The sequence below is a fragment of the Streptococcus sp. oral taxon 061 genome (genome assembly GCF_964211575.1).
Lineage (GTDB): Bacteria > Bacillota > Bacilli > Lactobacillales > Streptococcaceae > Streptococcus.
In genome coordinates, this window is record NZ_CAXOQQ010000010.1 from 1 (window position 1) to 56,157 (window position 56,157).

A 56,157-nucleotide genomic window follows, 5' to 3' on the forward strand; every position below is an offset into this window, starting at 1 on the left:
ACTGATGGAGCTTTACCAACAAATGATTTTTCAGGAACAAATGTTACTGTTCCGTCTGGTGCTACTGTGTAAGTACCAACACCTTCAACTGTCTTAGTTGTTGAACCATCGTCAAATGTTGCTGGAACGTCATCATTCATTGGAACAGTTTTTTCTACTCCATCAACTGTAACAGTTCCACCCTTGAATTCAGGTTTACCTTTTTGAGTTGCACCTTGGATGTCTGTTGTTTCAGCTGGTGTTGCAGTTGGTGTTACCGGAACAATCTCAGGTGTGTAAGTTGTATCAACTTTAATACCATTTGAGCTTTCAGCTTGAACCTTAACAGGAGTTACTTTACCTGTGTAAGATTTATCAGTTGGTGTGAATGTTACAGTACCAGTTGCTGGGTCGATTGTGAATGTACCGATTGGTGTTGTTCCATCTTCAGCATAAGCCGTTGTAGTTGTAACTTCATTACCATCTTTATCCAAAAGTGTGTAGCTGTTATCTTTAATAGTGATTTCTTTATCTTCACCGTTAACAGAAACAGTTGTACCTGCAAATTTTGGTGTACCTGTTTGAGTCGCACCTTGGATATCTTTAGATGTAGCTGGTTTAGCTGTTGGAGCAGCTGATTTTACAGTTGGCGTGTAGCTTGCTTCAGCAGTGATTGTTGAAGTTTCACCTTTTCCGTTTGTAATAGTTGCAGTTGCTTGAACCTTAACGCCTTTAGCTGGTCCGACAAAGTCTTTTTCAGGAGTAAATGTAACAGCTCCTGTAGAAGGATCGATTGTGTAAGTTCCTTCGCCAGGCACGGTGACAGTTTTTTCATCAGTAGGTTGACCTGTTGCTGGGTCTACCAATTTCTTACTTGTGATTTTCGCAGTCTTGTCATTGCTCAAATCAAATGTAGGTGTTTGAGTTTGTGGAACATTTTGGATGTCCTCAGAAACCTTGTTTGTTGGAGTAATGGTAATTGGAGTTACAGTTGGAGTGTACTTAGCCGTAGCAGTCTTAATGTACTCTTCTTGAATCTTACCATCTTTATTGCGTCCAACTGGCGCTGACAATGTAACTTCCACACCTTTGGCTGTACCAGTAAAGCTTGGTTCTGGAGTGAAGGTTACTTCACCAGTTGTAGGATTGATAGTGTAAGTTCCTTCTCCTGCTACTGTTACAGATGTCGCATCAATAGTACGACCAGTTGCTGGGTCTACCAACTTAGCAGGATATTCTGCACTTGGGGTGATGGAAATCTTGTCACCTTTTGCGTTAGACGCAGTTGTGTTAAAGGTTGGTGTTTCTTTTTGAGTCGCACCTTGAATATCTTTAGAAGTCTTGTCAACCCCTTCAATGTCAATCGGTGTTACAGTTGGAATGTAAAGACCATCCATTGTGTTCAATATTGTGTCTACGTTAGCTTCTTGGTCTGGGAATTTTGTTGACCAGCCTGTATCATAGCCATTATTATCTGAACGACGGATAGAGATACCATCAGCAGTTCCTAGGAAGTTGTCCTCAGGAATAAACTCAACATCTACATCTTTACCTTTAGCAGTAATCTTGTACTTACCTTGTCCTTGAACGACGTAGTAACCGTCTGCATCAAGTGTTGCACGGTTGCCATCTTTGTCAACGATGTATGGTTCTACTGTCTCGTCGATAACTGCCTTAGAATCACGTTCATACTTGTGTTCACCACGAGCTGTAAAGGCAACAGTTGCTGATTGTTTCGTACCTTGAGGGCCAGAAGTTTCCTTAAATTCCCCTTTTGGCGGGTGGGTGATTTGAGTCTTGAAGTCTTCTACTTCCCCTGAGAAGGCCATGCCAGTTGGGCTTTCGATCTCGTTCGCTTTCTTAGCGATACGAACACGAGCACCTAACTCTTTAACGCTTGGGTCGACGTAAGTCTTGCTGTTTGCAAAGGTCAACTCAACAGTGCCATCTTGTGTGATTGTAGCGAGATTTGAGCGTTCATCTTCATCGAATTTACCATTTTGGTTAAAGTCTACCCAACCATAGATATGTGCTTCTGAAGCTCCATCCGTATGAGCTTGAACTGACATCTTGTAGTTGCCTGGTTTGGTACGGTCCATTTTGATCATCTCATTAGTTGTACCTTTGAGTTCATCTGGAAGCAATTGGTTAATTCCTTCATCGGCCGTAGTTGTCTTATCATCACCGAACCAGTCTTGAGTAGTGTTTTCATCCATATCTGGGCTAACGCTACCAAGATACGGTTGATTTACTTTAGCTCCAGTAACACCGTCAACAGTTGCAATGGTATGGACTGCCTTACCATATGACTCAGGAGCATCCCCTTCATCAAGTGGGAAGAATCCTAGCATTGCTGACTGTTTACCACCTGAAGCGATATAAAGCCCCACTTCAGATGCTCCACGTGTCATCACGAGTGGAACTGTGTTATTACCTGCAGAAATATTTGGTCCAAAGATACCAGTTCCTAGACCACCTGTAACTTGGTCAGGATTTCCAAAGTACTTCCATGCTACTGGTTTCTTTTCTGGTCCAACTTCAGTAGAATCACGAAGTTGTCTTAGGTTAATGTTATTATATTTAGGTGTAGGTCCCAAAAGGTTTTCTGCATCTTGTGGTTGATAAGGTACAGAGGTGGCTGGTCTGTTAAACTTCTTCCATTCCCCAATGTGCTGCCAACCTTGTCCGTTGGTAGTGAACATAACAAATTCACCAGGGTTAGCAGACTCTCCATCAGCCATAACAACAGCTGGCTTAACTTTCTTACCACGGAAGGTTGCAGAGATTTCAAATTGAACCCCAATATTCCCACCATTATATGCAGAACCCATGGTCGTCTTCTTGTTTTTGGTATCAACCTTTTCTAGTTTGATTTCACTCCAACTAGTTTGGGCATCAGCGATAACGTCGGCTTCTTTTCCTTCATTATAATATTGCTTAGCAATTGGTGAAGTAACTTTACTTACATAGCCATTTTTAGCATTTGGGTCATAAGTTGCTTTTTCGGCTTCTGTAGCCCCTTGCTCTTCCATCCGTTTTTTATAGATTTCAGTTGCTTGGAATGGTTTCAAAGATTTAACTTTTACAGTGACTACATAGCCAGGCATGATTTCCTTGGTATAAGTAGCCCCAACTTGAAGTGCTAAGCTCTCTGTTAGGTCATTTGGTTTAAATTCATTTTTAGCGACCTGGATTGTTTTTGCTCCTGTCCAGTTGGCTACATCTCCAAAGTCCAACCAAGTAATCTGACTAGTCATAGATTTGGGATCAATATCTGTTGTAAAGCCTGGTTTTTCAACTTTTGGAGTTGAAGTTGCGTCCTCAACGTCATCCGCGATCAAGCTTGGATCATTTGCGTCACCAACAGCACGACGAGAACGGCGTTTAGGAGCGTTTTCAGACGCTGGAGCTTCTTGACCTGCTGCAATTTTTTCTTCTGCGGTTGCAGGTTTTGTAGGTACTTCTTTTTCCTTAAGTTTATCATTTACAATCGTTACAAGTGATTGGTAAGATGCGTCAAGTTCAGCTTGGCTTGTAGCAGAAGTAAGTGCATTTTTAGCATTGGCAAGACCTACCTTAAGAATTTCAACGCTCTCGTCTGTCTTGTTGCTGTATTTACCATTTGCCACGTTTGCTTCAATTTCAGCAACGTAAGCTGCCAATTTTTCGCTATTTAGCTCAGGTTTTACTTCAGTAGAAACTGCAGGTGCTGCTTCTGCTTTATAAGTTACTTCTTTAGCAGGTGCTGCTTCTGTAGTTACAGGAGCTTCAGCTTTGTCTACTTCTGTTGTAGCTGCAACTCCGTCAACTTTTTTGTCCTCTACAGCTTCATCCGCACTAACGTTTGCAGCTGTTCCGAGCATTACCAACGTTCCGAGTAAGACCGAGCAAACTCCTACATGAAGCTTACGGATCGAGAATCGACTAATTCGGTCGTTAAACAGATCATTTTTCATGATTTACCTCCATTACCCTTTCGGGAGTGTATATATTGTTATATTTTTATGCGTTGTTTTTAACAATTCTCTAAACAAGCAACGTCTTATTTTAGCACTATTATACTTATTTTTAAAGCTTTTTGCTCACTATTTTGAAAATTAAAAGTAATGTTTTTTTATTTCAATTTACTATCATTTTTTCTAGAAAACATGCATAGAATTTTCAGTATCTATACGTACAAAAAGAGGGATGACCCTCTTTTTGTGCAGACTTATGTGCTTACTCTCCAACTTCAACCGTTTCCGTAGAAGTATCTACTGGAGCTTCTTCTTGTGAATCTGCAAGGAGTGACTCTTCGTTGACTGCTTGTGGTTCAAGGTTACGGTAGCGAGCCATACCAGTACCAGCTGGGATGATCTTACCGATGATAACATTTTCCTTGAGACCAAGGAGATGGTCTTTCTTACCACGAATAGCTGCGTCTGTAAGGACACGAGTTGTTTCCTGGAAGGAAGCAGCTGACAAGAAACTATTTGTTTCAAGTGAGGCTTTGGTAATTCCCATAAGGACTGGGCGACCAGTTGCTGGAACACCACCTGCGATAAGAACATCTTTGTTGGCATCTGTAAAGTCGTTGATATCCATGAGAGTACCCATGAGAAGGTCTGTATCCCCTGGATCCATGACACGAACTTTGCGGATCATTTGACGAACCATTACCTCGATGTGTTTGTCACCGATTTCTACCCCTTGGCTACGGTAAACTTTTTGTACTTCACCGAGGAGGTAAGTTTCAACTGACAAGACATCACGTACAGCAAGGAGACGTTTTGGTTGGATAGAACCTTCTGTAAGGGCTGCACCGCGAGATACTTGATCGCCGACTTCAACACGCATACGGGCTGTGAATGGTACCACGTATTCGCCTTCGCCAGTTTCACCTTTAACGAAGACTTTCTTAGTACGAGTTGAAGCATCTTCTTCGATTGCTGTAACTTCCCCTTTGACTTCTGTGATGACCGCTTCCCCTTTAGGATTGCGGGCTTCAAAGATTTCTTGGACACGAGGAAGACCCTGAGTGATATCGGTATTTGAGGCAACTCCACCCGTGTGGAAGGTACGCATTGTAAGCTGTGTACCAGGTTCCCCGATAGATTGGGCAGCGATTGTACCAACTGCTTCACCGACTTCAACCGCATCTCCAGTCGCCAAGTTGATACCATAACAGTGACGGCAGACACCATGACGAGTGTTACATGTAAATACTGAACGGATGGTTACTTCTTCGACACCAGCATTAACAATTTCACGAGCCTTGTCTTCTGTGATCAATTCATTTGGACCGATGATAATTGCACCAGTTTCTGGGTGTTTAACAGTTTTCTTAGTGTAACGACCATTGAGACGTTCTTCGAGAGACTCAATCATCTCTTTACCTTCTGTGATAGAGCGGATCAAGAGACCACGGTCAGTTCCACAGTCATCCTCACGAATGATAACGTCTTGGGCAACGTCAACCAAACGACGAGTCAAGTAACCTGAGTCGGCTGTCTTAAGGGCCGTATCAGTCATCCCTTTACGGGCACCGTGAGTTGAGAAGAACATTTCGAGTACTGACAAACCTTCGCGGAAGTTTGAAAGGATTGGCAATTCCATGATACGTCCGTTCGGAGCAGCCATCAGACCACGCATACCGGCAAGCTGTGAGAAGTTTGAGATGTTACCACGGGCTCCAGAGTCCATCATCATAACGATAGGGTTCTTAGGGTCTTGGTTAGCAACCAAACGTTTCTCGAGTTTTTCACGGGCAGCACGCCATTCAGCTGTAACAGCATTGTAGCGTTCATCATCTGTGATCATACCACGACGGAATTGTTTTGTGATTTGTTCTACACGTTTGTGTGATTCTTCGATGATTTCAGCCTTGTCTTCAACGACTGGAATATCAGCAATACCCACTGTCAAACCTGCAAGGGTTGAATGGTGGTAGCCGAGGTTCTTCATACGGTCAAGTAGGGCAGATGTTTCTGTCGTACGGAAACGTTTGAAGATTTCAGCGATGATATTTCCAAGGTTTTTCTTCTTGAATGGCGGGTTGAGTTCAAGTCCATCGATAGCTTCCTTGATATTTCCACCTAATGGCAAGAAGTACTTAGCCGGAACACCTTCTGTCAAGTTCGCGTTAGTTGGCTCTTGCAAGTAAGGTAGTCCTTCTGGCATGATATCGTTGAAGAGGATTTTACCAACAGTTGTAAGCAAGATTTTGTGTTTTTGCTCTTCTGTCCATGGTTTGTTAAGGCTATCTGTTGCGATACCAACACGTGAGTGAAGGTGAACATAACCATTACGGTAAGCCATGACAGCTTCGTCACGGTCCTTGAAGACCATGCCTTCGCCTTCACGACCAGCTTCTTCCATGGTCAAGTAGTAGTTACCCAAAACCATGTCCTGAGATGGAGTAACAACTGGTTTACCATCTTTAGGGTTCAAGATATGCTCAGCAGCAAGCATCAAGATACGAGCTTCTGCTTGGGCTTCTTCTGAGAGCGGTACGTGGATGGCCATTTGGTCACCGTCAAAGTCGGCATTGTAGGCTTCACAGACAAGTGGGTGCAAGCGAAGGGCTTTACCGTCAATCAAGACAGGTTCAAAGGCTTGGATACCCAAACGGTGAAGGGTAGGCGCGCGGTTCAAAAGCACTGGGTGTTCTTTAATCACTTCTTCGAGGATATCCCAGATACGTTCATCTCCACGTTCTACCAAGCGTTTAGCCGCTTTCACGTTTTGAACGATATCGCGGGCAACGATTTCACGCATCACGAATGGTTTAAAGAGCTCGATTGCCATTTCACGTGGCACACCACATTGGTACATCTTCAAAGTTGGACCAACGGCGATAACCGAACGTCCTGAGAAGTCAACACGTTTACCGAGCAAGTTTTGACGGAAGCGTCCTTGTTTACCTTTGAGCATGTGGCTCAATGATTTAAGTGGACGGCTACCTGGTCCTGTAATCGGACGACCACGACGACCATTGTCAATCAAAGCGTCAACCGCCTCTTGAAGCATACGCTTCTCATTTTGAACGATGATACCTGGTGCGTTCAACTCAAGCAAACGAGCCAAACGATTGTTACGGTTAATAACACGACGGTAAAGGTCGTTCAAGTCAGATGAGGCAAAACGGCCACCATCCAACTGCAACATTGGACGAAGATCTGGTGGAATAACTGGAAGGATGTTGAGAATCATCCATTCAGGCTTGTTCCCAGACTTGTGAAAAGCGTCTAAAACATCCAAACGACGGATAGCTTTGACACGTTTTTGTCCAGTAGCTGTTTTTAACTCTTCTTTGAGTTCAGCAATTTCTTTTTCAAGATCTACTTGTTTCAAGAGGTCCTGGATAGCTTCGGCACCCATCTTGGCAACGAATGATCCGTATCCATACTCACGCAAGCGCTCACGGTATTCGCGCTCTGTCATGATAGACTTGTGCTCAAGTGGAGTATCCTTCGGATCAATCACCACATAAGCAGCAAAGTAGATAACTTCCTCGAGGGCACGAGGACTCATGTCAAGGGTCAAGCCCATACGGCTTGGAATCCCCTTGAAATACCAGATATGAGATACAGGAGCTTTTAACTCGATGTGTCCCATACGTTCACGACGAACTTTTGTACGCGTTACTTCAACACCACAACGGTCACAAACAATCCCTCTGTAACGAATGCGTTTGTATTTACCACAAGCACATTCCCAGTCTTTTGTAGGACCAAAGATCACTTCGTCAAAGAGTCCTTCACGTTCTGGTTTCAACGTACGGTAATTGATTGTTTCAGGTTTTTTGACTTCTCCATAAGACCATGAACGGACTTTGCTTGGAGAAGCTAGTGTGATTTGCATACTTTTAAAACGATTTACATCAACCACTATTTCTTCCCTTTCTATTATAAGTGAACTACTTATTCTTGTTCAGCAGCTTCTTCTGTTGCTTCCGCCTTTGCATTTTCTTCTGCTTCAAAGGCTGCTTTAGCCTCTTGAGCTGCTCTTTCGCGGGCTTTTTCAAGGTCATCTACGTGGATGACATCTTCGTCCATTCCTTCATCAAGGTCACGAAGTTCCACTTCTTGATCATCTTCGTCAAGGACACGCATGTCAAGACCAAGAGATTGCAATTCTTTTACAAGAACTCGGAATGATTCTGGAACACCTGGTTTTGGAATTGGTTTTCCTTTTGTAATAGCTTCATAAGCTTTCAAACGTCCGTTGATATCGTCAGACTTGTAAGTCAAGATTTCTTGAAGAACATTTGATGCACCATAGGCTTCAAGCGCCCAAACCTCCATCTCACCGAAACGTTGTCCACCAAACTGAGCTTTACCTCCGAGTGGTTGTTGTGTAACGGTTGAGTATGGTCCGACTGAACGAGCGTGCAATTTATCATCAACCATATGGTGAAGTTTGATCATGTACATGACACCAACTGACACACGGTTATCAAATGGTTCACCAGTACGACCATCGTATAGGATAGTCTTAGCGTCGCTATCCATACCTGCTTCTTTGACAGTGTCCCAAAGATCTTCAGAACTTGCTCCGTCAAAGACTGGTGTTGCGATGTGAATACCAAGAGTACGAGCCGCCATACCAAGGTGAAGCTCCATAACCTGACCGATATTCATACGTGATGGCACCCCAAGTGGGTTCAACATGATGTCGACTGGAGTTCCATCCGGAAGGTAAGGCATGTCTTCTACAGGAACGATACGAGAGACAACCCCTTTGTTCCCGTGACGTCCGGCCATCTTATCTCCGACCTTAATCTTACGTTTTTGTGCGATGTATACGCGAACCAGCATGTTGACACCAGATTGCAATTCATCACCGTTTGCACGTGTAAAGATTTTAACATCACGAACGACACCATCGGCACCGTGTGGTACACGAAGGGAAGTATCACGAACTTCACGAGATTTGTCACCGAAGATAGCGTGCAAGAGACGTTCTTCAGCAGAAAGGTCTTTTTCCCCCTTAGGTGTTACTTTACCTACAAGGATATCCCCTTCTTTAACCTCAGCACCGATACGGATAATACCCATCTCGTCAAGGTCTTTAAGGGCATCTTCACCAACGTTTGGAATTTCACGAGTAATTTCTTCAGGTCCAAGCTTTGTATCGCGTGTTTCTGATTCGTATTCTTCGAGGTGAACAGATGTGTAAACATCGTCTTTCACCAAGCGTTCGCTCATGATAACGGCATCCTCGAAGTTGTAACCTTCCCATGTCATGTAGGCAACGATTGGGTTTTGTCCAAGCGCCATTTCACCTTTTTCCATAGAAGGTCCATCTGCGATAAAGTCACCTTTTTCGATGACATCGCCAACTCGAACAAGGGTACGTTGGTTATAAGCAGTACCTGAGTTTGAACGACGGAATTTTTGGATGTGGTAAACATCAAGGGAACCATCTTCACGACGAACTTCTACTTTGTCCGCATCCGCATAGGTAACCTTACCACCATGTTGTGCAATAACTGCAGCTCCTGAGTCATGGGCTGCTTGGTATTCCATACCAGTACCAACGAAAGGCGCTTTAGGATCGATCAAAGGAACAGCCTGACGTTGCATGTTGGCACCCATGAGGGCACGGTTGGAGTCATCGTTTTCCAAGAAAGGAATACATGCTGTCGCAACGGCAACTACCTGTTTAGGAGAAACGTCCATGTAATCTACACTAGATGCTGGATATTCTTGGTTAACCCCTTGGTGACGTCCCATGACAACTTTTTCAGCAAAAGTTCCATCTGCGTTCAATTTAGAGTTAGCCTGAGCTACTGTGTATTCATCTTCTTCATCGGCAGTCAACCAAACAATTTCGTTGGTAACTTTACCAGTTGCACGGTCAACTTTACGGTATGGTGTTTGAATGAAACCATACTTGTTGAGGTGCCCGTATGAAGACAAGTTGTTGATCAAACCGATGTTTGGTCCTTCAGGTGTTTCGATTGGACACATACGACCATAGTGAGTGTAGTGCACGTCACGCACTTCATATCCAGCGCGGTCACGTGTCAAACCACCAGGCCCTAAGGCAGACAAACGACGTTTGTGAGACAACTCAGAAAGTGGGTTGTGTTGGTCCATGAACTGTGACAATTGTGAAGAACCAAAGAATTCTTTGATCGCTGCAGTCACTGGACGGATGTTAATGATTTGTTGAGGTGTCAATACTTCGTTATCTTGAACAGACATACGTTCACGAACATTACGTTCCATACGTGAAAGTCCAAGACGTACTTGGTTGGCAAGCAATTCACCAACAGCACGAATACGACGGTTTCCGAGGTGGTCGATATCATCGATACGACCGATACCTTCAGCCAAGTTAAGGAAGTAGCTCATTTCAGCAAGGATATCTGCCGGAGTGATAGTGCGAACTTTATCATCTGGATTTGCATTTCCGATGATTGTTACAACACGATCTGGATCAGTTGGTGCCACAACCTTGAATTTTTGAAGAACAACTGGTTCTGTCAAAACAGCTGAGTCATTTGGAGTGTAGACAATCTTGTTCAAATCGCCATCCAAGTGACTTTCGATACTTTCGATGACATCGCGAGTCATTACAGTACCTTTTTCAACCAAGATTTCACCAGTTTCAGGGTCCACCAATGGTTCAGCGATTGTTTGGTTGAGCAAACGAGTTTTAATATTTAATTTCTTGTTAATCTTGTAGCGTCCAACAGCTGCCAAGTCATAACGACGTGGGTCGAAGAAACGAGCCACAAGCAAGGTACGTGAACTCTCAGCAGTTTTTGGTTCACCTGGACGAAGACGCTCATAAATTTCTTTCAAAGCTTCGTCTGTACGAGAGTCCATTGGGTTTTTATGGATATCTTTTTCTACTGTATTGCGAACTAACTCGCTATCACCAAAGATATCGAAAATTTCATCATCACCTGAGAAACCGAGCGCACGAACCAAGGTCGTAAACGGAATTTTACGTGTACGGTCGATACGAGTGTAGGCGATGTCTTTTGAGTCACTTTCCAGTTCCAACCAAGCTCCACGGTTAGGGATTACAGTTGAACCGTAGCCCACTTTACCGTTTTTGTCTACTTTATCATTAAAGTAAACACCTGGAGAACGCACCAACTGTGATACGATAATACGTTCACCACCATTGATGATGAAAGTACCCATCTCAGTCATGATTGGGAAATCTCCAAAGAAGACTTCTTGAGTTTTGATTTCGCCAGTTTCTTTGTTAATCAAGCGGAAAGTTACAAAAATTGGTGCTGAATAACTAGCATCATGGATGCGAGCTTCTTCAAGCGTATATTTAGGTTCTTTGATTTCGTAGCCAACAAATTCCAACTCCATTGTTTCTGTGAAGTTCGAAATCGGCAATACATCTTCAAACACTTCCTTCAGACCATGGTCTAGGAAATCTTTAAATGAATCAGTTTGAATTTCAATCAAATTTGGTAAGTCAAGAACTTCTTTGATTCTTGAAAAACTACGACGGGTACGATGTTTCCCGTATTGAACGTCATGTCCTGCCAAGATGATTCTCCTTTGTAAATAAAGTTCCAAGCTTAGTCACCTAAGCTAATAATTATCGTTTAATGGTTCTAAAACCCCTATCAACTTATCCCCCTTGACTAATTTTTCAGAATCTTTAAATCTCTGTTACAGATGCAAAAAATACCGAAAAAAAGCACAAAAAGAGCAGTTAAATCTGACTTTTTTCAGGAGATTTAACTGCTGTGAGCCTTGTCCGGACAATATTTCAGACAAAACCTACGACAAATGATTACTCATATTATACCCGATTTTCTCTAATTTTTCAAGTCCTTTGAAGGATTTTTCTTGCTTTAGTATAGATGGTCTTCGTTTTCTGAAAAGAATGTTTTCAGAGGTTCGTTCTTGAATAATTAGAATCACTTGTATGATATATCTTGCCAACCAACTGAAAAAACGCTTCTCCCTTGTTTGTAGGGTATCATCTAACATACTGGAAAAGCACAAAAAATTTTCTAAGTAAGAAAGAATGCTGATCAATTCAACTTACTTGACAAAAGCACTTCTTAGTGGTTTAATATACCCTATAGAGGTATATTTGGAGGCGCCTATGTTTTACTTATTTACAAAAATTGATAGTATTTCTACCAGCGAATTAGAAGCTAAACTTAAGGAACCGATTCAGCTATTGGACGTTCGGACGCCTACGGAATTCCGTAGAGGTCATATCAAAAACGCAAAGAATATTCCTCTAACCGAAATCGGATCTTACACACCTGCGACAAAAGAAACTCTCTATGTCATCTGTCATTCTGGTGTCCGAAGTAAGATGGCTGCTAAAAAGCTCAAGAAAAAAGGCTATGATGTTATCAACGTCCGAGGCGGTATGATCGCTTGGACAGGCGAAACTATATAGAACTAAAAGGAAGAAACTCAATGAAGATTATCATTGTTGGATGAGTTGCAGGTGGTATGTCAGTGGCGACTCGTCTCAGACATCTCATGGAAGATACTATCATCTCACTAGCTTCTCCTCTAAACCGTCAAGGACGTCAAGTGGCAGACATAATTGCTGGAATGGAGCGCAAAAACAAGGGTAGTATCGGTACTGCTATCGTTCGTGCTTTTGGTATTCCGCTGCTTCGACAGGTCTTAGCGAGCGCACTCTTAATGACAATCAACTCCCATACAAGGCAATTCATGTCAGCAGGAAAGACCACGCTGGTTATTATCCAGGTGCTACTGATATCACCTTAAAGCTCCTCTTTGACCCAACCAGTGGCAAAATCTATGGTGCCCAAGGAGTTGGGAAGAAAGGTGTTGACAAGCGAATCGATATCCTCGCAACAGCTATAAAGGCAAATCTCGCTGTCTTTGATTTACCAGAATTAGAGTTTACTTATGCATCGCCATTTGGATCTGCCAAGGATCCCCTCAATATGCTGGGTTACGCAGCCTTGAACCTTATCGAAGGTCTCAGCGACAATATACAGTGGTACCAGCTAGAAGATGAAATAGCTACTGGCAAGAAATTCCTGGATGTACGGACCAGTAGCGAATTCCAGAGTGGTCGACTCAAAGTCGATACCATTCATATTCCCCTAAACGAACTACGGGAACGCTTGGATGAACTAGACAAAAATCAAAACTACATCGTCAGCTGCCACAGTGGTTTACGTAGCTATATCGCAGAGCGTATCCTCAAGCAAGCAGGATTTACCATCCAAAACCTTGACGGCGCTTATTCACTATACAAAATGGCTAATCCAGAAGGAGTAGAATATGCTAACTAATATCAGCATGGCTGACTTTTATGAAAAATATCAAAATGAAAATCTAGATCTTATCGATGTCCGTGAAGTACATGAATTCCAAGCAGGACATGCACCAGGTGCCAAAAATCTTCCGTTAAGTACCTTGGAGCAAGGCTACAAAGAACTCAAACCTGACCATGAATACCATGTCATCTGTCAAGGTGGAGTGCGTTCTGCCTCTGCCTGTCAATTTCTCAGCGCCCAAGGTCTCACCGTTACCAATGTAGAAGGTGGCATGAATGCCTGGCCCGGTGATGTAGAATAAATCAAATACAAAAAGAGCAGTTGGTTTACTCTAAAGAAAACCAACTGCTCTTTTACTATTCTATCAACTTTTCAAGTAAGCCTTTATTCTGTTACTTCCGTTTAATCAAGTATTTAACTGCCTTTTCCAATCTTTCCTTCTGCGCTTGAGGGTCGCCTAAAGGGTCGTTAATACAAGCTGTTAAATTCTCCGTTATCATCAATTCAATAATACGATCAACACTGGATCGCACTGCTGTTAATTGAGTAATGATATCGACACAATCACGCTCTTCCTCCATCATTTTTTGAATACCTCGCAATTGACCCTCTGAGCGTTTGAGACGTGTAATGTACTTTGATTTTGTCATATCTTTATCCTTAAACGATTTTTCTACATTATATCTCTAATACAGACCTTTGTCAAAAAGAGCACTTATCTTAAAGATAAAACCTCCTAGTTCTCCACTCTGACTCTCGTAACAATACCGTCTTTATCTGACAATGTCAATCCAGATGCTCAACGTTGATAAAACAAGAAAAATCCTCCCCATGTAGGAAGGATTGTTTGGATTTAATGAGCCAACATTTCTTGAGCAATCTCTTGACCTGATAAGCCATCTGGATAGTAGGTTGGCCAGTTGTCCATCTCTTCAAAGAGGGCTTCTTGGCTAGCGCCTCCAAAGAAGATATGGAAATGTTCTGCCTTGACCGGAGCGATATTGTGGTCGCTAAACTGAACATACTTAAATTGTCCAGCATCCACATCAGTCGCTTCAAAGAGGAAGCGTACTCCACGATTGCCTTTCTTATAAGTCAAGATTTTCTTGCCGACATACTTGTAAGTATATTTTTTACTTTGGCCACCTTGGATGAATTCCATAGTGTTATCCGTGATGTTAATCTTAGATACATCAGTTTGATAACCTTTTTGATAGTAAGCTTTGTATTCATCCTTGGTCATTTTGCCAGTCAATTTAGCCTTGTAGTCAAAGACTTGGTCTAGAGTACCATTTTCAAGGAAAGGATAGACAGACTGCCAGTTACCAGCATAATCACTCAGGGTACGGTCCTTAACATCGGCATCCTCAAAGTAGCCATTATGAACGGTTTTAGTTTCCTCTGCCTTTTCTGGTTCAATTTCTGCCCCTGCCTGGTCAGTTGTTTGCTTGAGAGCTTTGAGATTTTTCTCCATGACAGAGATATAATTCTCTCCCGCCTTCATGTCCTCTTCGGTCAAGCTTTCAAGAGGATTTAGAACATCTAACTTCACTCCTGTTTCTTTTGAGAGGGTATTGGCTAGAGCTTGAGAAGCATTTTCTTCAAAGTAGATATAAGAAATCTTGTTTTTCTTGATGTACTCGGTCAATTCTGCCAAACGGCTTGCTGAAGGCTCCGCATCTGGTGAGAGACCTGAGATAGAGACTTGATTGAGTCCGTAGTCCAAGGCTAGGTAACGAAAGGCAGCGTGTTGAGTCACAAAACTCTTTTGTTTAGCATTAGAAAGTCCTTCAGTATAAGCCTTATCCAAGGCTTGCAGTTTTTCGATATAGGCTGCTGCATTTTGTTCAAAAGTCGCCTTCTTATCTGGATAGTCAGCTGAAAGACTATCACGGATAAGTTCTACAAGTTTGATTGCACGCGCAGGAGACAACCATACATGAGGGTCATACTCGTGATGATGATCTTCTTCACCGTGGTCATGGTCTTCCTCTTCTTCACTTCCAGGAAGAAGCAACATATCTCCAGTAGCTTTAATGGTTTTTACTTTTTTCGCATCTAGAGATTCTAACAGCTTGGGAACCCAAGTTTCCATGTTCTCATTTTCATAAACAAAGGCATCAGCGTCTTGAATTTTAGCGACTGCCTTAGGCGATGGTTCATAGTCATGTGGTTCTGTTCCAGCCCCAATCAAGAGTTCGACATCGGCTGTGTCCCCTGCTACTTGCTTAGTGAATTCGTACACTGGGTAGAAAGTTGTGACGATGTGTAATTTCCCGTCTGCCTGTTTTTGATTGGAACAAGCTACCAAGAAAACTGTCACAAGACTTGCCAAAAGTAGGCTTATTTTTTTCATTTACTTCTCCTATTTGATAAAACGTTTGAGTAAGCTGACTAACAAGAAGACAACTACAAAGATAATGGTGATACTTGCACTTGGTGGTGTCTCTGCATAATAGGAAATATAAAGCCCCGCAACCATGCCAAGAAAACCAATGGCGCTAGCAAGTATCATCACTGAACTAAAGTTCTTCCCTAGACGCAAAGCAATACTTGCTGGTAGGACCATGATAGTCGATACCAAAAGTGCCCCTGCAGCTGGAATCATAAGAGCAATAGCCACACCCGTCACCATGTTAAAGAGAATAGACATGGTACGCACTGGAAGTCCATCGACAAAAGCTGTGTCCTCGTCAAAGGTCAGGATATACATGGGTCTTAAAAAGAGGAAGGTCAGGATTAAAACAACCGTTGCAATAACAAAGAGACCAATGACCTGCTCTTGACTAATAGTCACGATAGAACCAAAAAGATACTGATCCAGACTCATAGAACTAGAGCTCTTACCCTTGCTCATCACAATAAGTGAAACTGCAAGTCCTGTAGACATGAGAATGGCTGTCCCAATCTCCATAAAGCTTTTATAAACCGTACGTAGGTATTCAAGGAAGACCGCCGCAATCAAGACAATGGCAATGGTTGAAATGGTCGGAGAAATTCCTAAAACCAAGCCAAAGGCAACCCCCGAAAGCGAGACGTGACTCAGAGTATCACTCATAAGACTCTGACGACGCAAGATAAGGAAGGTCCCCAGAACTGGTGAAAAGAGACTCATGGCAATAACAGCCAAAAAGGCTCGCTGCATAAAATCATAAGACAATAGATTAAGCATGCTCCACCTCCTGGTCACTTTCATGGACATTGAAGCAACGCCATGGGGAATCTTGGTCTCGGACCAGGTGAATATTACGATCTGCGTAGTCCTTAACTTCTTCAGGATCGTGAGTAATCATCAAAACAGCCTTGCCATGATGGTGGGCACTGTGGTGCATGAGTTCATAAAACTCATTCTTGGTACCTGCATCCATCCCTGTCGTCGGCTCATCCAAGATAAAGATATCTGGATCTGAAGCAAACATACGTGCAATGACCGCTCTTTGCTTTTGCCCACCAGAGAGGGAGCCAATGCGTTTATCCCGATGTTCCCACATACCAACAGAGTTTAAACTAGCCTTGATATGTTCCTCATCGTGATCATTTAGACGACGGAACCAACCTTTTCTTGGATAACGACCTGATTTGACAAATTCATAAACGGTACTTGGAAAGCCTGCATTAAAACTTGCAATCTGTTGAGGAAGGTAGGCAATTCTTAATTTTGTCCCACGAGTGTTGGTCTTTGAAATGGTAACTTTGCCAAATCTTGGTTGTAGAATACCAAGACTGGCCTTGATAAGAGTCGTCTTGGCAGCTCCATTTTCTCCAGTAAGGGTGACAAATTCCCCACTATCAACACTGTAATTGATATGCTCAAGCACAGGTTCCTTGTCATAATAGAAGGACAAATCCTCTACTGTGATGTATCTCATTACTTGATTTCTCCTACTAAAGCAGTTAAAAACCGCTGAATAATTTGTTGCTCTTCATCTGAGAATTGACTGGCAACTTGTTCATAAGTCGAGAGGGTGTGCTCATGATGATGGTGATGCTCCTCAGCAATCGGTCGAGCTAGATCTGTCAATTGATAGAAAATCACTCGAGCATCCTTTGGATCCTTAGAAGTTTCCAGCATCCCCTCTTTAATCAAGGACTTAATGGCCTTGGTGACGGCTGCTTGACTGACATTGAGACGGCGAGCCAACTCCGAATTCGTTAAGGACTCCTCTGATAAGAGCATAAGAATATGCTCCTGAGTGTTTGTCAAAGCCACTTCACTCGTGCAATGACCAATCAAAATTTCATGCTGATTTTCAGCTTTCAGGATTACTTCATTTAAAAAATGATCAATGTCTTTTGCTAATTGTCTCATGAACTTCTCCTTTCCTAGTCATCTTTTTCCTAAAACAATATAGATTACCACAGATTGTTTACTGGTTAATTATATCATAAACCAAAAAAGAATCAAGAAAAAAGATGAAAACACCTGAGATGTTTTCATTCTTTAGAATTATTTTTCTTGTTTACGGCTAGTCCAGAGGGCTGTCGCTCCAAGAATCATACCAAGTAGCATCATGAAAATAGATTGCTCACTACCTGTATTTGGAAGTACTTTCTCTGAGACTACTGGTTTCTTAGCAAACTCATCTGCAACCTTATAATCAACTTTTACAGTAGAAGGTTGAGTCGGTTTTGTTGCTTGGTCTTCTACTGGTTTAGCTGGATCTTGCTCTTTACCTTCTTCAGGAAGTTTAAATGTTTTTGAGTCCACAGAAATCGTGCGTGAATTTGGATTTACTTTTTCATACTGAGTCAAATCAGCTGTTTTAAGATAGTCTTCAAAGGCAGCATCCATTGAAGGACCTTCTTCTCTAGCACCACCAAGCATGGTATAACCGTCACCACCTGCTGCAAGGAAGTCATTGGTTGCTAGGTAGTAGATTTTCGCCAAATCTAGTTTTTCATAAAGACCAGTTGCACGATTCTTCACTTGAATAGCCAAGACGCGTTTACCTGCGACTAGGTTTGTATCGTAGTAGACCTTGGCTCCTGAAATCTGTAAGAATCCACCGCTTGGTTCGAGCAATGGTTGACCATTTTCGTCTAAGACAGTTTTTCCTGCTTTATCCACCTGCAAAATAGATCCGAGTGATTTTTCAAACATATCCAGAACTTGCTGACCAGTTACTTGGATTTGTGAGATTGTGTTTCCAAATGGCAAGACTGCAATGACATTTCCTTTTGTAATTGGTTTGTCTTTAGCAATTGTCTCACGCAAGCCACCACCATTTGTCACAGCGATATCTGTTGGATGACTAAATCCTGTTTGACCATACTGGTAGAGAGAATCTGCGACGACATTTCCGAGATTCGTTTCACGAACACGAACATTTTCACGGTCTCCATTTAGTTCAACAGGACTGTTTGAAACGACTTCAACAGCATTTTCAGCATCGTATTTTTGTTTAATGTCTTTGACTAGTTTTTCAACTGTTGGATTGGCTGGTAATTTTTTAGCATCTGCAGCCGCAATCTGAGTTGGATTGCCCAATAGCTGACGAGATTTGTAGGTAATTTTCCCTACATTATGAAGGTAGCTTCCTGTTTGGTTATAGGTAACATTATCCCCATAGGTCGTTGATTCTACTGTATGAGAGTGACCATCGATTACTGTTACGCGTTTCCCTTTCAAAAGAGGGTTCTTAGACAGGGTTTCTGCTAGTGTTGAGCCACGCCAAGCTACTGGCGTTGTTGTATCAACACCCAAGTGGGCTAAGACTACATAATGCTTATAATCCTTACCTTCCGACTTAGCCTTGGCTTGAACTTCTTCAACGACCTTATTAACCTCTTCGATTGGCTCAGTAAAGGTTACCCCTTTAACATTTTTAGGGTGAGTTTTCGTTGCTGTTTCCGGCGTTGTCACACCTATCACTACAAACTCATCGCCTTCAACATCCTTATTCTTGTCAACAATAGTAGAAGCTTGGAAGAGACGAGCTCCGTCTACATATGTATTTGAGCTTAACAAGGGGAATTTCAAAATTTCTTTGTATTTTTTAGCTTCATCAAGTCCGAAATCAAACTCGTGATTTCCTACAGCCATGGCATCATACTGCATCTCGTTAAGAATCTTAGCACGTGCCTCACCTTTTGATGAGTTTGAGATAGGAAGACCCTGGAAAGCATCACCAGCATCCACTACCAAGGTGGTCTGGTTGGTTTTTGCACGCTCTTGTTCAATGACTGTAGCCAACTTAGCGTCTCCAATGACTCCCTTTTCCTCTACAATACGACCATGGACATCATTGGTGTGTAAGATAACAGTGTCCTTTTCTTCGCTTTTAGGAGATTCAGCAGGAGCTGACGGGGCTTCTGCAGGTGCAATCGCTTCTGAAGTTACCGAAGTTTCCGGTACCGCAGGGCTCTCAACAGGAGCCGGAGTCGCCGACGGAGCTGGAGTCGTCGACGGAGCTGGAGTCGTCGACGGAGCTGGAGTCGTCGACGGAGCTGGAGTTGCTGCGACAGCTGAACTTTCTGCAGGAGTTGTTGCTTCTTCAGCGAATACTTGTCCAGCTAAGAAGGCTGGAGCTAATAAAGCTGTAGATAGGATGGGTAATAAGAACTGTTTCTTCATTTTGAAATCCTTTTCTTTTCTTTTTCTCTTTTATATTATACGCTATTTCTAAAAATTTTGAAACTTTTGACCTATTTGCATCTTAAATATTCACCATTTAAACAAAAAAGCTTGGATTAAAATCCCAAACTTTTAGCTCATTTTATTGAAAATCTTTGATGTTACCATCGTAATCCGCCCAATCTTGGCTAAAGAAGCGGTCATTCATTTGGTAACTAGGTGCTGTTGTTGGATTGCTCAAAAAAGGATTTACAACCTTATCAAACGCCAGCCAGCCTAACCAACCGATATGAATCGTATCCTTGACAAAATAAGGTTCATCACCGTTTTTTGAAAAATCAGCAATATTGGTAAAACCTTGACTTTCCAACTGGTAACGAATTTTTTCGACAGAGTGTTGATACATTTCTTCACTCAAGCCTGTGTAGTCCATCCATTTTTTATTGACAGGTTGAAAGACAAAGAGTACATTCACCTTAGATTTGGCAAATTGATCGAGCACTAACTGCAAATCATTGTATTCCCTTGACTGGAGGAAGTTGTAATTTTTTTGATACCCTTCCCACTTTTTTATATCTTTCTTTAGTTGAGTATTGTAAAAGTGGTTCTCCATTCCCAAATCATTATTGGTCGTGTTTTCTTCTGCATCCTTACGTGCAATATTTTCCAATTCTTCATACGAAAACTGACCTGGGAGACTGCTCAAATATTTTTCAATATGATCTTTGTACTTTAATCGACCTCGAATCGAAAATTGACCAAAAAGGGCAGCTTGTCTTTCATTGAACTCGGCAGAGAGATTAACCACCGTTTGATCAAAATCTGACAATTGTTCATTCTTAGCCAGCTTCTCAACAATCCTCTTCATCGGAACTCTTCGATTTTGTTTTAAGAGTCTATTAGCCGCATATTGAGAGGCTACATCCCCAGATTGATTCTCTAAAAAAGCAGTCAACTGATCATTGTTAAAATAGGTTTGAAAAGTAACCGGATCTTGATCTTCCTTTGTAAACCACTGTGGAGAGATTACAAATACCGCTTGTTTATTTTCAAGTTCAGATGTGATTTGTTGCATCCCAAAATACTGACTAAGAGAAGCGGCTCCTGCCTGCCCCATAAAATAAGGACGGTAGGAGCGGTTATACTTTTCAGCCAACACTCCTGGATGCATACTATCAAAACGAATCCATTCACTCGACCCAAAGAAAGGGACAAAACGCATATTAGAATCCGTGAGAGCTCTCACTTTTTGGCTTCTCTCCTTAAAGCTCTCCGTACTAACAGAAGCCGCAGAGTATTTTTCCTCCATGAGATTATGGCTTGTTGTACCTGGATAAAAAAAGATGAGTAGAAGAACCAAAAATCCAGCAATGAAGATAGGCCCAAAGATCAGCCACAAGCGTTTAAGCATTCTTTAACTCCGTAATCCCTGCTACGATTTTATTAGCCGTATTCCAATCGTCACGACCAAATTCTGTAACCGGGACACGAATATCAAAGCGGTTTTCGATTTCCACAATCAATTCAACCGTTCCCATACTGTCTAAGACACCTGCATCGAAAAGATCTTCATCCATCATGTCAGAAACATCTTCCATAAATAATTCATCGATAATTTCAATAACTTCTGATTTGATATCCATTTTTAAATTTCCTTCTATTTTTTAATTCCATTTATTTTTTAAACCATAAATCATTCAAAAATCCCGAAAAGATTAAGAATGAAACCATTACGACATGGAAAGTTATAACCATGCCAAGCAACTGAATCCAACGGTTCTCAGGAAAAGGTGGTTGCCCTGCTTTTTTCCGTTCTTTATTGAGCATTTTTTTCTTTCTGACCCAGGCATCATTCATCACTAAGCCTATCCCATGAAAGAGTCCGTAAGCGATATAAAACCATGTTATCCCATGCCAGAACCCCATAAGTAGCATGTTCAGGACATAGGCAACACTTGAAGTCACATTTCGATTCTTAAAAAGCTTCTTTCTCGTTATCACCATGACCATGCGCATAAAGACAAAATCACGGAACCAGAAGGATAAACTCATGTGCCAACGATTCCAAAACTCTTTCAAATCTCTTGACAGGAAAGGTTTGTTGAAGTTAATCGGACTACGAATTCCCATCAGATTTGAAATAGCTATAGCAAACATAGAGTAACCTGCAAAATCAAAGAAGAGTTCCAAACCAAATGTGTACATGATGGCCACTACATAATAGTTAAAGACGCCACCTGTTTGTAAAGCTAAATTCTTTAGCGGTGGTAATAAAATCTCGCCTAAAATATGAGCTAGGATAAATTTATACAGAAATCCCCACATGATATATCGAACGGACTCGGCTAGCATATCTAGCAACTCATCGCGCTCTGGTATCGTCTGATAATTTTCATTAAAACGTTTGAAACGATCAATAGGACCACTTGAAAATGTCGGCATAAAGAGAAGAAAACGCAAATACTCCCATATTTTCAAATCCTTAATGACTCCATCTCTGAGTTCGATGATAATCCCCACCGAACGAAAGGTCAAATAAGAAATTCCCAAGAACCCAAGCAAAGACTGCGTTCCATTGATAGCTGGCTGCACCTTGACAAAGATAATCGGAAGGAGGGACAGAAAACTAACGAGGTAGAATACCCACTTGCCATCCTTACTTTTTCGATAGTGCCTGTAGAAAAGCAGGAGCAATATTTCCCAGCACAGATAAATACCCAAGGCAGCTAATTGATTGGTCTTGCCTCCCGTCAGCATAGTGACTATAAAGAACAGACTAACCAATATTTCATACCAGCCAAAACGTTTTTTGAAAAAAAGACCGATAAAGATTGGCAAAATAGCAGTAATCACATACAAAAAGTACTGCGGATTCCCATAAGGCTCAATATGAGGAAGCTGTTTAAGAAGCTCCATCATCTATTGTTTACCTCACTAATCAACCCTTTGATGTCGATTTTCCCATTTGGAGTTAGCGGCAAGCTGTCACGGTAGAGAAATTTCGAAGGCATCATATAAGACATCATAATATCTTCCAAGTCTTCCTTGATCGCTTTGGTAATATCAATCTCGCGCTCAAATTGTTCTTTGACCCCATCTTTTAAGATAACATAGGCCAAGAGATTTTGAACCTTGTGATCTTTATTATAGCGCGGTACCGCAACAGCCGAGTCAATGTACTGAGATTTGTTCAAATTTTGAGAAACATCTTCTAGCTCAATACGGTAGCCGTTAAACTTGATTTGGAAATCCATCCGTCCACCGTAGAGAAGAAGGCCTTCATTCGTCATAGTTCCGACATCTCCCGTATGGTAGGCTGGCAGACCTTCAAATTCGAAGAAAGCTTCTGCTGTTTTCTCAGGATTATTCATATAACCTTTTGAAACAGCCGGTCCAGATACGATGATCTCACCTTGCTCACCATTTGGCAATTTGTTTCCTTCCTCATCAATGATGAAGGTTGGAGAATCTTCTTTGGTATAACCAATTGGCAAGCGTTTAAGTGTCGCTAGCATCTCATCTGTGATAGCAACCGCCGACAAAGCAACCGTTGCTTCCGTTGGGCCGTAGGCATTGATGATGCGTGCATTTGGGAAACGCTCACGCAGTTTTTGAGCCGTTTTAACCGTTAACTCTTCCCCATCAAAGTAGAAATGGGTAATGCCTGGCATCTTTTCAGCATTGAAATCTTCAGATAACATAGCCATATCTGCAAAAGATGGTGTCGAAGTCCAGATAGCAATCGGGAGAGAAAAGATGGTTGCAAAAAGTTGTTTGAAGTCTTGAGTAATGGCTGATGGGAGGGCAAAAAGCGTGCCTCCAAGAGCCAAGGTTGGTGCCCAATACATGACAGACAAGTCAAAGGAATAGGGCGGTTGCGCCAACATTTGCGGACGCTCTGGCGTCGCAAATTCCTTGTCTGTAATCATCCAGTTGGTGAAGCTGAGCAGGTTATCATGTGAAATCTGCACCCCTTTTGGTTTCCCTGTCGTCCCCGAAGTAAAGATGATGTAGTAGTTATCATCCCCTTTGACCGGATGTTGCAAATCATAGGCATGCTGAGCCGCATAAGCTTGACGCACTTGCTCCAAGGACATGATTGGAGCAGCTGGGTTTTCAATTGGAAACTCATTGATGGCGATGATTAAGCTTGGCTCTGCTACTTCAACAATCGCAGACACGCGCTCCAAGGCAGAGTGGCTATCAATTGGGATATAGGCATGGCCAGATTTGGTCAAGGCCACAAAGGTTGCTAACATTTCATATTCTTGGCCACCAAAGACCACAACAGGTGACTTTTCAGGAAGTCCCATTTGGTCAAGATGAGCTGCTAAGCTATCTGAATCAGCCTTCAATTGGCCATAGGTATGCTCTTCTCCAAGGACATTGTAGACTGGAAAATTAGGCTGCTTTTGAGCATAATGCTCAATGGTTTCAATCATATCTACTATTGGTTTATTTGACACAATAGGGGTTCTCCTTTAAGTTAAAATTCATTATAGATAAAGCTACCTTGAACCTGACCGAGATAACTAAAAAAGTAAAGCAGGCCCAAGAAAATGATAAAATACAAGGCTGTCCGACCAAGAAAGAGGTAGAGTTCTTTTCTCTGTTTCATCAAGAAAAACCTTTCATTCCTGTAATTTTCAACTAAAATAAAATCAATTTCTTACTAACTTATTTTCTGCTATTATACCACTTTATAAACTATTTTTTCAATTGTTTTCCGTCCATTTCCACTACATTTCAACATCATTAAATTGTTCCATATGATACCTTCTAATGATAGCTTTAATGCTTTCCAGTATAGATTATATTGGGAGCTACAACAAAGTAGGCTCTATACTACCTATAGAGGACTCCCCACTATAAATATTATAGAGCCTTATCTTATGTCTCACTTTATCGATAGAATCCCCTTTATCTAGAGATTTTTATAATATGTAATCTTAAAATTCACTATAGATGAAATCTTGAATGTTCGAAAAATCAGTTACAAAACAGTAGATTACGATGCTTAAAATAACTGTGTAGAAAAACAAGGTCCACAATAGTAAACGATGTGTGTCAGTTAGTTTCATTTGCAAATTTGTAAAGTTCTTTTTCAACTTCCATCCATCCTTTCACCCCAACGTGCATCACGTCAAATAAAAAGTAATCTTCATACTCTTTATTTCCATAGTTTAACACCGTAGCACCGTGGCTTTTGGCAATACTTTCTATTTTTTTGTAAGTTTCTTCACGCATTTCTCGTGAAACACCTGTGTAATCATTCCATTTACCATTTACAGGAAAGATAATGACTTCAACTTCAATTCCCAATTCCTTAGCAACTGTCAAGAAGAGTTCCATATCTGAATACTCTGGTGACTCTATGTAGCTCAAGTCTTTGTTAGAATCTTTCAAAGAAGCATAGCGGTCTCTCAAGTAGGTATTGTAGTAGTTATTATCCACAGCATAATCATTGTTATCTGTTTTCTTTTTAACTTCTTCTACAAACTTCTTCGTCATCTCCTCCCAATTATAATCCGGAGTTTCATCTCCTAGTGCAGGATAGTCTGATTTGGCATGATTTTCATAGAATTTTCGTTTAAGTTTAAAGGAATAAACGTCATTGTCAAGCTCCAACAGTTTTTTATCAATGATTGTTCCTTTTCCTTCTATGAAATAGCTTTTATACTTTTTATAGATATCATTTTGTTGTTTGTTTCCTTTGGTAATCTCAATAATGCGATTAATCAGTTTTTCTTTCGTTTCCTTACTGATTTTCTCGTTACCTAACATGTGAAAAATATGTTCCTGAGAGGCCTTGTTTAAGAAGGCGTCTTGATGAGTCCCATCCTTTTCGAACCATTGAACAGACTCGACTATGGCTACTTTTCGCTTGCTCATAGCCCCCTCAATCGAGCTCAAGGTTGTAGCTTGAATGATATTTTGAGAGTAACTGGTTCCTATCTGCATAATGTTAAAATCATTGTAGTTAAAAATTTTATTGGGATGGTAATCTTCATTTATCGTCGCAACTAACTCTGAGGAACCCATTAGAACTAGTGTATTGGGAGTGATATTATTTGTTAGAATATCTCTACTTTTATACTTTTCATAAGAAGTGCTGTAGCGAATACTATTGTCCTTGACTTTATAATAGTCGTCAATCTTCTTGACATATGTCACATTTAAAAGAGCAAGAGTCGCAATTACGAGCACAAGCGATAGTAAAAATGCTTTTAACTTAATCATCTTGTTTTGTCCAATCTCCTTGTCTTAGCAGATCTCTTTATCTACTTAGAATTGCTATAATTATCTTATAAGGTTCACCTGAAAAGATAAAGAAGCCAACCATAACTAAATTCATGGTCACAAACCAACTTATTAGCTTGTACCAAGTTTTATTTTTATGTTTCTTATAAAAAGTGCTTTTCTTTTGATAAATTTCAAATCCAGACATCAAGATTCCATGGTAAAAACCATAAGCGATGTAGTTGACACTAATTCCATGCCAAAATCCCATAACCAACATATTGACCATATAGGCATAGGCTGCATTGTGTAATCTATTCTTAAAACATTTCTTTCTGATAACCTGCATTAAAACTCTTGAAAATACGAAATCTCTCAACCATGTTGACAAGGTGATGTGCCATCTAGTCCAGAAATCCTTGATATCAATACTCAAGAAAGGTTTATTGAAATTCATCGGTGTCTGAATACCCAAAACGTTACTGCTTCCAACAGCCATCAAACTATACCCCGCAAAGTCAAAGAACAGATAGAGAGTATACAGGTACATATATTTGATTGAGTAGACAACTGTACCAGTATTGCTTAGAGCAAGTAGTATCTGGTAAACATAGGTTGATAAAACAACCTTGTAGAGAAGGCCTAAAACGATGCGATAAATACCATCACCTGCTAACTCTAGGTAGTCTTTTCTAGGCATGACTTCATTGATCTCTTTTAGAAATCTTCTGCTACGATCGATTGGACCAGAACTAACTGTAGGGAAAAAGAGTAGAAACTGCAGATAATCTTTTACACTGATTTTTTCTTTGATTAAACCATCCGATATTTCTAGCATGATCTGAATGGTCTTAAAGGACATGTAGGAAATCCCAATAAAAGCCAATAAATGTAGCTGGGTTATTGCAAAGACTTTATTGACCACTAAAGGTAAAATGGATAACATAACTAGAGGTTTTAACCGTTTTGAATCCATTCTTTGTGCTATGAAAACTAGGACATATTGGTAGATGATGAAAGCCAATAGATAAACAACCATGGATTTACTCTTACCATAGATGGCTCCTGCAAATAAAATTGACAGACTTAAAATATAATAATCCTTACGCTTGCCAAAATAGTTTAAAACAAAGCCAATCAGTAAAACCACAAATAATAGAAGGAAAAACTCATTCCCCTCAAAATAATTCATACCAGATGGACTCCTTTTCTCTTTTTCTCATCTCCTGATTTGTCATTTTAGGATTAGTCCCTATCATATTATCAAGGATAATTAACTTTATTAATTATATCATAATTTAAAAACTATATATCTCTATTATCCAATTTCCTAAAATAAAAAAACAAATGACTCTTACCACTAAACCCCAATAACGAGACAAAATTATTTAAACAACAAATATAATTCAAGACCTAAAAGATTGATGAATGAACTAGTGAAGTACTCTGTTTTTTAGCTGAAATAATAATTAACACCAGTATATAAACTTAAAAAAATCAAAACGACCAAAATGAAGTGAGGCAGCGCTCCTTATTTTGGTCATTTTTGGTAAGTTATGTTTATTGAGATATAAATATTTGGGTTTTATTATCTTAGAAAAGTGAAAATACGAGAACTGCTAGGGCTGCACCGATAACAGGTCCCACAACTGGAATCCAAGCATAAGACCAGTCTCCATCGCCTTTGTTTGGAATTGGCAAGATACTGTGCATGATACGAGGTCCAAGGTCACGCGCAGGGTTCAAGGCACAACCTGTTGTCCCACCTAGTGATAGACCAATACCGACAATCAAAGTCCCCACTGCAAAGGTGCCGATACCTGCCTGAAAATCATAAAGCCCCAAAGCAAAGATTGTCAATACCAAAACAAAGGTGCCAAGGATTTCACTGATTAAGTTAGAAACTGTATCCTTGATGGCCGGTCCAGTACTGAAGGTTGCCAGGATATTGCCTGCATTTTCTTCTGCCTCATAATGCGGTTTGAATTGCAACCAAACCAAAATCTGACCCAGCATAGCCCCTGCGAACTGAGCTAGGATGTATGGGAAAACGGAAGCCCAAGAGAGCGTTCCTTTTAAGGCCATCGCAAACGTTACAGCTGGATTTAGGTGGGCTGGGCTGAGCGTGCCAGATACAAAAGCCGCAACGGCTACAGCAATTCCCCAACCCATAGTAATCACAATCCAACCTGCATTGTTGCTCTTGGTTTTAGGAAGAACCACACCTGCAACAACACCATTTCCTAGAAGAATCAGGATTAAAGTCCCCAAAAATTCTCCAAATAATTCTTTCATCATATCGTTGTCTCCATTTTAAAGAAGGAGAGGGAAGGCAAGGAAGGCTTGTCTCCCTCTCTTCTAGTTTTTCTTAATTTTTCAATTCCGCTAGATCGTTGTTAGCAAGGGCTGCTTCAACATCCGCACGGTAAGCTGCTTTTTCTTCATCAGACCAGTCATAGAATCGTCCCATTTCATCCAGAACTGGCTCCACAATGCTATCCAAACTATCACGCATAAAGAGCATGTGGTTGGTACGGCGAAGGAGAAAGTCAACTGGGCTCAGAGCCAACTCATTGCGCATTGCATAGTGAAGGGACAAGGTATCTGCCAAGCTGAGTCCGGGCGCTTGTTCCAAGCTGTGAGCAAGAGCAAAGACTTTCGGTGCATTTGAACCGTAGAGATTTGCTAGGTAATGAGCTTCCTTGCTATCCAAGCCACGTGACACTCCAAGTTGAGCAAAGGCTTCAATTTCTGAGTCCACATTTGCTGGGTTCAATTCTCCACCTGAAACAGGGTAAGTCTTAGAGTTGATGAGTTTAAAGCTACGGTCAAATTCTGCTTTGAGAATGTCAACCACGCGCTCCATAGCCCCTTCAGCCATCTTACGGTAGTCTGTGATTTTACCACCAGCAAGGGTCAACAGGCCATTGTCATCACGGTCCAAGCTCGAACCACGTGAAACTGCAGATGGGTCCAAATGTTTCTCAGATGTGCTACTTTCAAGCTTGCTGACAGCAGACTCAACATCTTCACGCGATTTTTCTTTCGATAGATAAGCCTCGACAGTCGCAATCAAGTTATTGAAGCTTTCATCGCTAATGGTTCCGTTATTTCCACCATTGTAGTCAGAAGCGCTATTGCCTGCGATCAATGGACGAAGACCAGCCCAGCTGCTTTCAATATCAGCAACGGTAATGTTTGCTTCTGGGAAGCGGTTGTTGACAATGCCAAGTAGATAATCTACATCTTCCTGCGTCACTTTTGGATGTTCCAAATCACCTGTGTAGTCTGTATCGGTTGTACCAAAGTAAGTCTTGTTTTCACGTGGGAGAACAAAGACCATACGACCATCTCCCAAACCTGTGTCAAAGTAAACTGGCTGTGAAACCTTGATCTTGCTTGAGTCCACCACCAAGTGAACTCCCTTAGTTGGACGCATTTGTGAGAATTGCGTTCCCTTATTAGACAGATTGCGTACCTTGTCGCTCCAAGGACCTGTCGTGTTGATAACCAGACGAGCCTTGATATCAAAGACTTGGTCTGTCAACAAATCACGAGCCACGACACCTGTAATCTTACCACTTTCGTCAAAGAGGAAGCCTTCTGCCTTCACGTGGTTGGCAATGAGGGCACCATCTTGGTTGGCACGTTTGATGTTTTCGATCACGAGACGCGCATCGTTGTTACGGAAGTCAAGATAAACTCCACCTCCTACCAAACCTTCTTTCTTCAAGTTTGGCTGGCGTTCCAAGACTTCTTCTTTGCTCAAAACCTTGTTTGCAGCAGGCGTATTGTTAACCCCTGCCAATAGGTCGTACAAGTCCATGGCTACTTTGAGACGGAAAAGGCTAAATGTTGCTCCATCCTCGTCGTAAACTGGCAAGAGCATTGGATCTGGTTTTGGAATATGTGGAGCGACTTGTTGAACCACCGCACGCTCAGAAACTGTATCTGATACCACTTCCACGTCGAATTGTTTGAGATAACGTAGACCTCCGTGGACCAATTTTGTTGAACGGCTAGATGTTCCTTCTGCGAAGTCCTGCATTTCAATCAAACCAGTGTCAAGACCACTGGCTGCTGCCTGCAAAGCTACACCAGCTCCTGTAATCCCGCCACCAATAACCAAGAGATCCAAGGTGCGTTCCTGCATTTTTTTAATTGATAATTCACGTGTTTTCTTTGAAAATTCCATATTTACACACTTTCTATCTGAGTCACTTTATTCTTCCAATATTAGTCATCTACTTCCGCAAAGACTTGAGTTGCTTTCACAGCCTTCTTCCAGCCCTTATAGAGTTGTTCCTTACGAGATTCGTTCATCGATGGTTCGAAAAGTTCTCCTGTCTCGTTCAAGAGTTTCAACTCATCCAAGTCCTTCCAGTAGCCTACTGACAATCCTGCCAGGAAGGCTGCCCCTAGGGCAGTTGTTTCCAAGTTTTTAGCGCGTGCGATATCAATTCCCAAGATGTCAGCTTGGAACTGCATGAGGAAGTTGTTCATGGCTGCACCACCATCTACCTTCAAGACTTGGATAGCTGTCTGAGCATCCACTTGCATGGTGTCAATGATGTCACGTACTTGATAAGCGATAGATTGCAAAGTCGCCTTGATAAAGTCTTCTTTAGTTGTTCCACGAGTCAAGCCAAAGACAGATCCTCGAGCGTTTTGGTTCCAGTATGGTGCCCCTAGACCTGTAAAGGCAGGTACGACATAGACTTCGTCATTATTGTAAGAATTAAGAGCATATTTTTCAGACTCTGGTGAGTTTTCCACCATGCGAAGACCGTCACGAAGCCATTGAATGGCACTTCCTGCGATGAAGATAGAACCTTCCAAAGCATAGTAAACCTTGCCGTTAATACCATAACCAATCGTTGTCAAAAGGTTGTTTTCAGACAACTGCATTTCTTCACCAGTGTTCATGATGATGAAGGAACCAGTTCCGTAGGTATTTTTAACCATACCAGGATCAAAAGCCAACTGACCAAAGAGGGCTGCTTGTTGGTCACCTGCCATACCAGAGATTGGCACTTCTCCACCGTAGAAATGGAATGGAGCTGTCTTGCCATAGATTTCAGAGTTAGAACGAACTTCTGGAAGCATAACCTTAGGAATATTGAGGATTTCCAAAATCTCATCATCCCATTTAAGATCCTTGATGTTATAGAGCATGGTACGAGCTGCGTTTGAGTAGTCAGTTACGTGAGCTGCGCCGTCAGTCAATTTCCAAACCAGCCAAGTATCAATGGTACCAAAGAGCAATTCACCCTTTTCTGCTCGCTCTTGAGCACCTTCTACATGGTCCAAAATCCAACGAACCTTAGTCGCTGAGAAGTAAGCATCGATGATCAAACCAGTCTTCTCATGGAATTTTTCCACATAACCTTGGCTTTTTAGTTGTTCAGCCAGAGGAGCAGTTTGGCGTGATTGCCAAACGATAGCATTGTAGATAGGGAGCCCTGTTTTCTTATCCCAGACGACAGTTGTTTCACGCTGGTTGGTAATCCCGATGGCTTCGATTTGACTTGGTTTCACACCACTTTCGATGAAAGCACCCGCAATAACTGACTGAACAGAGTTCCAAATTTCATTGGCATTGTGCTCTACCCAACCTGCTTGAGGGAAAATCTGAGTGAATTCTTTTTGGCTAGAGCTGACCTTCTCGCCTTTTTTGTTAAAAATGATGGCACGAGAACTGGTAGTTCCTTGGTCAATAGCCATAATGTATTTTTCTTGTGACATGTGCTGTCCTCCTGATAAAATCTTGAGGGGGTTCCTCTTTACAGTAACTAGTATACAAAATAAAGCGCTTTCCTGTTTATCAATTTTTTTAAAATTTTAAAAAAAAGTGAGGAGATTGTGCGAATTTCACAAAAAAGACCTGAAAATTCAGGTCTTTTAGGCAAATAGCATCTGACGGATCGTAGCTAAATCTTCGATGTCCAAATCATTTTTCAAATAGTAGACGGGTGTTTGTTCTTTCTTATGAATGGGGTTATTGGTAACCAGCAAATCATAATGACGAGTACGGTCATAGGCTTCAATGCTAATGAAACGATTGTACTCCAAATATCGTTTTAAAAGGGCTGACATTCTCGAAAAAACAAGGAAGCCTGCTGTTAGATCTAGCCCTATTCTCAGATGCTTGCCTATATTTTCTGCCATATACTCCATCAACTGAAGCCATTCCCAAATGATTTTTTTATCCAGATCCGTCCCCTGATGAAAGGCTGGCAAGGAGGCGAAAATTTTCTGAGCAATATCTCGAAAGTCATGCTCCATCAGCAAATAAGGGTGGCGATGCTCTATCTGATACTTGTATCGATCTTGCAAGATATAGCCCTTGTATAGATAAACTTGACCACAAAGTTGACTCAGTTCATAAGTGATATGGTCCTCTGTATAGTCCCCTAATAGCTTCTCCTTCTTCATTTCCTGGATCATTTGTGTCAGTAAAGCCGCAAGTTCTCCCCCAAATCCGAGTATGTACTCCATGGTATGAAGGGGCAAAATGCGATGAGACAAGAGGAAAGAGAAGAAAATCATCATCTCCCCATCCTCAGTTCCTAGAGGAATGTGCTGCCCACCAAAAAAAGAAGAAGCCTTGCCAAGTAGACGAAAGTAGAAAATATTGTCAAAATAGCCCCGCATTTTTTCTTCTATAACATGAAATTGACAGGCGTTAACCCGAAGGCGCTGTTGACTGATATGAGTCCAGAGAACCAAGTCTAATTTCTGACCCGAAGACAAGCTGGCACCGCAGATTTCTTCTAGAGTAGCAATATCCTGCTTTCTCTCCGCTTTCTGCATATGACTTTCCCACTCCTGACTGGACCAGACCTTGCGGAAAAGGCAGAAATAAAAGTAACGAATCTGATGCTCTGGACCTCGCCAACGACCATTTTGGATGGATAAGTCAAACTCTGACAAAATATGATTCAAGCTAGACAAATGGCGACCAAGCGTGGCCTCGCTAATCATTAATTCTTGAGCCAATTGATGGGCTAGGAACTGTTGGTGATAGAGAAGGTAAACCAAAATTTGGTACTTAATGGCATTGTCTAGAAATAAGCTCCGAATCTCTCTCCCCTTTGTGGCAGTACCGACAGACAGACGCAGGCTTTCATCATCCAAGTGGATGGTCAGCTCTAACCCTCTTTCTAAAGCATTTTCGTTAATTAGAGAGATATACTTGGTTAAGGTCGCCTTTGAAAAACCTGTTTCTTCCATGGCTTCCTTGACTGTTGTCTGCGAATCTTGTAATAAAAAGGAAAGGACTAAAAATTGACCAGATTCGGCTTTTTCCATCAAATCACCTAAATACATTTGTTACCCCTTTCATTTTCTCCTACAAGCATAGCATAAATCTTTCAAATGCTGAAATAATCTGTTTCTCATTTTATTTTAAAGCTGATTTCCTCGTCATTATTCCATAGAAACAGCAAACACACCACTCCCTCTTTGGGCATTTTTATGCTAAAATAGTAGCTATGGATAAAATTATTAAAACTATATCAGAAAGTGGATCTTTTCGTGCTTATGTACTAGACAGCACTGAAACGGTCCGCACTGCTCAAGAAAAACATCAAACTCAAGCTAGTTCAACCGTAGCACTTGGCCGTACCCTTATCGCTAGCCAAATTCTCGCAGCCAATGAAAAAGGAAATACCAAGCTAACTGTCAAGGTTCTTGGGACTAGCTCCCTCGGTGCCATTATCACAGTTGCAGATACCAAGGGTAACGTCAAAGGCTACGTTCAAAACCCTGGTGTTGACATCAAAAAGACTGCAACTGGTGAAGTCCTAGTTGGGCCTTTTGTCGGAAACGGTCAATTTCTCGTTATCACAGACTACGGTACTGGAAATCCCTATAATTCCATGACGCCTCTTATCTCTGGAGAAATCGGTGAAGACCTGGCTTATTACTTGACTGAAAGCCAACAAACTCCATCTGCAGTGGGACTCAATGTCCTACTTGATGAAGAAGACAAGGTCGAAGTTGCAGGTGGTTTCTTGCTCCAAGTATTGCCAAATGCCAAAGAGGAAGAAATCGCACGTTTTGAAAAACGAATCCAAGAAATGCCTGCTATCTCTACACTTCTGGAAAGCGATGACCATATTGAAGCCCTTCTCAAAGCAATCTATGGTGACGAGCCCTACAAACGTCTGTCCGAAGAAGAAATTCGTTTCCAATGTGACTGTAGCAAAGAACGCTTTATGGATGCTCTTGCCAGCCTTCCAAGTTCAGACCTTGAGGAAATGAAAGAGGAAGACCATGGGGCAGAAATCACTTGTCAATTCTGCCAAACAACTTATAACTTTGATGAAAACGACCTGGAGGAACTCATTCGTGACAAATCTTAATACACCTTTTATGATTGGGAACGTCGAGATCCCAAACCGGACGGTCCTCGCACCCATGGCTGGCGTGACAAACTCAGCCTTTCGTACCATCGCAAAAGAGCTCGGAGCGGGGCTCGTTGTGATGGAAATGGTCTCTGACAAAGGTATCCAATACAATAATGAAAAGACTCTTCACATGCTTCATATCGATGAAGGGGAAAACCCGGTTTCTATCCAACTTTTTGGTAGTGATGAAGACAGCCTCGCACGCGCAGCAGAATTCATCCAAGAAAACACTAAGACCGATATCGTCGATATCAACATGGGCTGCCCAGTTAACAAAATCGTGAAAAATGAAGCTGGGGCTATGTGGCTCAAGGACCCAGATAAGATTTACTCTATCATCAACAAGGTCCAAGCTGTCCTTGATATCCCCCTCACTGTTAAAATGCGGACAGGTTGGTCGGACCCATCCCTAGCCGTGGAGAATGCCCTCGCTGCTGAAGCTGCTGGTGTTTCTGCCCTTGCTATGCACGGTCGTACACGTGAACAGATGTACACTGGCCATGCGGACCTTGAGACTCTTCACAAGGTTGCCCAAGCTCTGACAAAGATTCCATTCATCGCTAACGGTGACATCCGTACTGTCCAAGAAGCCAAACAACGTATCGAAGAAGTTGGTGCTGACGCTGTTATGATTGGACGCGCAGCTATGGGGAATCCTTACCTCTTCAATCAAATCAATCATTACTTTGAAACAGGAGAAATCCTGCCTGATTTGACCTTTGAAGACAAGATGAAAATCGCCTACGAGCACTTAAAACGCTTGATTGACCTTAAAGGTGAGAATATCGCTGTCCGTGAATTCCGTGGCCTAGCTCCTCACTATCTCCGTGGTACATCCGGAGCTGCTAAACTCCGTGGAGCTATTTCACAAGCTAGCACTCTGGCTGAGATTGAAGCCCTCTTGCAATTAGATAAAGCTTAAAAGTTAATAAAAACCCGTAACCTCCACTGAGTTACGGGTTTTTATTAATTTGAGCAAAGTCTTAACACTAGCTTTTATGGTTGAACCAAGACAACACTAGAAACTGTACCATCCGCACCTGTTGTAATTTGGATGACTTTTCCGCCACCAATCTTAGCATTATACTTACCATCGTCAAGAGTGTAAGCATAACCTCGGATAGAATAGTTTTCTTTCTTTCCATCAGCTGTTTCTACTGTGAACTGGCCACTTGGTGAAACTGTAATGGTTTCGCCATTTGCTCCCTTCCAACTTCCTGCTGCTGCTGAAAAATCACCATCAACCATCGTTAAAACGCCTTTGTAACGTTTATTGTGTTCTGCCTGCTGATCCTGTAATTTGCGGTCAGTTGTTGGATCATAAGTTGACTGGCTTGCTTGATTAGATTGATTTTGTGAAGCTTGCTGATTAGAAGATGATTGGGCTGGGGTTTCCTGTTGCTGAGGCGCTTGGGGAGTTGGTGCAGCTTGGTTAGATTCTTGACCCTGAGTTGTAGGACTTGAAGTTTGTTCAGAGGAAGCTTTAGCTTTTTCTGAAGTAGTGGTGCTTGTTGAAGCTTGAGATTTACTATCTTTGTTAGAAGAACTTGCCTTTGAACTTGACGTGGTTTGTGTTGTTTTATTAGCATTGTCATTTTTAGCTTCTTCTTTTTTATTACCACATGCTCCTAAAAGCAAAGTTGAAGCCAATACGGCAACTGCTAGTAAACGAATGGAATGTTTTGTTTTCATGATGTGCCTCCTGTGTAATCTTTTCGAAATATTATGAAATACTTCTGTAATGTTATTGTAATATTTGTTTTAGGGTTTGTCAACTATTTATATATGCTTTTGGTTTTTATTTATATTTATTCTTTTTAATCCTCCTATCTCTATTATTCGTTAAAAATTTAAAAAACAGGAAATTTTTCCTACTAAAAATACTATATTTTACAAGTGTAATCGCTTGCATTTTTTTCTTGAAGGACTATAATAAAATTGAAATAGGATATTGGAGGTGTAGGTTTATGTCAAAGAAATATTACAAATATCTTCCCTGGTTGATTATTGGTGCTTTCTCTTCTTATGGGGTTGCTACTCATTACGCTCAAACAACATTTGATTTGTTCTACTTAACCACTATTTTCATGATTGTTTATGTGGCTCTAATGTACTTACACGAACATTATTTAAAATATAAATACAAAGATTTATTCATTCGAATCATGAGCAATTCTAATAAAGATAAACATCCTTAAACAAAAAGAGGTCGGGAAAATCCCGACCTCACTTTTTTATGACTAATAAGTCTTTGACACGATGGCTGAATTGACTTTTGATACAAACTTTATTTTCTCCATTCTCAAGCTCAACCAGTCATCGGACTTGTTGAAACTTCTCAGGACTGAAACTAGGAAACCAAGACTTGGGCTATCGATTTCTGCTCTCAAGCTTTTTATTTCAATCGATAGGTTTTTCTTGGTTTCTTTTTAGGCACTCGTTTGAGCCCAACTTCTTCTACATATTCACCGTATTTAATTAGAAAGTTATTGCTGACGATTGGTCGTCCTGGGTTGATGAGATTGACTAATTCGGTTCCTTCATAGACAGTGAATTCCTCCTCTAGCAGATAGAGAAAGGTCGGATTCCAGTCTAGACGCCCTTGGATTCGTTTAATAGACTCTTGGATAATGGCATAATGGTCAAAGGCGAAGGCTTGCTCCCCCAGCTCTAGTCCCTCTAGGAAGCACTTACCCGTCTGAAAATCAACATCGACAAAAACCACATCCTTGGCATCATCACCAGCTTGAACGAGATCAAGTACGCGGCTAGGTAGATACACCAAGTGGGCGATAGTAACCGTCCAGCCCCGCGGATCACGACCTGGAGTAGATACTGTCATCAACTGTTCGATTTTTTCCAAAGGAAGGTCAAGGTTAACCTCCTCTCTCACTTCACGCTGACAAGCATGGGCAGCATCTTCCCCTTTATCCATAAAACCACCGACCAAGGCCAAACAGTTCTGATAAGGATGGGCCTTACGGCGGATTAGTAAGAGTTTGATTTTCCCTTCCACAAAGCAATAAGCTACCATATCCACCGTCACGCTCGGTTTTTCATACTGAGGAAGTTCCTGTTTGTAGTACCAGTCTAAAAATTCCTTCTCAGTCGCATGAATCTCAAAATATTCTCTCTCTGTCATTCCATCCGGGATTATCGTTTCAGTCATCTTATCCCTCCTTGACAGCCTTAGTCCATTGGTACCAACCGACTAGACTATTGATGGTGTAGACCCAGTACATTCCTTGGATATGAATGTTTTCACCCCACCAGAGGTAGATACTAAAGAGATTGGTTGCAATCCAGAAAATCCATTGCTCACGGTAAAGACGTGTCATCAAGAGCTGACCAACACCATTGGTCGCATCGGTAACACTGTCACGGAAAGGACGAGCACTGCTGATACTTTGGTAGGCTAATCCCATGCCAATCCAGATGATAGCAGTCAAGGCCAAGTACTTGAGCCAATCAATCAGACCGAGTTTCTTAGCTTCAAAGTGAGACTCCTCTGGTCTTCCTTGCTCATTGATCCGATTAGACAACCAAGTATAGAGACCAATAGGTTGCATGACAAAGAAATAAACTGTTGTCAAAACTTCACCGTAGAAAGTCGCATTCATAGCTAGGACCAAATAGATTGCAGAGTTAATAGCTCCAAAAAGGTAGTTACTAGCTCGACCTTCAGCTACTAAGATAACGCAGACAATCCCTGTCCAAGAGGCCAAGAGACCAATCCAGTCATGACTTTCTGTATTTTGTGTAAACTCCAGAATAAGAGGAACACTTGATAAAGCAATCAAATAGAGCCACTGGAAAAGACTACGGCCCACAAAGAGGTCTTTCCAAATCAAACGCATAACTCCTGCAAAACCAATTTTACGAGCTTCTGCGTGAACATTTTTAAAGTTTTCAATAAATCGTGTGATTTTTTCAGTTATTTTTTTCATTTTCTTCTCCTAATCTGCTTGGTAAATGGCATCAATAGCTACTTTTGCTGCTTCATAATTTCCTAGATAGTCATCAGCTAGATAAACATGAGGGATATTGCCTAGATATTGCTCCCTCATCATATCCAAATGCTGAGAAAAACTGTGACGGATATGCTCTTCTGCCATGGTCATGTCGCGAAAACCATCATTGACATAAGAGCCAATAGGTTGCACAAAGAGGATTAAATCCCACTTTTCCTTGGCTACGATGGAAACAAAGAGATTATCAAAGGTCTCTACGGACAAGTCCTCCTGCTCTTCGCTTTCCATGTAGTAATCGTAGTAGCCCTTGGTTACTAGTGAGTTGGTATCTGCAATGACTAGGCCTCGATTGGCATTGCTATCGATTAACTTGGAAGTTTGATCATATTGGCCCAAAAGAAGGTAATAATAATCTTTGGGGGTAAGCTCATCATCTCGGACATTATTTTTTATCTGATACTCACGAGCATACTCCAGACTGACTGGCGCGTCATAAAAGCGAGCTAAATCCTTGGCTAGAGTTGTTTTACCATTACTAGCACTTCCCATAATCAACACTTTTTTCGTAAATTGACGGCGGAAAGGTTGAGCGATATATTTCCAATATTTGCTTGGATTTTCACGAATCATGCTAGCTGAAATTCCAAATTTTCTTTCCTGTAGAACAGTCTCGAAACCACGTTTGTCAAGTTCTGCCTGATATTCAGGCTCTCCTACAAAAAAGATAAGCTCCTGACCAGTCTGGTCATAGGAAATGGCCTGCAACATCTGATCCAACCACTCCTGCCAGCCCATTGGATAGCGTGGAATATTGGTTTCGTCAAGTTTACAAACAGAGGTCAACTCATCATCTCGAAAAGCTTCACGAATATAGCGAAATCTCTTTTGTAGTGTAAGCCCTACCTGTTCACCACGATCTCCCTTATAACCTGAAACTACCACCCATACAGCATCACATTGACGTTTTGCTCTTTGGATTAAATCAATATGCCCCTGATGTAAGGGAGCAAAGGTGCCAAAAACCACCGCTATACTCTTTTTCATATCTGTTCAACCTTTTTATAACTTTTTATATTTTATATTATAATTCATCTCCCTGTGTTTGTCAACACTTTTTTATTATTTTTTATAAAAACGTTGCCACCTGATATTAATTTTATACTTGATATACAAAACTTGAGCAGGAGAATTCTGTTTTGAAATCCTTAAACTAAATGCAAAATCCAAGTCCTTATTTAAGTAACAACTTTTCAAAAAAGAGGCTGAAACAACTTGTTCCAACCTCACTTTTTTATACAATATCAAATTTCAATTGACCAGCTTTGACACCAATCTTAAGTGTCTTACCTTCTTTCAGTTCACCTGTAAGAAGGAGTTCTGCTAGTTTGTCTTCTACTTCTGTTTGCAGAGTTCTGCGCAGTGGGCGAGCTCCCATCTCTGGATCATAGCCCTTCTGAGCTAGAAGTTTAAGGGCAGATGCTTGAAGTTTCAAGTCTATCCCTTTTTCTGCCAGGCTTGCAATCAATGGTTTGACCATAATCTTAACCACTTCCTGCATATCTTGACTTGACAAGCTATGGAAGACTACCTTCTCATCAATACGGTTGATAAACTCTGGACGATAAGCTTTTTTCAACTCTTCAAACATACGTTTTTCCATACTCTCTTGATCAAAACGAATATCTCGAGCTCCAAAACCGACTGTCTTATCATCACGAAGGGCTGTCGCACCAAGGTTTGACGTCATGATAATAATGGTGTTTGAAAAGTCAACCTTGCGACCCTTACTGTCCGTCAAGACACCATCATCCAAGACCTGCAAGAGCACATTAAAGATGTCTGGGTGAGCCTTTTCTACCTCGTCAAAAAGCAAGACTGAATATGGTTTGTTGCGAACCTTCTCGGTCAGCTCTCCACCTTCTTCATAGCCTACATAACCTGGAGGAGCTCCGTTGAGACGGCTGGCTGCAAATTTCTCCATGTATTCACTCATGTCAAAGCGGATAAGGGCAGATTCGTCATCAAAGAGGACTTCTGCCAAAGCCTTAGCCAATTCAGTTTTACCAACACCTGTTGGTCCTAGGAACATAAAGGATCCAATTGGACGTTTGTTATTGCGAATACCTGATTGATTTCGGCGGATGGCACGACTGATACTAGAGACAGCTTGTTCCTGTCCAATCACACGTTTATGCAGTTCAGCTTCAAGGTTTAGATACTTCTTGGCATCCGTTTGTGTCAATTTTTGAACTGGAATACCTGACAAGCGACTCAAAGTTGTCAAAATATCAGATTCTTTTACGACATCTTTGTAAACAGGTGCTTCCTGCTCTTTTGAAATGAGTTGCGCTGCTTGCTTCCATTTGCCATCCATCAAGGCCTTATCAGCTGCCGTTAAACCCGACTCATCTGATTTCACATGTTTCGATTTGTTTTGGACTGTCGCTGCGGCCTCATCCAAAAGGTCAATCGCTGAGTCTGGCAAGTGACGGCTTGTCAAATAGCGATGCGCCATTTTAACAGCTGTTTCGACAGCATCGTCTGTAATTTGGACATGGTGGTGCTTCTCATAAGTTGCCTTTAATCCTTGTAAGATAGCCATACTATCAACCACGCTCGGCTCCTCAATCATCACTTTAGCAAAGCGACGAGAAAGGGCTGCGTCTTTTTCGATATGTTTTTGGTATTCTTCCTGAGTGGTTGCTCCGACAGTTCTCAGAGTTCCACGTGCCAAGGCAGGTTTTAGGATATTGGCCGCATCCAAGGTCGAGTCAATCCCACTTCCTGAACCCATAATAGTATGAAGCTCATCGATAAAGAGGATAACCTTACCATCTTCCTCGATATCTTTGATGATATTGTTCATACGTTCTTCAAAATCCCCACGGAAGCGAGTTCCTGCAACCACATTCATCAAATCGAGTTCTAGGACACGCATCTTAGCCATTTCATCTGGCACATCTCCATTGGCAATACGTTGTGCAAGGCCAAGTGCCAGTGCTGTTTTACCAACACCTGCATCTCCAACTAGAACGGGATTATTTTTGGTCTTACGGCTCAAGATTTGAATCATACGAGAGATTTCTAGATTACGTCCGATAACTGGCTCCAACTTACCTGAACGAGCTTGCTCTGTGAGATCATGAGTGTAATCTTCCAAACCACCACTTGGAGTTTGAGGCATGCCCATCATATTAGCCATGGAGTTTTGCTTATCTGCTACTGAGCGATGGCGCTGACGCAGAGCTTTCAAATCTTCCTTTGTCCAACCAGCACGCGCTTCAAGACTACGACGAAGTCCAGCAATCTTGACTTGGTCCTTCTGGTCTTCATAAGAAAAGCCAGCTTTTTCCAAAATGCGAGTAGCTAAAGCATTCCCGTCATGCAAGATTGCGTAGAGAAGGTGCTCAGTTCCCAATGCTTTTGCATGTACAACGGAGGCAACATGTTCCGCCTCCAACATCAAGACGTTTAAACGATAAGAAAAAGGGAGTTCTTGATAATCTTCCTTGTGGCTATAGTTGGCCTCTGTTAATTCAACAGCGACCTCCTCTAAACGATCAATTTCATATGGAAACTCGTTCAAAGTTGCTCCAGCAACACTGTAGCTATGATTAGCCATAGCAATCAGTAGGTGCCAAGACTCCAGGTAGTCTGCTCCAAAGCGACTCGCCACTAGAAAGGCACTGTCTATACATTCTCTCAATGCTTTTGAATATTCCATTAAATTTTATTTTCCTTTTCTATCTACTTCATGCAATATCTGACGAAGCATATTCGCACGAATATAATCAGCTTCCTCGCCCAAAACACGATCTGAGGCCGTTGCAACTAACAGATTCATCTCCTGACGAGTCAAGAGTTCTTGTTCAAATAAAAGTTTTAAAACATCTTCAAAAATGACTTGGTTAACCTCATCACCCACTGAATACAACAAATCACGGAGCATATCATGATGGTTAGAGAATTCAATTCGACCAATCCGAATATAGCCTCCACCTCCTCGCTTACTCTCAACTAGATACCCTCTACTCTCTGTAAAACGAGTTTTAATCACATAGTTAATCTGGCTAGGTACGACTTGAAAGGTATCCGCTAGCTGGCTTCGTTGCAATTCTACGATACCAGATTGTTCTAAAATCGCCTTGATATAGGCTTCAATATGGTCTGATGTATTTTTAAATTTCATAGCTTGCTACCTCCTTCTTAAACTTTGACTATCTTTGACTATACTAACATTTAAGAATCCATAAGTCAAATTTTTAGAGCTCAAGCCTTGAAAATACTGAGTTTATTTAAAAACACTTAGGCATTAAATCGCCTTAGTTTTTCTTGAAAGTTCCTAAAAAATCCTCAAAAAGAGCCCTAAAAAGGGCGTATTTTGACGAGTTCAGCAAGTAAGAAATTAGCTCATCAAATGACGTTGCCTGATATTCCTTTTCCCCAATCACTACTATAATGTCATTAACAGATTTTGGGAAAACCCAACATTGTTGACCATTATAATCAAAAGAAGCTTCCCAACCGTTACTATATAATTCCATTAAGTCATCTATTATGGCCATATATATCCTTTTTCATATTGTTTTCTACCAAATAAGGCAGGCAAAGGCACTCCGATTGCCCTTAGCACTACGAAATTACTTTAATTGAGATAATATCACTTTCAGGGAGAGAGCTCTGAAGGTTCATTAGACCTTGGATTAGCAATGAGAATCGTAATTTCATCCTGTTCATCATTGTCCATTTCATCAACAAAATCAATGACAAGCCCCTTGATAATTTTACCATTATTAGTGACTACCTGAACTCTTGATCGGAGATAAGTCCATAGCCTTTTACTCATTTTCTACATCCTTTCTAGCCCAATTGCTAGTTTTACTTGAGCCATTTTATGTAAGGATTCTAATCTCCTTAATACTACCTACTATCAAACCATCAGCAAACTCTTCGTCTTCCCCAAATTTAGCTGTCAGCTCAAGAAAAAAATCATAGTAATCAACAACATAGCCATCTACTCCTCTTTTTAGCATATCTAATATTTGTTGACTGTATTTCATCGCCCGCTCCTACTGATAAAAGAAATATAGTATATCTTACTTAAAAATAACAAGTCCCCTGATAAACTAACCTGCTATTTTTCTTTTCTTAAAAAATATTATATACTCAAGCAAATAAAGGAACTGGTTTGACAATCAATAACCTATTTTATGCTATAATTTAAGTAATGAGAGTTACTACCTCCTACATTAAAGGCTTCGGCTGTGGGGGGTGTGTGCTCTCTATTTTTTATGCTTATTATCTTCAGCTAATTATTGTAAAAGATGCCTCTTTGAGTTATAATTTAGATAAGAAAGAAGTATGGCTTTCCCGCCCAAAAAGCTTTATAGCTGTGGGAGAGTCATGCTTCTTTTCTTTTAAAAACGTAACTGGCTTTCTCTAGGTGCTTATTCATATTCAATTATTTCACCGATATAATTCTCATCAGAAGCACTTTCAAAAGCGATCATATACTTAGAATCGAAGGAAGGAACAGTTTCGTATTCAAAACCTTTTAGCCTTATTTTCCGACAGATAATAGTTCCATTAAGTCCCTTATCTAATTCTGGATCTAAGTACAGAATTAAATAGTTCCCAAGTCTATTTTGACCGACAACTCTATTAATTGTCATGGTATACCTTCCTTTTTTTATTATATCATATCTAAAAGACTCTATCATTCATTAGTAATATTAACTAGATTAAAGTATAATGATACTATAACTCTTGCAGAAGCTAAGAAAGCCTATCTCAGGAAAGTTTAGAAAGATAAGAGAATTTAATTTAAAAGCATTTAGTTCTAGCCAATTAATATTTCTGGTTTCACTATTTTAAAACGATAATTAGGAGTAGATAATTATGAATAAGACTGGTAGAGAAAACGTAGTAATGATTAATGATGAAGAATATGTACATTGTCCAGTTTGCGGAACTTTAACTGCTGTTTATGATATTTGTGAACATTGCAATTGGCAAAACACAGGGGAGACCAATATTGATGGAGGTCCCAATAAGATGACACTAGCAAAAGCTAAGGAAGCTTACCTTAAGGGAATTCCAATAATATAACAAACTATAGTACTACAAAATCAGGAACAGAAAAATGGAACTTAGATAGTTTAACAATAAAGTTGTAACGATTACAGACGTTGATAACCAGACCTTTGAGGGAATTTGTCTTTTTGAAGATAAGGATACTTTTGATGAAGAGTATGATGCTTTATCTGTTAAAACAGGTTTACGATGGATGAGATTGTTTGAAAATGATATTTTAAACGTTAAAATTATTAAAAAAATTAACTAACCTAAAAGCCCTTAGATTTTTTCCAAGGGCTGATTTATTTGCAAGGATAGGCAGGACTGTCGAGGCTCCTGCATTTCTCGACCCACTAACTAAGTAGCGCGTTGGTGACAGATTTTCAACCTCTATCCTTCGTATCTTAATTATTTCACAGTATCCATCAAAAATTAATTATGAGAGAGGCGACTGAACATCAAAAATAGTCTATTTGTATTTAAGCATGTTTACTATTGTATATAATCTTTATCAGTCATATTATTCAATGCTTATAAATAAATGCAGAATTTATGACTTTCTATCCGAGAAAAAATCTCTCCAGAAAGGATTTTCGCTATCAAAAATTTTAACCTCTTCTTCCGTCATATTGTGAGGATAGTCAAGAAAAAGGTTATAAATTTTTTTCTTATCAAAGCTGAACAGAAACTCTCCTATAACACCTATTCTATAAATCCACCAAACTTTTGAATCTTCACTATCTTTGTAAAAATCACTGTACCCTTCAAGATTAGACTCCGAAAAAATAGGTTCATCTATTTCATCGAATGGGTCTTGTTTGCTGTAGTCATTTAGTTCATTATTTAACATCATTTAGGGCCTTTCCATCATCTATTGAAATAAAATGTGACCATATTTTGATTTTATGATACTTGTGGAAAAATTTCATCCCATATATCCACTAAACTTTTCCCGTCAAAAACTTTAGCTTCCATTGCTTCATCAATTGTATCAAACTGCCGACCTTCATAATCATAACCAACGACACATATGCTCGATAAGAAACAAGCACCTCGGCCATTAACATTAAATTCAAGATCTGTATCTAAATATTTTTTAATTTCATCTTTTTTCATCACAACACCATACCTCAATTATATCACTTTTTATCTATCAGAATTTCCATTTATAGACAAAAAAGAGCTGGCAAAGTAGCAACCTCACCAACTCCCTATCTTTCTAATTATTTAAGCCCAACTCCGCTAAAATTTGCCGTTTATAGGCAATTTTTTGAACTTCCTTGTCTTCAGTTTCAGACCAGTCGAGTTTGACTTCAGAAACAATCTGCCCAGGGCGATTTTTCAAGATATAGATACGGTCGCTAAGGTTAAGAGCCTCCTCGATACTGTGCGTAATGATGAGTGTCGTCAGGCCTAGCTGTTTATGAATATCAAGATACCAGGCATGAAGCTCCATCTTAGTCATCTCATCCAAGGCACTAAAGGCCTCGTCTAAAAGAAAGAGCTTGTGCCCGAAAAGATAGGTCCGAAGTAAGGCTACACGCTGGCGCATCCCACCGCTGAGTTCATGAGGATACTTGTCCCGTACGGCCGTCAACTGAAAGGTAGCAAGGATTTCATCCGCTTTGGCAATAGCTTCTGCCTTATCCACCTTTTGAATCAGGAGAGGCAGGATGATATTTCCTAGCACCGTCTTATGTTCCAAGAGGAGATCCTTTTGTAGCATATAGCTCACGCGCCCCTTAGGATTTTCCTCTCCATCAAGAATGATTCGCCCTGACTGGACTTCTAAAATACCTGCAATCAGGTTAAAGAGGGTAGTCTTTCCTACACCACTGGGGCCTAGGATAGAGACAACTTCACCTGAAGTCACTTGCAGGTTAATATCCTCTAAAATCTTTTCATTGTCGTAGGCATAGCTTACGTGTTCTAGTCTAATTTCTGTCATTATTTTACAAATTCGTTAGTAAATCCTTTATCAGTCAAGTCTTCCTTGAGGATTCCATTTTCCTTATCCCATTTGTAGAAGGCATTCCATCGATCAGCATCAAATTGTCCCCATTTTTCCTTATCACTTGCGTATTCTTTTGACAAGTATTTCTGAGATTCGATGACAAAGTCACGTTTATCCTTTAACTCAGGGGCATTCTTGATCAAGATATCAGCCGCTTCTTCTGGGTGATCCATAGCGTATTGGTAACCTTTTTTAATAGCTTGGATGACTTTACGAGCTTCTTCTTTATTGTCTTTCAGATAATCGTTGTTAGCGATGATAACTGGTGAGTAGTAGTCAAACTCTTTTACATAGTCTTTCAAATACATAAAGTTTGCATCCACACCTTGAGATTTGGCTAGAATTCCATCCCAACCGTAGTAAATCCAAGCAGCATCAAAAACGCCGTTAGCAATCGGTGTGATCGAATTTGAGTCGTTATTTGGTACTTTTTCAACCTTCTCGAAGTCTCCACCTTGAGATTCTACCAAGGTTTTCAACATAGCAAGCTCAGTCGGGTCATTCCAGGTTCCGTATTTCTTACCAACTAAGTCTTTTGGACTGCTAACATTGTCAGACTTACGAGAGATAATCCCTGATGTGTTGTGCTCTACAATCGTTGCAACGGCAGTAATGCCTGCCCCTTTTTCCAATTTCTTAGCCATGTAATCTTGGAAGTAGATAGCAAACGGTGCCTTACCGTTGATAACTAAGTCTGACGAGCTTTCTTCAGGTGGCAATTTCAAATCAACATCCACTCCAGCTTCCTTGAAATAGCCTTTTTCCTTGGCTACATAAAGCCCTGTATGGTTGGTATTGGGTGTCCAGTCTAGGATAAAGTCAATTTTTTTGAGTTCTGCTTCTTTGTTATCCTTAGAAGCAGTTCCTTGGCCACAAGCCACAAGCACGACAGCCACAAGTGCTGTTACAATCGTTAAAAACACTTTCCATGTTTTCTTCATTTTTATTTCCTCTTTTCTTTTTCTAAAACGCTCTATTTTAAGCACGTTTCCATTTAATCACATATTTTTCACTAATATCGACCAACTTCATACCCAAAAGGCTGATAATCGACACCAGAATAATAATCGCAAACATGGTATCATACTGAAAAAGTTTTTTAGACTGAATCATGTAGACACCAAGTCCTTCAAAGCCTCCCAACCACTCGGATACAACTGTTGTGATAAAGGCGTAGGAGACACTGACCCTCAATCCTGCATAAAAGTAGGGCAGGCTGACAGGGATTTTAAAATGCCAAAGGATTTGCCAAGGATTTGCTCGCATCAAACTAAACAAGGTCAGCATGTCCTTGTCACAATGCCTAAATCCATCCAAAATACTGACGATGATAGGAAAAGTTGTCGTCAAGATAATCAAGACAATCTTGGGCAAGATTCCATAACCTAGCCATAAAACTAGAATGGGGGCTATAGCAATTGTCGGAATGGTCTGAACAACTACCATCATAGGGTAAATCAAGTCATTGAGCCACCCCAAACTATCCATAAGAACGGCCATGATACAGGCTATTAAAACACCCAATACCAAACCTAGCAAAGCTACTCTCAAGGTTGCCCAACTATGGTACCAAAGAAATTCTCTGTCACGAACAAAAGACTGGAGGATTTCAAGTGGTGTCGGCAAGATAAACTTTGGTAAGAGTTTTAACAAACCCGCTGACTGCCAAAGAGATAAGACACCCAAAAATCCTAGCAAACTAATGTGCCGTCTCATTATATTTTTCAAGTTTCTCATCGATGCTTAAAATCTCTCCTACATTTATTTTCACATTGGCAAAAACATTGTCTGCCCCTTGACCAGCTACCTCCAACGCTTCTTTGAGAATGCGCATGAGCTCATCAAACTCTCCTTCCAAAACCGTTTCAAAGGGTGCCACCACCATGGTCACTTCTTGAGATTGCAGATAAGCAATGACCTTATCAATTACAGCTATGCGGTCAATCCCCTGTGACAGGGGCAGGACTTGTAAAGCAATGCTTGCTTTCATTAAAACCTCCTTCTAAGTTACAGTTTTTCTTTATAAAAAAAGAAAAACCTCTTCCATATATGAAAAAGGTGCAAAATTAGGCTAAGTTTCGTTCCCTACGCTGGCATTACCCAGATCAGGTGCGGTCGAAGTTTAACACTTCCTCTCAGACTGTACACAGACTCCCATATATTATATGGACATATGATAACGAAAAATAAATAAGATGTCAAGGAAACTGCTTACAGAAAAGAGAGTGGGACAGAAATCGGTAATTCGTTAGAATTCGATTTCGTCGTCCCACCTCCGCACAGTTGAGTAGGGCTGTAAAAGCTGATGAAATCAGCGTAGTAAAGCCCACTCAACCACTGCGTCTTGCTCGACAATCCAAAGAAAATTGAGAGGCTAGGACTTTTGTTCCAACCTCTCCTCTAATCATCTATTCTCAGTTAATTCTTTCAATTAAAGCATAGGTGCAAATAACTGTGTTACTTCTTTAATCATCATTTGATACCATGTAGGGTTTATGGTATCCGAGAAGATTTCTTGAGATTGTTCAAAAATCCCTTCAAAATCTTTGCCAATATCCGCTATTGACTCTGTTTTGTAGAGTAGTACTGCATTTTCATAGTGATAAACCAAGCTACGATAATCCAAGTTAATAGTACCGACAGCCGCGAATCGATCATCAACAATCATTTGCTTACTATGGATAAAACCAGGTGTGTATTCAAAAATGCGAACACCCGCAGATAAAAGATCTGGATAAGCTCCCCGTGTTACAAGTTGAATGAGTTTTTTATCCGGTATATGGGGCGTGACTATTCTCACATCTACGCCTCGCATCGCCGCATTTTTTATATCCTCTGTTAAATCATAATCGATAATGAGATAAGGCGTTGTAATATAGACAAAATCTTCTGCTTGGTTAATCAGATTTTGATAAACAATCTTCCCTACCTTAGTTTTATAGATTGGCTTAGGTCCACTGCCATATGGGATACAAAGACCGCTACCAAATCGTGTCTGATTTTCCAAATGATACTGATCAAAGTCACTAATTTCCCCACGGTTGATGTACCAGTTCATGAGAAATAGTCTGGTAAATGCTTGAGTCGCCGGACCATCAATCCGAATCCCACTATCTTTCCAGTGTCCAAAACGTTCAATATGATTGATATATTCATCTGCAAGATTGATTCCTCCAGTATAGGAAATTTGTCCATCAATCACTAATATTTTCCGGTGGTCACGGTTATTATAGGCCACTGTCATACGAGGAATCACCTTATTAAATTTATGAGCATCAATCCCTTTAGAACGCAAATAAACAGTATAATCCCCAGGCAAAGTCACCATACAACCGATATCGTCATAGAGCATCTTGACATCGACTCCCTGAGCTGCCTTTTCTTCCAGAATTTCGAGTATGCTATCCCACATCAAACCTTCGTCGACAATATAGTATTCAAGAAAAATAAACTTTTCTGCTCTTTTAAGATCCTCCAGCATCTGTTGCCACATTTCCTCACCACTTGCGAAAAATTGTGAATCTGTCTGGTCATAGACTTCTGCATTACTTTCCATATGTAGCAAGGCATTGATAATTCCGTAAGCTGGTTTGTCTGTCTCCTGTAGTTGCAAATGGAGTTGGCGCCCATTATTCTCATGAAATGCAATAGAATTCAATTCCTGGAGTTGTTTCAGTTCTTTTTTTGATAGTCTTCTCTCACCGAACATGAGATAAAGCAGTGGACCAAACACCGGTACAAAAGTCACAATCAACCAAGTCACTTTGCTTTCAGGTGACATCGAACGATTGACAATCGCTATAACGGTTGCTACGCTAATCAAAAATACAAGAGTCACCCAAATAATCGGAGCAATCTGGCTCATGTAAAGAATAATTCCGAAAACAAGAAATAATTCTATCAGGATAATCGCAATACTAAAGCCATACTTGGACATTAATAAGCGAAATTTTCTTATTCCCATATCTCCCTCTCAATTTCTAAGTCTACTCCCTGATTCAACATCTGAAAACGCTTGTTACCTTCTAGTATACTTAATTTCATAAAACTTATCAAGCTTTTTCTGTATAGGCCGATAGTTCTACGTTTAAAATTAATTTAAAAAGCAGGCCACTTATATGTGCCTGCTATTATTTTACAATTTCAAAGCCAACATATTGACCGTCATACCAGCTGCAGTTCCCATTAAGAAGATGGTGTCTCCTTCCTTCACATATCCGTGATCGAGTGCATAGGCCAAACCAAAAGGTACAGCAACGGAGACCATATTTCCATAATCAGTAACAAGGTTAAGGTACTTGTCTTCATCTACACCCAGTTTTCCCATGACCAAAGGAAGAGCGCGACTAGCTTGGTGGGGAATAATATAGTCTACAGCATCTTTAGAAATACCAGATTTCTCTTGGAATTCTTGGAACATTTCTGGGATGACACGAGCAGAAAGCAAGAGAATTTTCTTGCCTTTCATATCAAACATAAAATTTGTCTTGGTCTCTTCAGAGTATTCTTTTGGTTGATAAGAAGTCAAGCCTCCACGAATCTCTGTATCGTGAGATCCCTCTGACCAAGTACGTTGAAGGCTTGCTATCACTCCCTTATCCTTATCACTTGATTGGAAAATAAAGGCAGCCGCTCCATCACTAAAGAGTTCATAACTTTCTTTTTGCTTTGGATTGAGACCCAAGCTACCAACTTCACTAGATACAATCAAAACACGACGGTATTCCCCAGCTTCAATCAAGTACGACATAGTCGAAAGAGCTGAAATAAAACTTGTACAAGTCGTATTGATATCCATAGCTGGGATAGAGAGCCCTTTTGCCACACGTTCATGAATCAAAGCTGCCGTACAAGGAATCGGCTGAACACCAACCGCACTAGCTGATACAAGGCAATCGATATCTTCGATTTTTAAATTTGCATTTTCAAGTGCAGCTTGGATAGCTGCTTCTGCCAAATCTAGTTGCGTCTCTTCATTTTCAACCACACGATGACGGGTTTGGTCTTTAAATTGCACCGTATTTTTTGGAAGGCAGACTCCATAACCTGCAATTTCTACATGTCTTTTTACTTCTGTCATAATTTTTTGTCCTTTCATAAACGTTGGATACGTTTGAGCTTACAACTTGTATCCCAGTGATAATCTGAAAATTGTATTTCAGGTGCTTTAAACTCTTTTTGTTGCGCCAAAAGTCGAAACTGCTCTGTAATCGCTATTTCTACTTGCTCATCTCTTCGACTCAAACAAACTTCCACTAGCTTCTCAGAGTGTTGCTTGACTTGATAATCTCCAACATTCTCCACAAAGAGGATGCAACGTCTGATAAAGTCAGGATAAATCCTTACCTGACCTCCATCTTGTCCATCAAAATAGAAGATGTCGTCAGAACGCCCTTCGACCTTGTCAATCCTTGTGTAATGAGACCCGCATGGACAAGGTTCAGGATTCTCAACCAAGATATCGTTGAGCTGGTAGCGATAAACAGGCTGACTGCTCCGCTTAAAATCAGTAATGACTGGATAAAAACGTCGGTCATCCAAGTAGTGTTTTTCCACAAAAATGATGTCTTCATTGAGATGAAGATTCCCAGCAGAGCAAGTACAAGCTAAGAAACCTTCTGTTGCTTGATATACTTGGTCAATAATTGGCAACTCAAAAGCGCTCAAAATTCGCTCTTTATCACTATCTTCTAATATTTCTGCCACTGAGACGATTTTTTGCGGCTGAATCTTAAGCTCTCCTGCTTTTAGACGCTTGCTCAATTCAATCAACATAGAAGCAGGTGCCACTACAATAGTCGGTTGATAATTGTTGAGACGCTCGATATGATCATCTGTATTCTTGAAAATATCAAAGTACTCTAAACGAATAAGTGCCGTATTGATGGTCTGATAGAGTTCATTATCCGCTCTGAGGAAAAAGGCTATGCGGTGCCCAAAAAGTTGGCCTTTGGGCAACATCTTTGCCAAGATAGCTGCTGCCCACATACTTCTCTCTTTTTCAGTTGTGATAAAGAGTCCCCGGTGTCCAGATGTTCCAGAAGACAACCCAACAGCTATTTCTCCCTTGAGCTCTGTAAAATTCCTGGTCTTTTCACTTTCGATAGCCAAAGCCAAGGCCTCGTCTCGATCCACTCCTTGGGTGTTGAGCTCATTGAAATGCGTCATCATGAACGCTTTATCCATATGATCAAAGTCGTTAGGTACACCATTTTTAAAATAAGGTGACTCACGCTTGAGAAAGTCCATATAGGCAGCCAGTTGCTTTTTCTGATAGTTTTCTAATGCTTCTCGAGATCTAAAGTTATGAAGCCAGCGAGTTTGGATAAAAGTTTTAAGAAAGGTTATTTTTTTCATACAAAATCCGCTCAATCCTTTCTACAGGGTCATGGCTAACTAGCACTTCTATGCCATCCTTTAAAACCTCTTCCAAGAGCTCCGTTCCTTTGATATAGTCATCCTTACTATCTTGCACCAAGGAAGGAATCAGATGCATCTGTTTGGTGTAAGGTAAGAGGTCTATTCCCCAACAAAGATCTGCTGCGATAAAGAGATGATAATCTGGAATAAAGAGACAAGCTTGCCCCTTAGCATGCCCATCTATCGAAGCTACAAGGATACTTCCGTCTCCAAAAAGATCGATGGTAGGGCGATACTTAAAGTTAGCATTTTGCTGATTTGCCTTGATAACTGTCAATCTTTCCTCGAAGTCACTCGGCAAAAATTCTTTAAAAATAAAATCTTTTAGTTTTGGTTTCTTGTAAACATCATAGACTTCCTGGGTCAGGATAAAGTTTGCATTCGGAAAGAAGCTAGCCCCTCCCAAATGATCTGGATGTAGATGAGACAACAAGACATAGTTAATTTCTTCTGGCTTGATCCCTTTAGCTTTCAGCAAGTGCACAATCTGATCTTTCTCCGTCATTTGAACTGGCGTCCCCAAACGGTAAAAAGCATAGCGAAGTTTCGTCTTAATATCATAGTGATAGCCAGTATCATAGAGCAGATAGCCCTTATCCCTGTGCTTGATAAGGAACACTCCTGCAGGGAAAGTCATCTTTCTATTCTTGACACCCTTAAAAAGCAAACCAGCATAACTCGTACAATATCCCGCTGGGAAATACTCAATGCTTTCGATAATCTTGGACATATTGTTCAATCCCTTCTGAAATACTAATTTTCGGATGATAACCTAAGTCCTTCTCAGCCTTACTAATATCAAGAGTCTGACTATAGCGAAGCAGATAATAGGTATAGAGAGTCAGGGCTGGTTCGCCTTTAAGATTCAGAGTCTTGTAAAGAAATTCTAAACTACTGGCAATTCCCGATAATAGAGCTGCTGGAAGCTTTCTATATTTGATTGGATAACCCAAACCTGTCAAACTTTCCTCCAGCAAATCCCTAAAAGCCCTCGGTTCACCATTAGTAATGTTATAAACCTCACCTTTAGCTTCTGGAGCTTCCAAAGCTAAACGAATTGCCAGAGCAACATTTTCCACACAAGTCATGTCCATGAGCTGACGCCCATCTCCAATCAAAGGAATTCCTATTTTTTGACTCAGATTGATAACCCGTGGCAAGATGCTAGTGTCCCCAATCCCAAACAGGCCCCGAGGTCTCAAGATGATACTCGGAACATCTGGATAATCTTTAAAGAGTTTCTCCGAAGCCAATTTACTACAGATATAGTTATTGAGATTATTTTCCTCTGGAGCATCACTTTCTTTGATAGCCAACTGATCCTTAGGAGCAGCATAGATGCTTGGTGAGGATACATAAACTAAGCGTTGAATACCTGTTTGGCGACATGCCTCGAGAACATATTTGGTTCCTAAAACATTAGCCTGATAAAAATCTTCCCAAGGACCCCAAACTGTTGACAGGGCTCCTGCATGAACGACCAGATCCATCCCCTTGCAAGCCTCTAGCACATCATCAGCTTTGGTCAAATTACCCTGAAAAAAACTAACCGAAGAATTCTCTAAAGAGCGACCAACCTTACTGTTTCTACCAAAAGCTCGAATCTGATAGCCATGCTCGACTAATTCTTCTATGACATATTTACCCAAGAAACCTGTCGCTCCAGTTACTAAAACTGTTTTCATTTTTCCTTCTCCTTATTTGCCAGCAGACGATGGATTTCACTTTCTAATATTTCAGTCGGATGATAAGACTGCGCAGCTTGGCATAAAGTCTCTAATTCGGACCAATCTTCTTTAGCCAATAGATTATCAAAAGCTTGTCCAATCGCTCTCGTATCCTCTTTGTTAGCAGACAGTGCAACTCCTGCTTCTACGCCCCGAACGGCATAATCAAATTGATCATAATCATGAGGTAATATCAAAGCTGGTTTACCATAAATAATGCATTGATAAAAAATCCCAGCTCCCCCATGATGAATCACATAATCCATCTGGGGAATGTACTCCTTATAAGGTAGATAAGAAACTACGGAAAGGTTCTCCATGAGATTTTCACATTGGAAGGCTTCTCCACCCACACCACGTGTCACAAAAAAATGACAGTCTGGATGAGCTTTTGCAAGTTGCTTAGCTTGATAGATAAGGTTTTCTTTAGCCCAAGAAAGTTGCGTACCACAAGTCACTAAGACTTTCTTTTGATTAGAAAATGTTGATAAATCTAACGGATAATCCTTTCCAGCCTCTACTGAAGCACCAGAAGGACCAACCCACTTGTAGTGTTTTGGAAATCCTTTTTTCAACTCCACTTCTTTCATACCAATACCGAGAATTGAATATGGAGAATAAATGGTCTCATGACCAGTTTGATTATACAATTTAAAATGATATCTTTTTAAGCGATCACGAAGCAGAAAAGATACAATTCGTTTTACTAAACGAGTTGCTGTTCTACCTAAAAATTGTACTGAAACTTGCCAGCCATTCTTGGGACTTCCCATTCCACCAATTAGACAAGGCGGGCCGTCAGTAGTCTCTAAAACAAATTGTGTAGCCATGGTGGTTATCCAAGGAATTCCAAGTTGATTAGCTACTAAACCTCCAGACAAGGTTATAAAATCAGCAATGACGATATCAGGGCGATCCTTTTGCCACTCTTCCAATAATTGATCTGAAACTAGATTAATTAAATCAATACTAGAAGAAAGTTGTTGATAAGCTGACAATATCCCTAATTGCTGATCATTATTAGCAGCCCGTTCAAAATCCTCAATGTGATTTTCTAGTATTGGAACTACATGAAAACCTACAGACTCAGCAACGGCTTTTCTTTGAGGACCAGTGAATAAGCGAATATCATATCGAGGGTTATTAAGTAAGGGTATTAATAAATTCATTGTTGGGTACAAATGACCACTTAAAGGAACAACTACAACATCAATTTTGATTCTTTTCATATGTCTAGGATATCAAATTTTAAAAAAAAGAACTATCGATAAGATAATTCTTTACACATTTATTAGTTTTGACATAAAAAGGTAACAAAACATTTAAGAAAATGCAATGTGAAATTTCAGATAGTAATAATCATAATCAAAATCAAATATAAAAATAAAAAAAAGGCAATTGCCTCAATTTAAGTATTGACCAATCGGGAAGACAGGATTCGAACCTGCGACACCTTGGTCCCAAACCAAGTACTCTACCAAGCTGAGCTACTTCCCGAATTAAATG

At 40.7% G+C, this 56,157-nt stretch carries 48 protein-coding genes, 1 tRNA gene, 1 pseudogene and 1 riboswitch; of the genes and pseudogenes, 7 read left to right on the top strand and 43 right to left on the bottom strand.

Annotated elements, in window-relative coordinates:
• The 3 genes from AB8E63_RS07635 to AB8E63_RS07645 all read right to left on the bottom strand — a co-directional run.
• On the bottom strand, positions 1-3,935 hold a 3,935-nt coding region (locus AB8E63_RS07635), incomplete at its 3' end, for a CshA/CshB family fibrillar adhesin-related protein (RefSeq protein ID WP_368910661.1).
• Between the two features lie 262 nt (positions 3,936-4,197).
• Positions 4,198-7,848 (bottom strand): DNA-directed RNA polymerase subunit beta', encoded by a 3,651-nt coding sequence (rpoC, locus tag AB8E63_RS07640; RefSeq protein ID WP_368910662.1) that lies wholly within the window; start codon positions 7,846-7,848, stop codon positions 4,198-4,200.
• Between the two features lie 32 nt (positions 7,849-7,880).
• Positions 7,881-11,483, bottom strand: a complete 3,603-nt coding sequence (locus AB8E63_RS07645; protein WP_036757936.1) for a DNA-directed RNA polymerase subunit beta — start codon at positions 11,481-11,483, stop codon at positions 7,881-7,883.
• Between the two features lie 568 nt (positions 11,484-12,051).
• On the opposite strand from AB8E63_RS07645, the gene AB8E63_RS07650 reads away from it, so the two are divergent.
• The 3 genes and pseudogenes from AB8E63_RS07650 to AB8E63_RS07660 all read left to right on the top strand — a co-directional run bounded on the left by AB8E63_RS07650 (position 12,052) and on the right by AB8E63_RS07660 (position 13,520).
• A complete protein-coding gene (locus AB8E63_RS07650) occupies positions 12,052-12,357 on the top strand; it encodes a rhodanese-like domain-containing protein (RefSeq protein WP_368910663.1) in 306 nt (101 codons plus the stop codon).
• A gap of 89 nt (positions 12,358-12,446) precedes the next feature.
• Positions 12,447-13,234: pseudogene (locus tag AB8E63_RS07655) on the top strand (rhodanese-like domain-containing protein); the annotation flags it as partial.
• Entirely contained in the window at positions 13,224-13,520 is a 297-nt protein-coding gene (locus AB8E63_RS07660; RefSeq protein ID WP_368910664.1) for a rhodanese-like domain-containing protein, read from the top strand. The pseudogene AB8E63_RS07655 and the gene AB8E63_RS07660, both read left to right, overlap by 11 nt.
• 91 nt (positions 13,521-13,611) lie before the next feature.
• Here the strand turns inward: AB8E63_RS07660 and AB8E63_RS07665 are convergent, their stop codons facing one another.
• From AB8E63_RS07665 to AB8E63_RS07745, 17 genes are all read right to left on the bottom strand, one after another.
• Positions 13,612-13,869, bottom strand: a complete 258-nt coding sequence (locus AB8E63_RS07665) for a metal-sensitive transcriptional regulator (RefSeq protein ID WP_223334787.1) — start codon at positions 13,867-13,869, stop codon at positions 13,612-13,614.
• 203 nt (positions 13,870-14,072) lie between these two features.
• Entirely contained in the window at positions 14,073-15,575 is a 1,503-nt protein-coding gene (locus AB8E63_RS07670; RefSeq protein WP_368910666.1) for a zinc ABC transporter substrate-binding protein AdcA, read from the bottom strand.
• Positions 15,576-15,584: 9 nt separating this feature from the next.
• Complete coding sequence (locus AB8E63_RS07675; RefSeq protein ID WP_368910668.1) at positions 15,585-16,391, bottom strand: metal ABC transporter permease; 807 nt, start codon at positions 16,389-16,391, stop codon at positions 15,585-15,587.
• Entirely contained in the window at positions 16,384-17,088 is a 705-nt protein-coding gene (locus AB8E63_RS07680) for a metal ABC transporter ATP-binding protein (RefSeq protein WP_368910670.1), read from the bottom strand. The genes AB8E63_RS07675 and AB8E63_RS07680 overlap by 8 nt, the downstream gene beginning before the upstream one ends.
• The gene (adcR, locus tag AB8E63_RS07685) at positions 17,088-17,528 is read right to left on the bottom strand and encodes a zinc-dependent transcriptional regulator AdcR (protein WP_368910672.1); all 441 of its coding nucleotides are present in this window, start codon (positions 17,526-17,528) and stop codon (positions 17,088-17,090) included. Before adcR ends, AB8E63_RS07680 begins: the two co-directional genes overlap by 1 nt.
• Before the next feature lie 138 nt (positions 17,529-17,666).
• Positions 17,667-19,793, bottom strand: coding sequence for a cell surface ecto-5'-nucleotidase Nt5e (gene nt5e, locus AB8E63_RS07690; protein ID WP_368910673.1), 2,127 nt, complete (start codon positions 19,791-19,793; stop codon positions 17,667-17,669).
• Between the two features lie 142 nt (positions 19,794-19,935).
• A complete protein-coding gene (gene dltD / locus AB8E63_RS07695; RefSeq protein ID WP_368910674.1) occupies positions 19,936-21,204 on the bottom strand; it encodes a D-alanyl-lipoteichoic acid biosynthesis protein DltD in 1,269 nt (422 codons plus the stop codon).
• On the bottom strand, positions 21,197-21,436 hold the full coding sequence (dltC, locus tag AB8E63_RS07700; RefSeq protein ID WP_000351968.1) for a D-alanine--poly(phosphoribitol) ligase subunit DltC: 240 nt from the start codon (positions 21,434-21,436) through the stop codon (positions 21,197-21,199). The genes dltD (AB8E63_RS07695) and dltC overlap by 8 nt, the downstream gene beginning before the upstream one ends.
• 31 nt (positions 21,437-21,467) lie before the next feature.
• A complete protein-coding gene (gene dltB, locus AB8E63_RS07705) occupies positions 21,468-22,712 on the bottom strand; it encodes a D-alanyl-lipoteichoic acid biosynthesis protein DltB (RefSeq protein WP_368910675.1) in 1,245 nt (414 codons plus the stop codon).
• On the bottom strand, positions 22,709-24,259 hold the full coding sequence (gene dltA, locus AB8E63_RS07710; protein WP_368910676.1) for a D-alanine--poly(phosphoribitol) ligase subunit DltA: 1,551 nt from the start codon (positions 24,257-24,259) through the stop codon (positions 22,709-22,711). Before dltA ends, dltB (AB8E63_RS07705) begins: the two co-directional genes overlap by 4 nt.
• Positions 24,260-24,279: 20 nt before the next feature.
• Positions 24,280-24,411 carry a teichoic acid D-Ala incorporation-associated protein DltX gene (locus AB8E63_RS07715; RefSeq protein ID WP_368910678.1) on the bottom strand — a complete coding sequence of 44 codons (132 nt, stop codon included), beginning with the start codon at positions 24,409-24,411 and terminating at the stop codon, positions 24,280-24,282.
• Positions 24,412-24,860: 449 nt separating this feature from the next.
• Complete coding sequence (gene dltD / locus AB8E63_RS07720) at positions 24,861-26,033, bottom strand: D-alanyl-lipoteichoic acid biosynthesis protein DltD (RefSeq protein WP_368910679.1); 1,173 nt, start codon at positions 26,031-26,033, stop codon at positions 24,861-24,863.
• Between the two features lie 37 nt (positions 26,034-26,070).
• Positions 26,071-27,225 carry a D-alanyl-lipoteichoic acid biosynthesis protein DltB gene (gene dltB / locus AB8E63_RS07725; RefSeq protein WP_368910681.1) on the bottom strand — a complete coding sequence of 385 codons (1,155 nt, stop codon included), beginning with the start codon at positions 27,223-27,225 and terminating at the stop codon, positions 26,071-26,073.
• 401 nt (positions 27,226-27,626) lie between these two features.
• Complete coding sequence (locus AB8E63_RS07730) at positions 27,627-28,331, bottom strand: MIP/aquaporin family protein (protein ID WP_368910683.1); 705 nt, start codon at positions 28,329-28,331, stop codon at positions 27,627-27,629.
• Between the two features lie 70 nt (positions 28,332-28,401).
• Entirely contained in the window at positions 28,402-30,228 is a 1,827-nt protein-coding gene (glpO, locus tag AB8E63_RS07735) for a type 1 glycerol-3-phosphate oxidase (RefSeq protein ID WP_368910685.1), read from the bottom strand.
• A 41-nt stretch (positions 30,229-30,269) separates the two neighbouring features.
• Positions 30,270-31,778: a glycerol kinase GlpK gene (glpK, locus tag AB8E63_RS07740; RefSeq protein WP_247942374.1), complete on the bottom strand. Its 1,509-nt coding sequence runs from the start codon at positions 31,776-31,778 to the stop codon at positions 30,270-30,272.
• Between the two features lie 156 nt (positions 31,779-31,934).
• Positions 31,935-33,362 carry a helix-turn-helix domain-containing protein gene (locus AB8E63_RS07745; protein WP_368910686.1) on the bottom strand — a complete coding sequence of 476 codons (1,428 nt, stop codon included), beginning with the start codon at positions 33,360-33,362 and terminating at the stop codon, positions 31,935-31,937.
• Positions 33,363-33,526: 164 nt separating this feature from the next.
• Here AB8E63_RS07745 and hslO point away from each other — a divergent pair, with 164 nt between their 5' ends.
• A complete protein-coding gene (hslO, locus tag AB8E63_RS07750) occupies positions 33,527-34,399 on the top strand; it encodes an Hsp33 family molecular chaperone HslO (RefSeq protein WP_368910687.1) in 873 nt (290 codons plus the stop codon).
• Positions 34,386-35,366 carry a tRNA dihydrouridine synthase DusB gene (dusB, locus tag AB8E63_RS07755; RefSeq protein ID WP_368910688.1) on the top strand — a complete coding sequence of 327 codons (981 nt, stop codon included), beginning with the start codon at positions 34,386-34,388 and terminating at the stop codon, positions 35,364-35,366. The genes hslO and dusB overlap by 14 nt, the downstream gene beginning before the upstream one ends.
• A 74-nt stretch (positions 35,367-35,440) precedes the next feature.
• On the opposite strand, the gene AB8E63_RS07760 is transcribed toward dusB, so the two are convergent.
• Positions 35,441-36,136, bottom strand: a complete 696-nt coding sequence (locus tag AB8E63_RS07760) for a hypothetical protein (protein ID WP_024054184.1) — start codon at positions 36,134-36,136, stop codon at positions 35,441-35,443.
• Positions 36,137-36,411: 275 nt separating this feature from the next.
• Here AB8E63_RS07760 and AB8E63_RS07765 point away from each other — a divergent pair, with 275 nt between their 5' ends.
• A complete protein-coding gene (locus tag AB8E63_RS07765; RefSeq protein WP_368910689.1) occupies positions 36,412-36,642 on the top strand; it encodes a hypothetical protein in 231 nt (76 codons plus the stop codon).
• 197 nt (positions 36,643-36,839) lie between these two features.
• Here the strand turns inward: AB8E63_RS07765 and AB8E63_RS07770 are convergent, their stop codons facing one another.
• From AB8E63_RS07770 to AB8E63_RS07810, 9 genes are all read right to left on the bottom strand, one after another.
• Positions 36,840-37,613 carry an NUDIX domain-containing protein gene (locus AB8E63_RS07770; RefSeq protein WP_368910690.1) on the bottom strand — a complete coding sequence of 258 codons (774 nt, stop codon included), beginning with the start codon at positions 37,611-37,613 and terminating at the stop codon, positions 36,840-36,842.
• Position 37,614: 1 nt separating this feature from the next.
• Positions 37,615-38,391 carry a nicotinamide riboside transporter PnuC gene (pnuC, locus tag AB8E63_RS07775; RefSeq protein WP_281138047.1) on the bottom strand — a complete coding sequence of 259 codons (777 nt, stop codon included), beginning with the start codon at positions 38,389-38,391 and terminating at the stop codon, positions 37,615-37,617.
• A gap of 9 nt (positions 38,392-38,400) precedes the next feature.
• Positions 38,401-39,459: an AAA family ATPase gene (locus tag AB8E63_RS07780; protein WP_368910691.1), complete on the bottom strand. Its 1,059-nt coding sequence runs from the start codon at positions 39,457-39,459 to the stop codon at positions 38,401-38,403.
• A gap of 247 nt (positions 39,460-39,706) precedes the next feature.
• Positions 39,707-42,139, bottom strand: a complete 2,433-nt coding sequence (locus tag AB8E63_RS07785; protein WP_368910693.1) for an ATP-dependent Clp protease ATP-binding subunit — start codon at positions 42,137-42,139, stop codon at positions 39,707-39,709.
• Between the two features lie 6 nt (positions 42,140-42,145).
• Positions 42,146-42,604: a CtsR family transcriptional regulator gene (locus AB8E63_RS07790; RefSeq protein WP_368910695.1), complete on the bottom strand. Its 459-nt coding sequence runs from the start codon at positions 42,602-42,604 to the stop codon at positions 42,146-42,148.
• 133 nt (positions 42,605-42,737) lie between these two features.
• Positions 42,738-42,980 (bottom strand): 16S rRNA processing protein RimM, encoded by a 243-nt coding sequence (locus AB8E63_RS07795; RefSeq protein ID WP_368910696.1) that lies wholly within the window; start codon positions 42,978-42,980, stop codon positions 42,738-42,740.
• A gap of 101 nt (positions 42,981-43,081) precedes the next feature.
• A complete protein-coding gene (locus AB8E63_RS07800) occupies positions 43,082-43,261 on the bottom strand; it encodes a hypothetical protein (protein ID WP_368910697.1) in 180 nt (59 codons plus the stop codon).
• Positions 43,262-43,307: 46 nt separating this feature from the next.
• Positions 43,308-43,475: a hypothetical protein gene (locus AB8E63_RS07805; protein ID WP_368910699.1), complete on the bottom strand. Its 168-nt coding sequence runs from the start codon at positions 43,473-43,475 to the stop codon at positions 43,308-43,310.
• A 387-nt stretch (positions 43,476-43,862) separates the two neighbouring features.
• On the bottom strand, positions 43,863-44,087 hold the full coding sequence (locus AB8E63_RS07810; RefSeq protein ID WP_368910700.1) for a hypothetical protein: 225 nt from the start codon (positions 44,085-44,087) through the stop codon (positions 43,863-43,865).
• 226 nt (positions 44,088-44,313) lie between these two features.
• On the opposite strand from AB8E63_RS07810, the gene AB8E63_RS07815 reads away from it, so the two are divergent.
• Positions 44,314-44,523: a CPCC family cysteine-rich protein gene (locus AB8E63_RS07815; RefSeq protein WP_368910702.1), complete on the top strand. Its 210-nt coding sequence runs from the start codon at positions 44,314-44,316 to the stop codon at positions 44,521-44,523.
• 517 nt (positions 44,524-45,040) lie between these two features.
• On the opposite strand, the gene AB8E63_RS07820 is transcribed toward AB8E63_RS07815, so the two are convergent.
• From AB8E63_RS07820 to AB8E63_RS07880, 13 genes are all read right to left on the bottom strand, one after another.
• A complete protein-coding gene (locus AB8E63_RS07820) occupies positions 45,041-45,343 on the bottom strand; it encodes a hypothetical protein (protein ID WP_368910703.1) in 303 nt (100 codons plus the stop codon).
• Between the two features lie 50 nt (positions 45,344-45,393).
• The gene (locus AB8E63_RS07825) at positions 45,394-45,606 is read right to left on the bottom strand and encodes a hypothetical protein (protein ID WP_368910705.1); all 213 of its coding nucleotides are present in this window, start codon (positions 45,604-45,606) and stop codon (positions 45,394-45,396) included.
• Between the two features lie 103 nt (positions 45,607-45,709).
• Positions 45,710-46,438, bottom strand: a complete 729-nt coding sequence (locus tag AB8E63_RS07830) for an ABC transporter ATP-binding protein (RefSeq protein ID WP_368910706.1) — start codon at positions 46,436-46,438, stop codon at positions 45,710-45,712.
• Positions 46,438-47,445 (bottom strand): ABC transporter substrate-binding protein, encoded by a 1,008-nt coding sequence (locus AB8E63_RS07835; RefSeq protein ID WP_368910707.1) that lies wholly within the window; start codon positions 47,443-47,445, stop codon positions 46,438-46,440. The genes AB8E63_RS07830 and AB8E63_RS07835 overlap by 1 nt, the downstream gene beginning before the upstream one ends.
• 37 nt (positions 47,446-47,482) lie before the next feature.
• Complete coding sequence (locus tag AB8E63_RS07840; RefSeq protein WP_368910709.1) at positions 47,483-48,241, bottom strand: ABC transporter permease; 759 nt, start codon at positions 48,239-48,241, stop codon at positions 47,483-47,485.
• The gene (locus tag AB8E63_RS07845; protein ID WP_368910710.1) at positions 48,204-48,494 is read right to left on the bottom strand and encodes an MTH1187 family thiamine-binding protein; all 291 of its coding nucleotides are present in this window, start codon (positions 48,492-48,494) and stop codon (positions 48,204-48,206) included. Before AB8E63_RS07845 ends, AB8E63_RS07840 begins: the two co-directional genes overlap by 38 nt.
• 75 nt (positions 48,495-48,569) lie before the next feature.
• Positions 48,570-48,672, bottom strand: a riboswitch (TPP riboswitch).
• Positions 48,673-48,935: 263 nt separating this feature from the next.
• Positions 48,936-50,468, bottom strand: coding sequence for a cardiolipin synthase (cls, locus tag AB8E63_RS07850; RefSeq protein ID WP_368910711.1), 1,533 nt, complete (start codon positions 50,466-50,468; stop codon positions 48,936-48,938).
• 171 nt (positions 50,469-50,639) lie between these two features.
• On the bottom strand, positions 50,640-51,584 hold the full coding sequence (locus tag AB8E63_RS07855; protein WP_368910712.1) for a 3-oxoacyl-[acyl-carrier-protein] synthase III C-terminal domain-containing protein: 945 nt from the start codon (positions 51,582-51,584) through the stop codon (positions 50,640-50,642).
• A 14-nt stretch (positions 51,585-51,598) separates the two neighbouring features.
• Positions 51,599-52,861: a F390 synthetase-related protein gene (locus tag AB8E63_RS07860; RefSeq protein ID WP_368910713.1), complete on the bottom strand. Its 1,263-nt coding sequence runs from the start codon at positions 52,859-52,861 to the stop codon at positions 51,599-51,601.
• The gene (locus AB8E63_RS07865) at positions 52,839-53,654 is read right to left on the bottom strand and encodes an MBL fold metallo-hydrolase (protein WP_368910714.1); all 816 of its coding nucleotides are present in this window, start codon (positions 53,652-53,654) and stop codon (positions 52,839-52,841) included. The genes AB8E63_RS07860 and AB8E63_RS07865 overlap by 23 nt, the downstream gene beginning before the upstream one ends.
• Positions 53,629-54,609: an NAD-dependent epimerase/dehydratase family protein gene (locus AB8E63_RS07870; protein ID WP_368910715.1), complete on the bottom strand. Its 981-nt coding sequence runs from the start codon at positions 54,607-54,609 to the stop codon at positions 53,629-53,631. The genes AB8E63_RS07865 and AB8E63_RS07870 overlap by 26 nt, the downstream gene beginning before the upstream one ends.
• A complete protein-coding gene (locus AB8E63_RS07875) occupies positions 54,606-55,880 on the bottom strand; it encodes a glycosyltransferase (RefSeq protein ID WP_368910717.1) in 1,275 nt (424 codons plus the stop codon). Before AB8E63_RS07875 ends, AB8E63_RS07870 begins: the two co-directional genes overlap by 4 nt.
• A 194-nt stretch (positions 55,881-56,074) precedes the next feature.
• Positions 56,075-56,148 (bottom strand) — tRNA-Pro (locus AB8E63_RS07880).
• Positions 56,149-56,157 lie beyond the last annotated feature (9 nt).

Coding starts and splice junctions, on each gene's coding strand:
- AB8E63_RS07650 (WP_368910663.1), top strand. CDS start 12,052: ATGTTTTACTTATTTACAAAAATTGATAGTATTTCTACCAGCGAATTA.
- AB8E63_RS07840 (WP_368910709.1), bottom strand. CDS start 48,241: ATGAGAAACTTGAAAAATATAATGAGACGGCACATTAGTTTGCTAGGA.
- dltC (WP_000351968.1), bottom strand. CDS start 21,436: ATGGATATCAAATCAGAAGTTATTGAAATTATCGATGAATTATTTATG.
- AB8E63_RS07765 (WP_368910689.1), top strand. CDS start 36,412: ATGTCAAAGAAATATTACAAATATCTTCCCTGGTTGATTATTGGTGCT.
- AB8E63_RS07835 (WP_368910707.1), bottom strand. CDS start 47,445: ATGAAGAAAACATGGAAAGTGTTTTTAACGATTGTAACAGCACTTGTG.
- AB8E63_RS07790 (WP_368910695.1), bottom strand. CDS start 42,604: ATGAAATTTAAAAATACATCAGACCATATTGAAGCCTATATCAAGGCG.
- AB8E63_RS07810 (WP_368910700.1), bottom strand. CDS start 44,087: ATGACAATTAATAGAGTTGTCGGTCAAAATAGACTTGGGAACTATTTA.
- pnuC (WP_281138047.1), bottom strand. CDS start 38,391: ATGAAAAAAATAACTGAAAAAATCACACGATTTATTGAAAACTTTAAA.
- AB8E63_RS07785 (WP_368910693.1), bottom strand. CDS start 42,139: ATGGAATATTCAAAAGCATTGAGAGAATGTATAGACAGTGCCTTTCTA.
- AB8E63_RS07845 (WP_368910710.1), bottom strand. CDS start 48,494: ATGAAAGCAAGCATTGCTTTACAAGTCCTGCCCCTGTCACAGGGGATT.
- AB8E63_RS07680 (WP_368910670.1), bottom strand. CDS start 17,088: ATGAGATACATCACAGTAGAGGATTTGTCCTTCTATTATGACAAGGAA.
- AB8E63_RS07800 (WP_368910697.1), bottom strand. CDS start 43,261: ATGAGTAAAAGGCTATGGACTTATCTCCGATCAAGAGTTCAGGTAGTC.
- AB8E63_RS07855 (WP_368910712.1), bottom strand. CDS start 51,584: ATGACAGAAGTAAAAAGACATGTAGAAATTGCAGGTTATGGAGTCTGC.
- AB8E63_RS07770 (WP_368910690.1), bottom strand. CDS start 37,613: ATGACTGAAACGATAATCCCGGATGGAATGACAGAGAGAGAATATTTT.
- AB8E63_RS07715 (WP_368910678.1), bottom strand. CDS start 24,411: ATGAAACAGAGAAAAGAACTCTACCTCTTTCTTGGTCGGACAGCCTTG.
- dltD (WP_368910679.1), bottom strand. CDS start 26,033: ATGATTAAGTTAAAAGCATTTTTACTATCGCTTGTGCTCGTAATTGCG.
- hslO (WP_368910687.1), top strand. CDS start 33,527: ATGGATAAAATTATTAAAACTATATCAGAAAGTGGATCTTTTCGTGCT.
- glpO (WP_368910685.1), bottom strand. CDS start 30,228: ATGGAATTTTCAAAGAAAACACGTGAATTATCAATTAAAAAAATGCAG.
- AB8E63_RS07860 (WP_368910713.1), bottom strand. CDS start 52,861: ATGAAAAAAATAACCTTTCTTAAAACTTTTATCCAAACTCGCTGGCTT.
- nt5e (WP_368910673.1), bottom strand. CDS start 19,793: ATGAAGAAACAGTTCTTATTACCCATCCTATCTACAGCTTTATTAGCT.
- AB8E63_RS07745 (WP_368910686.1), bottom strand. CDS start 33,362: ATGTATTTAGGTGATTTGATGGAAAAAGCCGAATCTGGTCAATTTTTA.
- AB8E63_RS07760 (WP_024054184.1), bottom strand. CDS start 36,136: ATGAAAACAAAACATTCCATTCGTTTACTAGCAGTTGCCGTATTGGCT.
- AB8E63_RS07830 (WP_368910706.1), bottom strand. CDS start 46,438: ATGACAGAAATTAGACTAGAACACGTAAGCTATGCCTACGACAATGAA.
- AB8E63_RS07820 (WP_368910703.1), bottom strand. CDS start 45,343: ATGATGTTAAATAATGAACTAAATGACTACAGCAAACAAGACCCATTC.
- AB8E63_RS07875 (WP_368910717.1), bottom strand. CDS start 55,880: ATGAAAAGAATCAAAATTGATGTTGTAGTTGTTCCTTTAAGTGGTCAT.
- AB8E63_RS07675 (WP_368910668.1), bottom strand. CDS start 16,391: ATGCTTAATCTATTGTCTTATGATTTTATGCAGCGAGCCTTTTTGGCT.
- dltB (WP_368910675.1), bottom strand. CDS start 22,712: ATGATGGAGCTTCTTAAACAGCTTCCTCATATTGAGCCTTATGGGAAT.
- dltB (WP_368910681.1), bottom strand. CDS start 27,225: ATGAATTATTTTGAGGGGAATGAGTTTTTCCTTCTATTATTTGTGGTT.
- AB8E63_RS07795 (WP_368910696.1), bottom strand. CDS start 42,980: ATGGCCATAATAGATGACTTAATGGAATTATATAGTAACGGTTGGGAA.
- AB8E63_RS07730 (WP_368910683.1), bottom strand. CDS start 28,331: ATGATGAAAGAATTATTTGGAGAATTTTTGGGGACTTTAATCCTGATT.
- AB8E63_RS07670 (WP_368910666.1), bottom strand. CDS start 15,575: ATGAAAAAAATAAGCCTACTTTTGGCAAGTCTTGTGACAGTTTTCTTG.
- AB8E63_RS07825 (WP_368910705.1), bottom strand. CDS start 45,606: ATGAAAAAAGATGAAATTAAAAAATATTTAGATACAGATCTTGAATTT.
- AB8E63_RS07870 (WP_368910715.1), bottom strand. CDS start 54,609: ATGAAAACAGTTTTAGTAACTGGAGCGACAGGTTTCTTGGGTAAATAT.
- AB8E63_RS07865 (WP_368910714.1), bottom strand. CDS start 53,654: ATGTCCAAGATTATCGAAAGCATTGAGTATTTCCCAGCGGGATATTGT.
- AB8E63_RS07665 (WP_223334787.1), bottom strand. CDS start 13,869: ATGACAAAATCAAAGTACATTACACGTCTCAAACGCTCAGAGGGTCAA.
- cls (WP_368910711.1), bottom strand. CDS start 50,468: ATGGGAATAAGAAAATTTCGCTTATTAATGTCCAAGTATGGCTTTAGT.
- AB8E63_RS07780 (WP_368910691.1), bottom strand. CDS start 39,459: ATGAAAAAGAGTATAGCGGTGGTTTTTGGCACCTTTGCTCCCTTACAT.
- adcR (WP_368910672.1), bottom strand. CDS start 17,528: ATGAGACAATTAGCAAAAGACATTGATCATTTTTTAAATGAAGTAATC.
- glpK (WP_247942374.1), bottom strand. CDS start 31,778: ATGTCACAAGAAAAATACATTATGGCTATTGACCAAGGAACTACCAGT.
- AB8E63_RS07805 (WP_368910699.1), bottom strand. CDS start 43,475: ATGAAATACAGTCAACAAATATTAGATATGCTAAAAAGAGGAGTAGAT.
- AB8E63_RS07660 (WP_368910664.1), top strand. CDS start 13,224: ATGCTAACTAATATCAGCATGGCTGACTTTTATGAAAAATATCAAAAT.
- AB8E63_RS07815 (WP_368910702.1), top strand. CDS start 44,314: ATGAATAAGACTGGTAGAGAAAACGTAGTAATGATTAATGATGAAGAA.
- dltD (WP_368910674.1), bottom strand. CDS start 21,204: ATGCTTAAACGCTTGTGGCTGATCTTTGGGCCTATCTTCATTGCTGGA.